The following is a 57,671-nucleotide window of genomic DNA, read 5'->3' on the forward strand; positions in this document are numbered from 1 at the left end:
TATTCAATATAACGAACCTAATTCTTTGTGTCAACTATTTTTCCCAAAATATTTTTGGATTGTTTTTGTGTCCCCTGAAACTGCCCACAGTGCCGAGTTCTAGGCAACAATGGTTTATGCACTGTGTTGACTAAGGATGGAACAAGCGTGAATTTTCAGTCGGTAATAAGTTTATTGCATCATTTCTGGAGCGATCGCGGTTGTCTTATTGCCCAGCCCTACGATATTGAAAAGGGGGCTGGTACTAAGAATCCGCAAACATTTTTAAGAGCATTGGGGCCAGAACCGTGGGCTGTTGCTTACGTTGAACCTTGTCGTCGCCCTACAGATGGACGCTATGGCGAAAACCCCAATCGTTTCCAACACTATTATCAGTACCAAGTTCTAATCAAGCCGTCCCCAGATAATATTCAGGAGATTTATCTTGATTCGTTAAGGGCTTTAGGTATTCGTCCTGAAGACCACGATATTCGGTTTGTAGAGGATAACTGGGAAGATGCAACTGTGGGAGCTTGGGGTACTGGGTGGGAAGTATGGTTAGATGGGATGGAAGTTACTCAATTTACTTACTTCCAACAATGTGGAGGAATTGATTGCCGTCCGGTGTCGATTGAAATTACATACGGGTTAGAGCGGCTGACAATGTATCTCCAACAAGTAGAAGCATTTACTAAGATCCAGTGGACAGACAACATTACTTATGGAGATGTTTTCCTGCAAAGTGAGATTGAGCAGTGCACATACAACTTTGAAGCGTCAAATCCTGAGTTGCTACTGACATTATTTAATTTGTACGAGCAGGAAGCTACCCAATTGACGGAGCGAGGATTGGTATTGCCTAGCTTAGATTATGTAATGAAGTGTTCGCACACATTCAATCTGCTGGATGCTAGAGGTGTGATTTCGGTGACGGAAAGAACTCGCTATATTGCCAGGATTCGGCATTTGGCTAGGAAGGTAGCTCATTTATATGTTGAGCAAAGGGAGAAGTTGGCTTTTCCTTTGCTCAAAGATACTGTAGGTTCAACAGGAAGCCCAATATCCTAAAGGGTGCGGCTATACATGAACTAAGTACTAGTTTTGTGTAAAATAGTAGCGTTTTTAAAGCCAGAGTAACGGAAAAACAAAGGCAAAGTACGCAGAGTCATGGCAAATTTAATTCACTATGATTTTGTGTTTTGTTTATATTTCTGCTGCTGAGGTTTAAGCTAGGTATATTTTTTTGATGTGGCTTTTGCTAAAGGACAGAAAGACGGTTAAATATTGAATCTAGAACATTAAAGCTACTTAAAGCTACAAGGATAAGGCCCGCCTGTGCGGGCTTTGTTTATATAAACTTGATGGACTATACTCACCACAAGTATAAAAACTTTTCGCTGTTGCTGATTTAAAGAAATAAAAAGCTCACGTAGAGGTGCTCCAAGCACTGATAATAAGAGTTTGGAATATTTTATTTTTGAATTTCATAACAAAATTCAGCAACGCGGATTTTTCTTTATTGCTGCCCTATCTATATTTAAACTATCTGCAAATTCGGATTGCTAGGTGCTTTTACAAAAATCTTATGATTCAAACCAGTGGTGTAATTATTTGTCTTAGCTACATTTTTGGCTTGCTGCTTACAGGAGTTCCTTGGGGTGGTGTGGGGATTTTGGTTTTGGGGATAGTGGGAGCAATTATTTTTAGAAGACGCACCACTTTACGGCAATTTGCTCAGAAACCAGAAAATGCTGGAAGCAAGAATAAAGTAGTGCCTAACACTTGGCAAACTACTCCCCATCCTCGAATATGGCTAGCTGCTGGCTTGGTGGGATTATTAGCAACTCTATATTTTCAATGGCGCGTGCCGCAACCGGGTGCAAAAGATATTAGTCAGTTTGTTCCACCTGGAAATAGCAATAATCAAGAGCAACTTGTGATTGTTCGTGGGGAAGTGGCGAGTAATCCCCGTTTAACTCACAGTCAGCGGGGACAATTTTGGCTGGAAGCGACTCAAATAGATGAAGTCAAAAATGAAAAAGGTTCAGCAGGTGTGCCAAAAGGGGTAACGGGTAAATTATATGTGACAGTGCCTATACTTCAGGCGACTGGGTTATATCCTAGTCAACAAATTGCCGTGACTGGGATTTTGTACAAACCAAAGGCAGCTTCCAATCCTGGTGGTTTCGATTTTCAGAAGTTTCTCAAGCAAGAAGGAACGTTTGCCGGTCTAGTTGGGCGACAAATAAATGTTTTGGAACCAGAACGTAAATGGGGATGGTGGCAAATTCGGGAGCGAATTGTGCGATCGCAAGTTCGTTGGTTGGGTATCCCTGAAGGGCCTCTTGTCAGTGCAATGGTGTTGGGAAGCAAAGCTGTTGATTTACCCTACGATATCCGAGACTTATTTGTACAAGCCGGATTAGCTCATGCTTTAGCAGCTTCTGGGTTCCAAACTTCTTTGATTTTGAGTGTGATTTTACAGCTAACGAGGCGAGCAAGAAAAGGAACGCAATTTACTCTTGGCTTTTTGGCTTTAATGATTTTTCTGAGTTTAACAGGTTTTCAACCTGCGGTTCTCAGAGCCGTAATTATGGGTTTTGCGGCATTAGTTGGTTTACTCTTAAAAAGAAAAGTAAAACAGTTCGGCTCATTACTATTAGCAGCAACTCTGTTATTGGTATTTAATCCTCTATGGATTTGGGATTTAGGTTTTCAATTGAGTTTTTTAGCAACACTAGGATTAGTTGTAACAGTACCCGCATTAGTCAATCGCCTAGCATGGCTACCACCTGCGATCGCTGCTTTGATTGCTGTTCCCCTAGCTGCCACTATTTGGACTTTACCTGTGCAACTTTTTGTCTTTGGAGTTGTACCATCTTATAGTCTATTGCTGAATGTGGTTAGTACTCCATTAATTTCGATCATTAGTATAGGTGGAATCATCAGTGCGTTAGTAGGTTTAGTTTGGACTGACGCCGGAAGCTTCCTGGCAGGGGTATTACATTATCCTACTGATTGGTTAATTAAACTAGTAGATTTTTTTAGCAATTTGCCTGGAAATTCTGTTGCGGTGGGCAGTATATCTACTTGGCAGCTTTTGGCGGTTTATATACTAATTATATTGGTCTGGTTAGTGCGTTGGTGGCAAAGGCGGTGGTGGTTTGCTAATATGATTGCGATTGGTTTAGTATTCATCCCACTTTGGCATTCTAAAAATACATTGTTTAGGATAACAGTCTTAGAATCGGGGACAGAACCAATTGTAGTCGTTCAAGATCGAGGTACTGTAACTGTCATTAACAGTGGCGATGAAGGTACAGGACGTTTTACAATATTACCGTTTTTACAACAGCAGGGTGTAAATCAAATAAATTGGGCGATCGCAACTGATTTTCAAGGTAACGAAAGTAATGCTTGGTTTGAATTAATGCAACGTTTACCAATCAATAATTTTTATGAATATTCACCTCAAACAGATAATTCTATTACAACTCAGGCTATTCAACAGGAACTACAAAAACATCAAGGAATTTATCAACCTTTGGGAGTTGGTCAATCTGTGAAAGCTGGCTCGATAGTAGCGCAATTAATTAACGACCAATTACCAATTTTACAATTGCAAATTTTAGATCAAAATTGGCTATTAGTAGGTAATGTTAAATCTAAAGAGGTACAGCAACTAGTTAAAAATGGAAGCTTGCCTCGCCCGCAAGTGCTTTGGTGTGCCCCTGAGTCATTAAAAGATTTAGTGATTGCTTTGCAACCACAAGTAGCGATCGCTTCTTCTGCCAACTTTGATCCAAAAACTTTATCTGAACTGAATCAAAGCAAAACTAAACTGTTCTTTACAGGGCGAGATGGAGCTATTCAATGGACTCCTAATGGTCAGTTTGAGGCATTTATTGAATCAACAGAAAATAAATCATCTATTTTATAAAAAACTTACAAATTCAGTAAATTCAAAAAAAATATATCAAATTTTATGACAATTTATTTTTATAGTACTCGTGAAGAGTATGGCTGTTTCTCTAACTTTTCGTCTCACGGCTTTGAATTAGATGGATTGTATTGGTCAACTAGCGAACACTACTTTCAGGCGCAAAAGTTTGTGGGTACACCTCATGCAGAACAAATCCGCCTAGTTAAAACACCTAAAGATGCAGCAAGAATGGGGCGTGAGAGAACGCGCCCCTTACGCCAAGATTGGGAACAGGTTAAAGATGATATCATGCGGCAAGCTGTGCTGTGCAAATTTCAAACTCATACAGATATTAGAGATATTTTACTTTCTACAAACAATGTAGAAATTGTTGAAAACTCGCCTATCGATTTCTACTGGGGTTGTGGAGCTGATGGGAGTGGTAAAAATATGCTAGGAAAAATTTTAATGGAGGTACGGGATATTCTGCACCATACATACAGGACAGATATTGATAATAAAACTATTAAATAAACTTGTCAAAAATAGTTTTTTAATCAAACTATTCTAGACGTAGAGAACACGAATAGATAACAAATAGAGACGATCGCAAGCTATATAGTTATTACTCTTCGTGAGCATAAATCTGAAAGCCTCAATTAACGATCGCTATATATAACTCTTACCTCTCCTAAACTTATGCTGTGGTAAAGCGGACTGATGAAAGATGCGCCCTGGTTTTGGGAACACTAGATTTAGCACCAGACTTCACAAGAAGAAGTTGATGTCTAAAGGCGAATGGAATAACGATCTCGAAAAATACAGTTCCTTTGCAATTACCCATAACATACCTAAAACCAGTGAAGCGTAATACAATTACCCATGAATTTGACTCTGGTTCACAAGCAGAAATAATATCTCTACAAGAAAGTGATGACCATTTGTCAGAAGCGTCCAAGCTACTAAGGCAAGGAATTCAACAGCAGCAAGGTGGCGAATTAATAACGGCTATGAAGTCTTTACAACAATCCTTGGGGCTGTTTCAGGCAGTTGGCGATTTAGAAAAACAGGCACAGGTACTTTCTTTTTTAGGATTGGTAACTTACAGTGCTGGAGACTACAAAGGTACTATCTCTTACTCCCAACAGTGTCTGTCTTTGCTTAATAACACCTCAGATTTAACATTGCAGATGCAAGCACTTTCCCATTTAGGAAATGCATACCGTCATTTGAACGATCATAACAAGGCTATTGAGTTTCTAGAAAAATGTTTGAAAATAACGCAAAAGTTGCAAGACAAACGCAGTCAAGTCGCGGCACTCAATAATTTGGGATTGGTGTATAAAGCTTTAAGTAATTTTACACAGGCTATTGAGTATCAACAGCAAAGTCTAGAGATTGTGCGGGAACTCAAAGATCATTGGGGCGAAGAACAGGTACTCAAGAATTTGGGTAATGCTTGGTATGCTTTGAACAATTACTCAAAAGCGATCGCCTATTATGAGCAGTGTGTAGTACTATCACGCTCATTAAAAAATGTCCGCAGTGCTTCTCAAGTGCTAAAGAATCTGGGTAATGCTTGTTATGCTTTAGGTGATTATACCAAAGCAATTAAGTATTATGAAGATCGATTGCAATTAGCTAGACAAATTCAAGACAAGCGTAGTGAGGAACAGTCTTTAAGTAGTTTAGGAGTTGCTTGTGAAGCTTTGGGTGATTACAACAAAGCAATTACATATTATGAAGAACGTTTGCTGTTAGCTAGAAATATCAAAGATCGTCGCAGTGAAGAACAAGCTCTTGCCAGTCTGAAAGTCGCTTGCTACGCGTTGGGTGATTATGCCAAGGCTATGCAATATCAGCAGGGAACATCTTCAAATAGTTAAAAAGCAAGATTGGAAAACAATTCAAATTTACTCGTACAGATCAATTCCCCCGATTGTCTTTTGTTGTTGGAGATATACGAGAACTTCTAATGTATCTACTTGGGGAAATTCTGCGTAAAAATTACTCACGCTCCAAAAAGGTTCGGGTGTTTCCAAAACTATTGTGCGATCGCCCCACTGTTCTAACCAAGGTAGCAATTTTTGTGGCGCTACTGGAGTACATAGCCAAACTGTTGCTGGAGAAAGCGCTCTCATAGCAGTTGCTGCTACCGCTATTGTCATACCTGTAGCAATACCATCATCAATTAAGATCAACGTAGCATTCTCTGCATTTACTTGCGGACAAGTAGGAATTAATTGAGCCTCAAGAGATTTAGCAAGGTTTATCGCTTTATTTAAAGCTATTTCTCGCCACCGCGCATCATGTTTGGAGCGAAATAGCTTTTGATCGGCCCAAAGAACATTTCCAGAAGTAGTCACTGCACCAATTGCTAATTCTGGGTTTTCTGGATGGCTAATCTTTTTTGCCACAACAATTGTCAACGGACAATCTAAAAGACGTGCTATTGGTGCTGCTACTGGTACACCTCCTCTTGGCAAAGCATAAACAATTGGTACAGGCTTTACCCCAGAATCAATAGTTTGCTGAGTCAAAACATTATGAATTACTCGCGCCAATAACTCACCTGCATGGGTACGATCGGCGAAAAGTGGGGTATGTGACATGGTTTCCCCCAGCATTTTAAGACGGCACTGCTTTTATCATGACTGAATTTTGTCTCAAATTAACTGATACAATAAGATTTGTATAAATAATTAAGTATTCAGCAAAAGTTTATTGTTCTGATCGATATCCAGCCAAAAGGCTATTTAACTCAGATATAACAGCTGGCGCTGATGCCAAAATCCTGATTTTCATGAGCAGCGAAACCCAACTCAGCCTCTTCGACGACTCAACTTTTAATCAACGAGAACTGATTCCTACAGACGCGAAAATTCCGATCGCTCCCGGAACTTATTCTGATATAACGGAGTTGACACAGCATTGCGATCGCTGCCACCGTTGTGCGTTGGGAGACACTCGCACTCATGCTGTTGTCGGACGTGGCAATCTCAAAGCACCAATTATGGTTGTGGGAGAAGCCCCAGGTCAAAATGAAGATGAAACGGGTTTACCATTTGTAGGCAGATCGGGACAATTGCTGGAGAAAATTTTGGCATCGGTGAATCTGACTACTGAGCATGATGTATATATCGCGAATATCAATAAATGTCGCCCACCGGATAATAGAGTTCCCACTCCTGTAGAAGTAGCGGCTTGTCTACCCTACCTATTAGAACAAATTCGCTTAGTTGACCCTAAAATAATTCTGTTAACGGGTGCAACTGCTGTCAAAGGTATCACTGGCGATAAGCGGGGGATTACGAAAATTCGCGGCCAGTGGCTAGAGTGGGAAGGGCGTTTATGTATGCCAATTTTTCATCCTTCTTACTTGCTGCGTAATCCTTCTAAAGAAAGAGGTGCGCCAAAATGGTTGATGTGGCAGGATATTCAAGCAGTGCGTGCTAAGTTAGATGAAATTCAAAATAACAGCTAATGCTTAATCCCCTCTTTTTCTAGGGTTATGATTCCCAACATCTTTTCGATTATTCAGTTCGTTGCTATCCTGGTTGAAAAGAAATTCTCAAGCTAATAGCTAAAGTCTTCTTAAGACGACTAAATACAAGATTTTAAGCGATGTAAATGACTAGACTCTGTGAAACAGAAAATTTCAGTCTATTGATTGCGATCGCTTATTTTAATTGAATACGACGACTTGCTCGTTAGGGGTAAAACTGAAACTAGCGCACCCCTTGCCAAGGGGTGCGCTAGCATGGGTGAGGTAGTTTGATTATTGGTAATTGGGCAGACTCGATATTACCTTTTACCTTTTACCTTTTAGACGCGAAATTTCAAGTCTCTATTCGTCGTCGAAATCATCTTCGTCGTCTTCCTCTTCTTCCTCGTAATCGTCGTCGTCTACTACTTCGTCAGCAATTAATTCGTCTTCTTCATCTAGAATTGACCTTTCTGCACGTCTGCTGCCAAAGCCAGATTCTCCAAGAGTAGGAGAATCTAAATTATAGTTGCGAGCTGTGCGATCGTCTAAGACCATATCTAGGGGATCGTCAACTTCATCTAACACACTACTGGTAATTTCAGCAGCATAGTCATCGATCGCTCCTGGTTCTTCATAGGTATTGTATCCAGTACCAGCCGGAATCAATCGCCCGATAATCACGTTTTCCTTTAATCCGCGCAGCCAGTCAGATTTGCCTTCAATAGCTGCTTCGGTGAGTACCCGTGTTGTCTCTTGGAAGGAGGCGGCGGAAATAAAGCTGTCGGTATTCAACGATGCTTTGGTGATCCCCAACAATACTGGAGTGTACTGTGCCCTAGCACCGCCTGTAATTGCCATAGCTTCGTTTACCTGCTCGACTTGGCGCAGTTCTACCAATTCGCCAGGAAGCATTGTGGTGTCACCACCATCATCAATCCTGACTTTGTTGGTCATCTGGCGAACAATCACTTCAATGTGCTTATCGGAAATATCAATACCTTGAGACTGGTACACCATTTGCACTTCATTCACTAAGAAGGTTTGTACCTTCTGTAAAGCAAGGCTAGCACAAGCATAGATTCCATCTTCAGAACCCAAGCTAAAGAAGATTTCCAAAATTTCATGGGGATTGGATGGGCCATCAGTCAACGGTTGTCCTGCTAATACTGTCGAGCCATCTGGCACAATCAAATTTTGTCCTGGCCCCAGAGGATAATCTGTCACCACGCCATTTGATTCTACGACCTTAATAGCGATCGCTTCATCACCATCACCGTAAACCACCTTAACTTCTCCGCCCCGCCGACATAAGATGCACGCTTCTTTAGGTTTACGAGCTTCAAGTAATTCCTCAATCCGAGGTAAACCTTGAATGATATCTCCGGTTTTGGCGCGTTCAAACACTAGCAACACCAAGTTATCACCCCGTTGTACCAAATCGCCGTCTTCTATCTGCAACACAGCACCAGGGCTGACTCGATAAGGACGACCGATACGGGTAGTAATAACGTAGTTTTTAGTACTCAAAGCTGATTCTCCACCAGATGCAGCAGCGACGCTTTTAATATCGACTACTTGTCCTGATTCTGGAGCAAAAACTCCAGGAGCAACTTCTGTACCTTCTACTAGCAAATCACCCACTTTTACCTTTGGCTGAGTACTAGTATTAATAGGAAGCCTGTCAGCGTCGCGCAACACCAAACAGCGACGCACGTTTTCGGTTCCTTTTTGAACACCTCGTACTTCCCCGCCTTCTTTACACAAGATTTGGGTACGTGCGACTACAGAACCTGGGGCGATGGTTAACCCATCGTGTACCTCAAGTGTCGTCTGGGTACTACCTTGGGTAGCATCAGCGGTAATGTCTCTACGAATTACCAAGGATTCCAAAATCACTAGTTGTAAACGTTGAACTTCTGGGTCTTCGGTATCCTCTACTAATTCAATATCTGCTGCTAGGGGCGAAGCATTATGGTCTTGTTCCCCTTCTTGCTCAATTTCCAGCACTAGCTGGGTTCGTAGCAGTTCCACACCTTCAACAGATTTGACACGTTCTGAATCTTTATAAGGTAGTCGCTGCACCGCTCTTAATTGAATCGATCGCCCGGTTTGTTGACTTACCGATGTAGTTGATGGCACATCTGGATTATCAGGGACGGCAAACTCAACTACTGGACGGCTCAATAGGGCGGGTCCTTCTGGTGTCTCTACATACTGGATGTAACGCAATTCTCTGGCGACATTGCCTTGGAATTCCTCACCTGGTTGGATGAAGGTGTTATCTCGCCCGATAACTGATTCGGGATCGTCCACCATCAGTAGTTCCCCTGGCTTAACTACAACTTCCCGCAGGATATCGTTTTTCTGGGTAACTTCTATCACACCACTGTTTTGGCAGAAGATATCTTTTACTACCTCGGTGCCAGCTTCGACAAACTGACCGTCTTCTACCAACAGCAAGGAGATATCTTTATTAACTTCGTGGCTTTCTTCGGGAATCCATAAAAGAGTACCGCCTTGCACGACTTCATAACCTAGCTTGGCTTTGCCTTTTTTCTGGACTTCTACACCCGCAAATTTTAGGAAACCACCAGTGGTTGTCCGATAGCGATCGTCGATTAACTCAGCTACCACTTGACCATTTTGCACTTTTGTGCCTGGTGTAGCCCGCAGGTTAAATACTTGGTTGTTACCAGTGGAAACTAAGTAGTTATTACGCCCTTGGGAACTTTGGACTGTCACTGTTGCTTGGTCTAGTACCACAGAAGCAGTGATAATTTCAATTTCCCTGGTACTCTTACCTGGGGTAGCTTCTGGCAACCGCACCACACCGCCGTGCAAACTGGTTAACTTGGTTTCTGCTAAAACTCCATTAGAGGCGATCGCATCACCATTTTTTACTACCAATTCTGCACCAGGCGGCAAGTTGTAAACTTCCCCAGACAAAATCCAAATCAAGCCACCGCGTGCGGCTGTGGTTGTGGTATTGCCTTGACGGTCAGTTTTTTGTTCTGGAACTACTTCAGCAAATTGTACTTCCCCTGCTAAGTCAGAGGCTACATCTTTAACTGCTTTTTCTGTATTAGTCCGAGTTGTGCGTCCACCAAGGGCAACCTCTGCCAACAACTGACCTTGTTTTACCTTATTTCCATCAAATACATATAGTGTTGAACCTTGGGTAAGGTGAACCTCTTGGTTCTCTGGGGTAACATCACCTACTTTTGTTGGTTCCAAAAGCATGATGCCATTAGCCTCAATATAAAGGGCATCTTCCCCGTGGCGGGTACGATATGTTCTGGTCTTCAGTTTGCGGGGAAGCTTAACAGTCCCATCGATTTTAGAACGAACTTGTTGCGCCACTTCTCCAGTAAACACCCCACCAGTGTGGAATGTCCGCATGGTTAACTGAGTACCAGGTTCGCCGATACTTTGGGCAGCAATAATCCCTACAGCTTCACCCAAATCTACCATCTTGGCGTGTGCCAAACTCCAGCCGTAGCAGTGTTGACAAACGGAACGTGCGGCTTCACAAGTTAGGGGCGATCGCACCACAACTTCTCTCACCCCAGATTTTTCAATTTTCTTCGCCAAATCCTCAGAAATTGGGGTATTACGTGCTGCAATCACTTCTTTTGTTACCGGATGCACCACATCTTCACCAATTACCCGTCCCATCAAGCGGGTTGCTAAAGGAATTAAAGTTTTGGCCCCTTCTGTCATTGGTTGAATTGCAAGACCTCTAGTGGTGCCGCAGTCAAATTCCCGAATAATTACATCCTGGGATACGTCCACCAATCGGCGCGTTAGATAACCAGAGTCAGCCGTCCGCAAGGCAGTATCCACCAATCCTTTTCTGGCACCGTAAGACGAAATAATGTATTCCGTCACAGTGAGTCCTTCACGGAAGTTGGTTTTAATCGGCAAATCGATAATTTCTCCTTGGGGATCTGCCATCAATCCCCGCATACCCACCAACTGCCGCACTTGAGAGATGTTACCCCGTGCCCCGGAGAATGCCATCATGTATACGGAGTTTAAGGGATTAGTCTTCTTGAAGTGAACTACTACTTCATCCTTCAAGGCTTCACTAGTACCATTCCAAGTATCGATTACCTTTTGGAAACGTTCTACTTCCGTGATTTCGCCCCGTTGGTAACGGGTTTCAGTAGCGCGAATTTCTTCTTCGGCTGCTTCTAAGAGCAATCGCTTAGTTGGTGGCACCATCAAGTCATCTACACTGATGGAAACCCCTGCTTTGGTAGCGTAGCGAAATCCTAAATCTTTCAGTTTGTCCGCCATTACTGCGGTTCGCGCCGTACCATAATATGTAAAGGCCCAAGAAATTAAATTTCTCAGTTGACCTTTATCAACCACCCGATTGCGAAAAATCATTTTTTCGTTAGTCATTAGTCATTAGTCCTAAATTAATAATTAGGAGTTAGGAGTTAGGAGTTTGTAATTAATAACTCCTAACTCTTAACTTTTCACTCCTCACTTTTAGCTTGCAAGTGCTTCCTGAATAGCATTATTGTAAATAACGCGACCGGGAGTGGTATATATATACTGAGAAATTACATTGCCTTTAGCGTCTTGTCTGACTCGACGGAACTTATAGAGTAATGTGCGGGTACCATCTTCGTTCTCCGTCACTTTCACGGGTTCTGTATCCGGTTGATCTGATTCTATTTCACCGTCAAACCGCACATATATATAGGCGTGCAAGTCAACTTGCTCCTGCTGGAAAGCCATAATTACATCCTCTAGTGAAGAAAAGTACTTTCCTGCGCCTTTTGTTGCACCGGGATTTTCTGCTGTTAAGTAATATGCCCCTAACACCATGTCTTGGCTAGGCGTGATAATGGGTTTACCTGTGGCTGGTGACAAAATATTATTAGAAGCCAACATCAATAACCGCGCTTCAGCCTGACTTTCTAACGATAGTGGGACGTGTACCGCCATTTGGTCGCCGTCAAAGTCGGCGTTAAAGGCTGGACAGACGAGAGGATGAAGTTGAATCGCTCTACCTTCTACTAAAATTGGTTCAAAAGACTGAATCCCCAAGCGATGCAATGTTGGCGCCCTGTTTAGCATCACAGGGTGTCCTTCAATCACCTCTTCCAGCACATCCCAAACACTGGGATCGTTACGGGATATCAGCTTTTTCGCAGCTTTGATGTTATTTACCATCCCGCTACGAATCAGGCGGTTAATCACAAATGGTTGAAATAGCTCAATTGCCATTTCTCTAGGCAAACCGCACTGGTGAATTTTCAGTTTTGGCCCGACGACAATAACCGAACGCCCAGAATAGTCAACCCGTTTACCTAACAAGTTTTGTCGGAAACGTCCTTGCTTACCCTCAATAATGTCGGACAAAGATTTTAGAGGTCGATTATTTGCCCCTACCACAGTGCGTCCCCGACGACCATTGTCAATCAAAGCATCTACTGCTTCTTGCAGCATCCGCTTTTCGTTCCGCACAATAATCTCAGGTGCCAAAATTTCTTGCAAGCGTGCCAAACGATTGTTGCGGTTAATTACCCGCCGATACAAATCATTTAAATCGCTGGTGGCAAACCGTCCGCCATCTAGTTGCACCATTGGGCGCAAGTCGGGGGGAATCACGGGAATAACTGCCATTACCATCCATTCTGGTTTGGAACCAGTGGCGATAAAATTGTCAATTACCCGCAGTCGCTTAATTAACTTGGCTCTTTTTTGCCCCTTGGCATTACCAATTTCTTCGCGTAGGCTTTCAGCTTCTTGTTCTAAATTAATATCGGCAAGCAAGCGCAACAGTGCTTCAGCACCAATGCCCACCTCTACGCCTTGCAGCTGAGAATCTTCGCTATAAATTTGGTCTTCTATTTCCAACCACTGATCTTCACTCAGTAGCTGTTTGTAAGTTAAAGTTTCGGCATTACCTGGACTCAGGACAACATAAGAGTTGAAATAAACAATCTGCTCGACATCCCGTAAGGGCATATCTAACAAGATGGAAATATAGCTAGGAATGCCTTTGAGATACCAAACGTGAGCTACTGGTGCGGCGAGTTTAATATAGCCCATGCGGTGGCGACGCACGCGTGACTCGGTGACTTCTACCCCACAGCGTTCGCAGACAATACCTCTATGACGGACTCTTTTATACTTGCCACAATGGCATTCCCAATCTTTTGCTGGCCCAAAGATGCGCTCACAAAATAAGCCATCCATCTCTGGCTTGAGAGTTCGGTAGTTAATCGTCTCTGGTTTGGTAACTTCACCAACTACCTGACCATTAGGCAATGTTCTCTCGCCCCACTGACGAATGCGTTCAGGGGAAGCCAAGCCGATTTTTACGTAGTCAAACTGATTAGTTTGGGCAGGTCTCATATTTAGTTATTAGTCATTAGTCATTGGTCATTGGTCATTAGTCCTTAGTCTTTTGCTAATGACAAAGAACTAAGGACTAATGACTATTGATTATTCGTCGTCTTCTAGCGATTCGCGAGAAAGAGATTCATAAGTTGGTCGAGGAGGTGTGCGACGGGCTGATTGGTCTGCCATCAAATCGACTTCCACATCTAGGGAACTGCCGTCTGCTTGAGTTTCTACCTTGTGTACGGCAATATCTAACCCCAATGATTGCAGCTCACGCATTAGCACCTTAAAGGATTCTGGAGTTCCAGGTCGAGGAATTGCCTTACCTTTAACGATCGCATTTAACGCTTCATTCCGTCCTTGCATATCGTCAGATTTAACTGTGAGCAATTCCTGTAAGGTGTAAGCTGCCCCAAAGGCTTCTAATGCCCACACTTCCATTTCTCCAAATCTTTGACCACCTTGTTGTGCTTTACCACCCAAGGGTTGCTGAGTCACCAGTGAGTATGGGCCTGTGGAACGGGCGTGGATCTTATCATCCACCAAATGCACCAGTTTCAGCATGTAAGCCACACCGATGGTAATTGCTCGGTCAAAGGGTTCACCTGTACGACCGTCATACACCATGATTTTGCCTGGGTTATCTGGGTTATACACCCAGTCTTTGCCTGTTTCGTCTCGTGCTTCTTGCAATTTGCCATGCACGATTCGGCGAGATGACTCTTCCCCATACATTTCATCAAAGGGAGTAATCTTAAATCGCACTCCCAAGGTTTGACCAGCCCAACCCAAGAGGCATTCAAATACTTGTCCGACGTTCATCCGACTGGGTACGCCCAAGGGGTTGAGTACAATGTCCACTGGTGAACCATCGGGCAAATAAGGCATATCTTCTGCTGGTAATATCCGAGAAATAATCCCTTTATTACCGTGGCGTCCTGCCATTTTGTCACCAACTTGGATTTTACGTTTTTGAGCTACATACACCCGGACTACCATATTGGCTCCTGGCGGCAGTTCATCGCCTTGTTCGCGAGTAAACAAGCGCACATCAACTACGCGGCCTTTTTCACCGTTTGGTACTCGCAGAGAATTGTCTCGCACATCCCGTGCTTTCTCACCAAAGATGGCACGTAACAGTTTTTCTTCTGGCGGTTGGTCAGATTCACCTTTTGGTGTGACTTTTCCTACCAAGATATCACCAGCTTCTACCCATGCCCCAATGCGAATGATTCCCTGTTCATCCAACTGGCGCAAGGCATCTTCCCCGACGTTGGGAATTTCTCTGGTAATTTCTTCTGGCCCCAGTTTGGTTTGTCTAGCTTCAATTTCATATTTTTCAATGTGAATTGAGGTGTAAACATCATCCTGCACCAGTCTTTCAGAGATTAAAATTGCATCTTCGTAGTTGTACCCTTCCCAAGGCATATAGGCAACGACGATATTTTGTCCTAGCGCCAATTCACCACCTTCAGTGGAGGAACCATCAGCCAATACCTGACCAGCAACAACCCGTTCACCAATGCGGACGAGAGGTTTCTGATTTAAACAGGTGTCTTGGTTGGAACGTTGATACTTGGAAAGGATGTATTTAATTTCGGGGGTGTTAGGTTTAGGACGGACGCGAATTTCTGTAGCATCTACATAAGTAACATCGCCATCGGTGCGCGATACAATCACCATCCCAGAGTCTCTTGCTCCTTGGGCTTCCAAACCAGTACCCACCAAAGGACGCTCTGGTTTGAGTAGGGGGACTGCTTGCCGTTGCATGTTCGATCCCATCAGCGCTCGGTTAGCGTCATCATGCTCCAAGAAAGGAATCATGCTGGTTGCTACCGACACAATCTGTACGGGAGATACTGCTACGTAGTCCACCTGTTCTGGTGTTGTGGTGGAAAATTCTTGGCGATACCGGACTGGTACTTGTGGACCAATAATGTGCCCAGTTTCATCTACAGGAATGTCTCCAGGAGCAACCCGTAGGTCGTCTTCTTCATCGGCTGTCATGTAGGCTGGAGGTAGATCAAATCTAACTCGCCCATTTTCTACAGGTCTAAATGGTGTTTCTAAGAAGCCGTACAGATTTACCCTTGCATGGGTTGCTAAAGAGCCAATCAATCCGGCGTTTGGACCTTCTGGTGTCTCAATGGGGCAAATGCGTCCATAGTGACTAGGATGTATATCTCGCACTGCAAATCCAGCGCGTTCGCGGGTTAAACCACCAGGACCAAGGGCACTCAAACGGCGTTTGTGGGTCAGTTCCGCCAGAGGATTGGTTTGATCCATGAACTGACTTAACTGACTGGAACCAAAGAATTCTTTAATTGCTGCTACTAATGGTTTGGGGTTCACCAAGGAAGCGGGAGTTAGCACTTCAGCATCGGATACCGTCATCCGCTCCCGAATGATTCTTTCTAAGCGGTTTAACCCTACGCGCACTTGGTTTTGGAGCAATTCACCGACGCTTCTCACCCGGCGATTACCTAAATGGTCAATGTCGTCAATATTACCTATATCATATTCTAGGTTGATTAGGTAATCTACAGCTGCCAAGATATCGCCAGGAGTTAACACGCGCATTGTGTCGGGAACAGAAAGGCGCAATTTCTTGTTGAGTTTGTACCGTCCAACGCGACCAAGGTCATAACGTTTTGGGTCAAAGAAACGAGAATCTAGGAGTTGTTGTCCACCTAATACTGTGGGTGGTTCACCAGGACGCAGTTTCCGATATAACTCCATCAGGGCTTCTTCTTCAGAAAACTGCCCTTCTTTTTCGATGGTTTTTTGGAAATACTCTGGATGGCGTAAGGCATCGAAAATTTCGTTGTCTGATAACCCTAAAGCTTTTAGTAGTACCTGCGCTGATAGTTTGCGGGTTTTGTCAATCCGTACCCACACCAAATCGTTACGGTCTGTTTCAAATTTCAACCATGCTCCTCGGTTGGGAATTAAGCTAGCTGAATAAGTGCGTCGACCGTTTTTGTCGATTTCTGATTTGTAATAAACCCCTGGCGATCGCACTATTTGGTTGACAATTACCCGCTCGGCTCCGTTAATAATAAACGTGCCGCGATCGGTCATTAAAGGCAAATCACCAATGAATACCTCTTGCTCTTTGATTTCCCCGGTTTCCTTATTAATCAACCGTGTGGGAACATACATTTGCACAGCATAAGTACTATCCCGCCGTTTGGCTTCTTCGACGCTGTACTTTGGCTCCTTGAGTTTGTAGTTATGACCCAAAAAGTGCAGTTCTAATTTACCCGTATAATCTGTAATAGGACTAAAGGAGTTCAGTTCTTCTATCAGCCCTTCTTCTAAAAACCAGCGAAAACTTGAGCGCTGGATTTCAATCAAGTCGGGCAATAGAAAGGCGGGTTCCATATATGTTTCTTTAGTCATGCCTCTTCCTTTGTCAACCTGGTACAATTTTCCCTTGGACACTGCTTTTTGACGCTTCCCACTGCTAGCCAGTGTCCTTAGCTGTTTGGGAACTTTTTCTTAGACACTTGTAATTTATGGGTGTAGACTCCAGCGATTAAATCTGGCTGGAATGAGCAATTTTGACAAGGAAGCAATCACCCCTAATAGGGACTAAGTGATAGGCACTCGGTACTATGAAATCGGGGGAAAACTTGCTGAAAGTCTTTTCCTCCTGCATATCATACCGAATGACGCCAGTTGCTTGTCTGGCCGCAGACGCTATGCATAGCTTACTTCCTCGAAGCGGTACAAGTTGCCAAAGCCACTCAAAGCACTGGCTTCCCAATGCCCATTTCAAAAAGAATATCCAGTTAAAATATTCCTGAATTTGATTTACTTTCTTCACTTCCCCTCCAAAAAGCGCGTTAATTTGCTGACGCAGCTCTACACAGTGTGTTTGAAATCCACCCCGCTGTTGATACTCTCAGTGATATTCTTAGATATCCTAAGACTGAGGGAACGATCCGCACCTTGTCGATTTTGAATCAGAATAACTTCATTTTGCTGGATTATACTCACAAGGCAATTTTTCTTTAACGATTTTGAATAGGTTCAATACACACTAAACAGATGTTGTGCAAAAGTCTAGCTCAATTTAGGTTGGTACGGTTAGTAATGCCTGGAGAGCATCCGCTTGTAGAGATTTTGAGGATGGGCAAGCCATAACAGTATGGAAAATTTAAGATGAAAAGTTTTATGCTCCTTCCTCTATTATTATGGCGCAAGCAAAATCTTTTTGAGGCAATAATATTAGCATATTTTTGTCCCCCTCTAGTTTTATTTTTTTAACACAACTTAACAAAAGATACTAGGACATACTTGATATTGACAGACCGAATAATTCACAAGCATTTTGGGTGGTTTGATGAGCGATCGCCTCTACCGTTTCCTGACGCAGTTTAGCTACTTGCTCGGCTACATAAAGTACGTAGGCAGGCTCGTTGCGCCTCTCGCCCCGTTTCGGAACTGGAGCGAGAAATGGGCAGTCTGTTTCAATCAGTAGGCGATCGCTACTTACCATTGCAGCTGAGGATTGGATTGCTTTGGCATTTTTAAACGTTACTGTACCGCTAAAGCTGATATAAAAGCCTAAATCGAGAAACCATTGAGTTTCTTCAGGTGTTCCTCCCCAGCAATGCATCACACCCCGCACTCTTTCTCCTTTGAGTTGCCGCCATTTTTGCAACACTTCTTTGGTTGCCACGGCAGCATCACGGCAGTGGATAATCACTGGTAAATTTAGTTCAGATGCGATCGCCAACTGGGACTCAAACACCAGATACTGTTGCTCATAGTTATCAGCTTTGTAAAAATCCAGACCCATTTCCCCAATTGCTACCACTTTTGAGTCAGAACTCGCTAAAGTTTTGATTTTCTCAGCTGTCTCGCTATTCCATTTATCAGCATCTAAAGGATGTAATCCTACAGCAAAACTAATCTCAGGAAACTCTTGGGTTATAGATTGAATACTGGAAAACTCCTCCGGGTGAACACAGGAATGCACTAAACACACTACACCTGCTTCTTGCCACCGCGATCGCACTATTGCTAAATCCGGCTGAAAACTATCAAAGTTGAGATGTACGTGCGTGTCTATCAGTTGCATCTTTTGTCCTACCCTGAGGGAAGCCGCTGGCGCGTCTATGTTGTTTGTCCTTCGTCATTTGTCGTTTGTTTTGTTACCAATGACTAATGATTAAGGACAAATTACCAATGACTACTCAGCTGTTTGTGTGAGGGGTTTTAGTCTGTGAGCCAATCTGGATTTTTTCCTTGCCCCATTATTTGGGTGAAGAACACCTCGTTTGATCGCCTTATCAATTTTCCCATAAGCCTCGGATAACCGAGCCTGTGCTTCTTGTTTTAATTCTGGGGTAGGATTAGCTGTATAAGCAGCTACAGCATTGAGATATTTTTTCATCAGCGTCTTGACTGCTGATTTGTAAGATTTATTACGCAGTCGGTTACGTTCTGCGATTTGGGCACGCTTAAGAGCAGACTTTGTATTCGCCACAGTCAATTCCAAAAATACGATTATTAATTATGTACACACACTACTAGACTTACTAATATAGCATTCAAATTGCCAATATTATAATTTCCTAAAAAAATTATGGAATTAGGTATTGGTGGGCATGAATGAAGATCGTCATTACATTATTAGTATTAGTTCTATAGTCTATACTCGCCAATTCAGTATTTCGTCAATTGAGGAAATGCGTTAAACTAAAATACATCTAAATAAATTTCACCCTAACCGATCACAACCTGATTAAGCAATGTGATTGCCAATAAATATAATTTGTCCGTAAACCAAATGTATTATTTAGAGGCAGGAACTGTAAAGAGCTAAATCTCAGGGGTTGTCAAGTATAGAACCGATATATCGTGCCTGTACACACATTAACTAGTAAAAGTTAGGGAAATAAGTAAAAATTATACTCCAACCATAAGCCCTGTAAATTCAGAGGATTGGATGTGTAAACATACCATCTGCATCCCCAAGGATTGAGGGAAATGGTGTAAGGGGAGTGGAAAATGGCACACCTGCTTCCTACCGCTAGCCAGTCAAGGCTTGTCGGATTGAGCAATTAAGTCGCCTTCTCAAGCAAACTATACGCTGGTAGCCTTGAGAGTATCAAAAAAATCCAGGTTAAGCTAGAGAAGAGAATTAGAGTCAGCTTGCACACCCCAGTGGGTCAAGAGCAATACTAAATCTCAGGTGGCAATATTATAATTTTGGCATTGTCCTTACTCCATGCTGCGAATTATTACTCAGCAGGCAGACGTTAGAGCAGAACTACAACGGATCTGCGATCGCACCCATGACGAACAGGTACTTCACAAAGAAGCGACGGTGCGGGAAATTTTGCAAGCCGTGAAGCGCCAAGGCGACAAAGCTGTATTGCATTACACGGACGAATTTGACAAACAAACCCTGAAAGCAGAAGAACTCAGAGTTACAGGCTCGGAATTGGATGCAGCCTATCAACAGGTATCAAAAGAATTGTTGAATGCAGTTCGGCTAGCTTGCCGCCAAATTGAAGCGTTTCATCGTCAGCGAGTACCAAAAAGCTGGGTACACTTTGGTGACGATGAAGTAGTACTGGGCAAACGCTACACCCCTGTAGACCGAGCCGGGTTGTATGTGCCTGGTGGCCGTGCCGCCTATCCCAGTACAGTGCTAATGAATGCAATTCCGGCTCATGTTGCTGCTGTACCGCACGTGGTGATGGTAACACCACCAGGGCCAGGGGGTGCTATTAACCCAGCAGTCTTGGTAGCTGCCCAAGAAGCAGGGGTGCAAGAAATTTATCGTATTGGGGGCGCACAAGCGATCGCCGCTTTAGCTTATGGTACAGAAACAATTCCAAAAGTGGATGTGATTACTGGCCCTGGTAACATTTATGTCACCCTAGCGAAAAAACTTGTCTATGGCACCGTTGGCATTGATTCTTTAGCAGGCCCTAGCGAAGTGCTAGTGATTGCCGATGAAACCGCAAATCCGGTGCATGTAGCTGCTGACTTGCTAGCCCAAGCCGAACACGATCCAATGGCGGCAGCAATTTTGCTGACGACAGATGCGGCTTTGGCGAAAAATGTGCAATTAGCTTTGGAAAGACAGCTAGTCGATCATCCACGGCGAATAGATACAGAAAAAGCGATCGCTCACTACGGTTTGATTATCCTTGTGGAATCGCTCCAAGCCGCAGCAGAACTCTCAAATGAATTTGCCCCCGAACACCTGGAATTAGAAGTCAAAGACCCTTGGGCACTTTTACCACAGATTCGCCACGCTGGGGCAATCTTTTTGGGTTACTCAACACCAGAAGCTGTAGGAGACTATTTGGCAGGTCCTAATCATACCTTGCCAACTTCTGGTGCTGCCCGCTTTGCTTCGGCATTGGGTGTTGAAACTTTCCTTAAACATTCTAGTATTATTCAATACTCCCAAACCGCACTGCAAAATGTGGCTGGTGCCATAGATGTGCTAGCAACAGCAGAAGGTTTACCTTCCCATGCTGATTCAGTCCGACGCCGAATTCAGCAAGAATAATGATTTGGAATGCTTAATTTTTTCTGATAACTGAAAGTTTGGATAACGATACCTAAGGTAAGCTACGCTAAAGCACACCATTTGCTATCTTACCTTCAGCTACCCTTTAAGCACGAGTCGGGCATTGCCGACAATAGTTTCTGGGAGAGGGTTTTCCTCTCTCAGAAACTCGTGAAAAGCTTCTCTAGAAAAGTTGCTACAACCCGTTGATATGTAAAGTGGTGTAAAACTCGCTGACCTATGGCGTAGCCTTAAATATATAAACTAAGTGTCAGATAAAAAATTAGTTTAGTGTCACTGCCGACTAATTTTGCTAGATACTTATGTATGTAAGGGGTCTACTCTTTAGGAGACGAGAGCAGTGCTAAATAGTGTTTTGGTAGCTCTGGATGGTTCGGATATTTCAGAACGAGTAATTCAAGCTTTAGATAGTTTGGTGTTTTCAAAAGACGCCAAGGTTATTCTGTGTCATGTGTTTCTCACACCAGAGTCAGAAATGGAACTACCTGCCGATCGCCCTCAGCCAGAGTCCCCAACGTTTTCTTATTTTCATATTGAAAAGCAACTGCAATTATATCAGGAAAAGTTATCAGCCAGAAGTGAGTTAGAGTTAGTAACTGGCGATCCCGCTGAAGAAATTATTCGTCTTGCCAATATTTATAAAACTGACTTGATCGTAATTGGCAGTCGGGGCTTGATGGGGATGAAACGAATTGTTCAGGGTTCTGTTAGCAGTCAAGTTGTAGAAGAGGCTAATTGTTCAGTGTTAGTCGTCAAACCAAGGTAAAAATTTAAAAGGGGAATCATGACTATAGCCACCCCAAAACTAGCCTTTGAAGAATACCTGAAATATAATAATGGCACTGATAGCTAACTACCATGAGTTTAGAAAGTGGACAACATTGTGCACAAGGAGTTTAAAATTTTTAATCTATGCAATTCTGTGTTCTCTGCGTCTAGAGTCCTTAAATAAATTATTTTTAAACAGCAGAGCCACAGAGAGGACATTTGCATAAGCGGGTTTCCCTACTTGAGCAAAGTGTCCGTGGCACAGAAACAAAAAAGAGATTTTTGGAAGTCACCTTGAAAAGGCTAGCCATAGAGACAAGGAAAACCCCTTTTCTACGTTCAGTCAATTAAACGTTCTTGAGTTGCTAAAAACTGACGCAAGCTCAACAAGCTGAGTGTTTGACCCAAATTCAAGGGCAAAATTGAAACTCCTTCCAAGCGGGACTGTACCCAACCTTCTCCCCAGTACCATTCGTGGAACCCGTCAATGCCTCCGCTGAGTAGTAAGCGAAGGCAATTGGATTTGACAACCTTTACTTGATGATGAATCGCGATTGGCCCAGTCCAGGTTGTAAACTGGAATCCGGGAAGTAGTTCTTCTGGCATTCCTGGCGCAAAACGTTGTCCTAAAAGCCATTTTTTTAGTTGCACGGGATGCAGCAGACTATCACGAATTGCATCTGTTGATGCTTCAATTTCAATCCGTAGTTGGCTTTGTTGAAAATTACCCAGCATTTTTCTTGGATTACCTAAAGATAAGACATCGCTATTTCTAATATTGCAAATAGTTTTTGTCATTAGTTATCAGTCCTACCCTGCGGGAAGCCGCTAGCGCGTCTATGTCCTTTGCAAATAACTAATGACCAATGACCAATAACAGCCGTTTATTTGCGTAACACCCGACTACGTTACTTTTCTTGCAGCAGAGAACTTAGAATAGAAAAAGTGAACTTGTTAAGAAATGTAAGGTTATTCATGGCGGATCAGTTAATTCGTGCAACAGCAGCCGAAGGTGGAATTCGTGCCGTAGGTGCGATCGCCACACGTTTAACAGAAGAAGCACGGCAGCGCCACAAGCTTTCTTATGTGGCAACGGCAGCACTGGGTCGGACTATGACGGCGGGCTTGTTAATGGCTTCTAGTATGAAGCGGACTGGATCGAGAGTGAATGTTCGGGTGAAGGGCGATGGCCCTTTGGGTGGCATATTAGTAGATGCAGGTTTGGATGGTACAGTACGCGGATATGTTGGAAATCCATCTATAGAATTGCCTCCTAATGCTAAAGGTAAATTAGATGTTGGTGGTGCTGTGGGTAGCGGCTACCTCTACGTTGTGCGGGATATCGGTCGTGGTTATCCTTACTCTAGTACGGTAGAACTAGTTTCTGGCGAAATTGGTGATGATATAGCTCATTATCTGGTGAATTCCGAACAAACACCTTCGGCTTTAGTTTTAGGTGTCTTTGTGGGAGCAGCGGGAGTAACTGCTGCTGGAGGATTACTGATACAAGTATTGCCCAAAGCCGCTAGAGACGAAGCCTTAGTAGAAACGTTGGAATCACGGGTTGCTGGTCTAGCAGGATTTACGCCATTGTTGCAAGCTGGCAAGACGTTACCTGAAATCTTTGATGACTTATTGGGAGATATGGGGTTGGAAATCTTTTCCGAACGCCAAATGTTGCGCTTCCACTGTGGTTGCTCTTTCGATCGCGTTTTGGGGGCACTAAAGATTTTGGGAGAAGCTGAACTGCAAGATATGATTATCAAGGATGATGGTGCCGAAGCAACTTGCGACTTTTGCGGCAACGTCTACCAGGCAAGTAGCGATCAATTAGCTCAACTAATTTCCGATTTGCAAGCCGAATCTGCTGTTTGAGGATAAAGTATAAAATAGCACTGATTTTTGAGATTGATAATGGTACTCTGTGGAGAGAGATAATCAAAAAAGTAGCTTTTTAATTACGAGAAAGTTACTATGTCAACAATGGAATTATCAACCTAAAACAGAGCGCTATTCAATTATTTTGGTGTGAGAGATGACAGAGCGGGATATTCCAGACAGTTGGTCTTCAGCCAGTGGAAGAAAGCCAGATCAAAACAAAAGATTATCCCGAACAGAACAATTCGGTGAAACTCAGCCATTTGATGTCCCAGCTACTGGTTCTACTTCCAAGTCAGTGAAGCGACGAAAAAAAAACCAAACGAATACTAATTCAGAAGAAACTGCCCAACTCAATAGTACTTCTGGGAAATGGCCACGCTGGCTGAAAAGCTGGACATTGTGGCTAGTACTACTAATGTTGATTCCCAGCAGTGTCGGATTCTTGGCAATGGCAATGCTGCTCAAGTTGCCATCTGCCCCTAATTGCCCCTCGATTTTCTGGCCGCTAGCTAGTGCTTCTGTGCGGCTACATTGCGCTCAGTTAGCGGCTTCTAAGCAAACAGTGAACGACCTATTACAAGCGATCGCTCTGGTGAAGCAACTACCGCAAAATCACCCGTTGCATGGAGAAATCGATCGTTTCATCGAAGAATGGTCGCGGGATATTTTGAAGCTAGCCGATCAAAGTTTCCAAACTGGTAATTTAGAGGAAGCGATCGCGACTGCTCGTAAAATACCCGAAGATGTAGCAGCTTATAAATTAGTCGATGAACAAGTTGACAAATGGCAGTCAATTTGGTCAAAGGCTGAAGCCACATACAATGGTGCGATCGCCGAAGTAAAGGAACGGCGCTGGCAATCAGCGTTCATGTTATCCGCTAAAATGCTGCGCGTAGACAACCAGTACTGGGCGGGTACTAAATACGACCAATTGAATCGTCTGATTGCTACAGCACGGGAAGATGGCGATAAGTTAGGAAAAGCCGAAAGTTTAGCAAACAGTAAAGTAGTTGATAACATCCTAGAAGCGATCAAGTTAGCCGAGTCCATTGGGCAAGAAAGTTATATTTATCAAAAAGCTCAGGAAGCGGTTCCGGCATTTGGACGCAAAATGCTGGAATTGGCACAGGCGAAACTAGATAAAAAGGATGCGGATGAAGCGCTAAATATTGCTAGGCAAATACCGGAAAGTACGAAACTACAAGGCGAAACTGATGATTTTATTGCCATAGCTGACGCAAAAAGAAGTGCTTGGCTCGGTAATGTTTCTGGTTTAGAGGCAGCGATCGCTCAAGCACAACAAATCGATCCTTCCAGACCAGTGTATAACGAAGCACAGCAACTAATTGCTCGTTGGCAGTTGGAAATTGAAGATGTTGCCCATTTGGAAAAAGCAAGAATATTGGCTAGCCAGGGAACAGTCCCTAATTTAAACGCAGCGATCGCCCAAGTACAGCTTATTCCTGCTAGTAACCCTAGAGGCGCAGAAGCTAGACAAGAGATAGGTCGCTGGAATGCCCAAGTGGAGACAATTGAAGACCAACCTTACTTAGACCGCGCCGAACAGATTGCAATATTCGAGGATATTAACTCCTTGCAAGCTGCGATCGCCCAGGCCAGCGAAATTCGTCGAGGTCGTGCATTATATCCAGAAGCACGCAAAAAAATTCGTACTTGGGCAGGAAAGATTGAGCGAATTCAAGATCAGCCTTACTTAGATCGAGCACAAGAACTGGCCCAGAGTGGCAATCTCACCGCCGCCATTAGCACAGCTCAACAAATAGCTTCATCGGGAAGGGCGCTTTCACAAGAAGCACAAGCTGCGATCGATGACTGGGAAGGGCAAATTCGCACTAGAGAAAACTGGAGAAAAGCCCAAGAAGTGGGAGCCGCTGGTACTCCAGAAGCCTTGGTTGAGGCAATACGACTGGCGGATCGAGTTTCAAACAATAGCATCTTACGTATGGATGCAAATCAGGCTATTGACCAATGGAGTCAGCAATTGTTAGAAATAGCACGCACTCAAGGTCAGTCTGATATTGCTAGAGGCATTGACATTGCCAAATCGATTCCACGCGGTAGTGCTGCTTACAGTGCAGCGCAAGAGCAAATTAAGACTTGGCAGGATTTTCTCAATCCTCAACCTGAACCTCAGCCTTCGTCTGCGCCTGAATCTCTACCATTTCCTCGCTCAACTACTATTAATGGTCAGTGATCGTCTATTAATCCAAGTTGCAGGTTATCAAATTGTAAGTTTTTTGCATCTGTCGATTCATGCGATGCCTGCGGTGGTCACTGAGCTTTGTCGTTCGCGCAGCGTCTCGCAGAGAAGTGCGGGCTACGCCTACGCGCACCACAAGTTGGGGTTGCACTACGCACAACCCTAACTTCGACTAAATCAGTTTAGAGTATCATAATTTGCTCATTCAATAAATGCTTATTGAACAGTAAATGCAAAAATTAATGCTTCAAGCTTGAGTAAAAACCCTTTATACGTGGCTGTTAACGCCTAGTTTCCCCTGCCTTCAGGCGTGAGATGAAGCTTAAATTCTTTATTCCCCGATCGCTTCTCCCCATTCCTTAATGACTGAAAATAGTGATGAGTAATCATCATCAGCAAATGACATTTTTACAGCTGTTTGCAAGATTTGCCGCACTCCTTTAATACTGCTGAGATCCAAACTCCGAGATTTCGCTTCCGAGATAAATAATTCCGTATCTTTAAGCAAGTGTTTTGTGGGAAAATTGGGATTGGCAAAATTGCCATCTAACATCCGTTGTAGCTTTTTGTCAAAGGTAGCTGCGTAGAGGGGACTGTCGCGCAAGATTTGCATAAACACATCTACATCGACACCTTGACGCTGGACAAAAGCTAGACTCAAAGCAAAGCTAGTTGTTAGAGAAGCTATTAATTGATTTAGTGCCAATTTAAGCGCCGCCGCAGATCCCACTGGCCCGATAAGTAAAGGTTCTGTCCCAAAATTTTGGAGTAACTTCAAGTGGCGTTCGTATTGTTCTGGCTCGGCCCCTACCATAACACTCAACTTGCCAGCTTTTGCTTCTGGGATACTCCCTAATACAGGCGCTTCTAAGTACTCACCACCACCCCCAACAACTGCATCTCTAATTTCCTGGCTTTCTGTGGGCGTAATTGTTCCCATTTGGATAATCGTGCGCCCTTCCAAAGTTTGCCAAGCAGTATCTGAAAGCAACACATTGTAAATAGCTGGAGCATTAGTCAGCATAAGAATTACGCACTCAGCAGCACGAATGGCATGGCGGGGATGTGTAGCAATTTCAGCCCCAGCTGCTTGTAGTGATGCTAATTTTTCTGGGGTACGATTGTAGGCCACTAGCTGTATATCTGCGGCTAATAACCTTTGAGCCATTGGTAGTCCCATCAGTCCAGTTCCCAGAAATGCCACCTTCATTTTTTACGTTCCTTTAGTACAGCGTCACCATAAGCGTTGCGTAAAGCTTTTGGCATAGCAACTCTTAAAGAGGCTGCGCCAACGCTTAGAGCGAGTCATTGAGCGTTATAGCCCATCGTGAACATCGCATTGTTTGATTCAAATTTAGTTGGGAAGTAGTTATTTGAAATTTAAAATACAATCCTAAATCCCAGTTTTCTTACTTCCTGACTCTGGCAATCAACCACCGGCAGCAAAAGTTAACATAATTATCACTGACAGTAATATACCAGGGGTAAGTAGTGTTACTAGCATTAACAGGTCATGAGTGGACATAATTATTACTTTGGTAGTGTGTTTAACTTTACAGTAATCACTGTTATGCTAGTCTAAATAAGACTGATACTGCATTCTTAAATAGAGTTTTAACTTTTCAAATTTACACTTACTCTGGCAGAATCAATCCTTTTAATGGTTGAGAAATTTCTGTATTGTCCAGACCTTTGCTCTGAATTAAAACTCCAAAACCGCCGAGTCCTGTGGGGTCTAGAAGTTGGTGTAGTGCATCCCGATGCTGTAGTAGCTGCGAAAGAGGTTGCTTTTGCTGGGAAAGGGCTGCAATCCGATCGCCTAACCCCAATGCCATCAAAAATAATCCCTGCTGAATAAAACCAACTTTCTTTAAATTACACTTCTGGCCCCAGCGTTCCAAAGCTGTAAAGTCAACATGGGCAGTTATATCTTGTCGCCCAATATTAATATAAGGGTTGTCATGGAAGCGGTGGTGATAATAACACTGTAACGTTCCTTGCGATCGCCTGGGATTGTAGTAACGGCTGGCGGGGTAGCCATAATCAATTGTTAACACATAGCCGCGCTGCAAGCGGTCTGCTACTATACTCAACCAGTCACCAGCCGCTAAATTAATTTCACTACGGTAGCCATCTGGATATGCACTTTGGGTAAAGTTCATTTCCACTAAGTCTAAATATTCAGCTAGTTGGGGCGTTGAAGGTTCCCCTGTGACTTCCACGAATGATGAGCAGGTTTCTTTCTGATTACTATCTGTAGTTACATAAATTTCTCGGAGTTCTCCCGTTTCTAGGATAAATTGATGCACGGGGAAGGCATCTACTAACTCGTTAGAGAAAAAGCAACCTGCGATCGCATTTGGTGGTATCTCCTCTAAATTACACCAACGCACAGGGAAATCTTGCAAGCGTTGCTGCTGTTCTTGTCTTAAAGTTGGAGACTTTTCAACAATTATGTACTCTAGGGCGGTAAAAAAATCTGGGTAGTGTAGCTGATGATATTTAAGGATATGCAATGCAAGCAATCCTTGACCTGCTCCCATTTCTACCAGAGAAAAGGGTACAGGTTTTCCTAAAATCTCCCACATTTGCAAAAATTGTTCTGCGAGTAACTCGCCAAAGTCAGAACAGAGATTGGGAGAGGTAAAAAAATCACTATCTTTAAAGCCTATTTTGACTGCATCGCTGGAATAGTAGCCGTATTCAGGGTGGTATAATGCCATATCCATGAATTGGGCAAAAGTAATTCGTTTTTGAGGATTGGTGGTAATGTGATTGGCGATCGCTGCACACAGCAAAGCATTGGAATCCATAAAATTTCAGATTTTAGATTGGGGACTACAAAAAACAAATGCTTATCAACGACGACAGGCTACGCCAACGTCAGTCAAATTAATCGCCTCCAATCGTTAACGCAAAGGCAAGAACCGGACTTATCCTTCCTATTCTCCTTCTAAGCTACATTCATCTAGCAACAAAATTTCTGCGATCGCTAAACCAACCCAAACACGACGACCGATCTCAAATAAACCAGGCATTGCCAAGCCTGCTTGTAATCGTTCATAAGCAAAAGTTATCATCGTCGCGACACCATGAGTTAGGACTACACGCCTGTTTTGCACTGCCCATTATAATACAGTTGGATCGTCTGCTTCAGTCAATCCAACATCCTGAACACGGACAATATCAATATTACAGTTACGACGCAGAACGCCACGAATAACCTGATTGTTAAAGTTCTCATCAGCCAAGAAACGCAGCATCGTAATTTACCCTTGTGGGTTGCGTCTTGCTAAAAGGCGATCGCGCTGCCCATAGCCATCTAGATCGATAGAAGGCAATTTGCTACTTAGGCACTCACCAACGACACCAGCACACCATTGGGATCGCGGACACGAGCAATAGTGTGTCCCCCAGGCTGGGTTTTAGGAGCATCTAGTGTTTTTGCACCAGCCCCGATCGCTCTCATATAAGCACTGCCAACATCAGGAGTAATAAATGATATCTGGATTGAAGCCGGTGGTTGTGTAGCGTGGTTGGGATGGCAGCCACCAGGAAATAACTTCTGTGCTTCGTTACTAGAGGAGAAAGCTAGTGTAGTGTTTCCGGTTTCGATTTCGGCCCAGATAGACTGCCCCTTTTCCAGGAGAGTGCGACGAACTAAACCAAAAGCTTTTTCGTAAAACTCAACCGTCTTAACTACATCGTCTACCCATATTACCGTGTAACCAAATTTCACAGTTTTTTCTCCTTTTCTAGAAAAATCAGTGCTAGCAAATATCTCTGCTACTTAACTGTATGCGATTTGAATACACAGTTACTTCACTCTCCAGAATATTACGATCTGTTGCTATTTGTGCCCCTATTTGCATCATTTCTATATTTGATGGCGACCAATAATGAGGCCCTAGTGATGTGCTACTAGTAATCCCCATAACCCTTTAGGGATGACAATTGGTACAACTAAGTTGGCACCAACCTGGATACTGCGGAGAAAATCTCGGTGACAAGCCTCGATTGGCTTTAATTCAATATCAGCGATCGCTTTTACTCATCCTGCTAAATAGTATAAAGCAGCACATTAATTATTCCTAGTTACAAGTATTTATAAACCAATATAACTAAAAACCTTCATAGTAGTGCCATTAGTATTCAAAATGCTACTTGTAAGTCTCTAAACATTGGGACGAAGGTACGGTAAGCTTCTAATGCTGCTTCTTTTACGGTTACATTCACAATTGGAAATGTAGTGAGGATGTAGCTAAATTCATCTTCGGTTAAGCCGTAAAGGTGTGCTACCATGCCATCGAGTTCGGCGCGGAGTTTGGCGCGTTCTGTTTCGTTGGTAACACCTTGTTGATGGGAATCTAAACCGACTTCTTGCGCGAGTTCGTCAAACTCTGGTGTGGTGCAGATGAGTTTAGCGGCGCGTTGTACAATATCGTTGAAGTAGCGATCGTTTTTTGTTAAACGTGGGACGGGTAGTTGGTAGACATAAAACATATTGCAATGCGCCGTTACTTTTTGACGAATTATAAAATCGCAAGCAAAGCTATTCAGTACAGAAATAACAAACAGTAATTCATCTTGCTTTGTGAATTGCTGTGACACAATTAATGTGTTACCTGCAAAAATATTAGGCGGAATAATTCCTGCAATCATTGTGCGGTTATCTGTATTCCGCGCAACATCTCTAAAACCTAGACGATAACTTTGATAATCTACCTTATGACCGTTATCATTTTCATTCCGTTTTAATAAAGCTTTTCTACCTTCTTGTTCATCCACCCAATATCTTGGTTGAGCGTATATATGAGTGAACTGATGAATCATTTTACCTTCATATAACGGTAATCTTTCTTTACCAGGCTGTTGCTTGAATAAATGGCTGTCGCTAGTCATGTGAAATTCAGCAGTTAAGCGCAAATTCCACTTATCTTCAATCTTTTCACCCAGCAAGGGAAACTTACCCATTTTTTCAGCTATACAGATATCTGTCCCATTCTTAAACTCCATCACTGATAGTGAATCAGGTGAGAGTTTACGTATCATATCAACGTTAATCTGCAAGCTATCATCACTAGGAAACCTTTGAAGTTCCTGCACATCATGACGCATAAACGCAGATGGAAATCCTGTTGTTGTACTACCTTTTGCAAAAGTAAGGACAACAAACTTAAAGCGGCTATCAACCTCTTCAAAAATGGTTTTGCGGTTCTCAAAGCAGAATAAACCAGTAACTTTAGTTTGACTAAACAACATCTCTCGCAATTGCTTAGTCCCCAAGTCGGTGTAAATCCCGCTAGGAATTACAATTCCGCACTCACCGCCAGAACGCAGAAGATTAAAACATTGTTCTGTAAACAGCTTATAGAGATTAATATCCGTACCTGCTTTTTTACCATTCACAATAGAAATCTGATTTTTATACTGTTCAGATGAACGATAATAAGCACTGACATAAGGATATTGACTTTGATATTCTAACCAAGTACTAGCAATTATTGGATTTTGTAATAGTTTATTTTGCTCTTTCTCAAAATCCTTGATGTCCATCTTGTTCTTCGTCACCAGTTCATTATGCTGTGCAAAGAACTCTTTAGCCTGTGGCTTAAATATTTCCCAAGGTGGATTAGTGATAATTGCATCAAACCCACCGCGTTCTAAAACCTTGTTAAAATGATAACCCCAGTGAAACGGCTTCAAAGCTGCAATATCCTCAATCTTCAAAACACGCTTCTTTGATTTTCCAGCTAGCTGAACTTCCTCGTATTTAATACCCAGCTTTTGACTAAACTCATCCAATAATAAAAGATTTAACTTTTTTTGTGATTCTTTATTAAGGTTGTCAATAGATTTGCGTAAATTCAACAACCTTGTATCTTGATGCGTTCCCAGTTCTCCACCAGGAAGTTTTTCATCACCAGGAATAAAAGCGTGTTTTTTGTAAAGTTCAATAGATTTATTCTTTTCTTCTAAAATAGCCTTGTAATTATCTGCTGTGAGACGCTGTAATAGATTACCTTGTTTAGTATTTCCTACTGTATCAAAAGCAGTGTCATCTACCTTAATCAGTCCAATCAAGGAATTACCCGCCATAATATTAAAGTCAATATTAGGCAATGGCTCTAATTCTTCAACATCGTGAGCAGAGGAAACCAACGCTAAGAAAAGACGCAGTTTAGCAATTTCTGTTGCTTCCTCCATGATATCTATACCATAGAGGTTATCCCTAAGAATGCGCTTCCTAATAAAATACTCTATGGAAAGATGCTCAGTTTTTTCAATTTTTAGCCAGTTTTTTAATTTCTGATCTCCTTGCAATTCAATTGTCCCAATTACCGCACTATAAACTTGGATTAGCGTTTTCATCGCTGCGACAAGAAAAGCACCAGAACCGCAAGCTGGGTCAAGGATTGATAAATTAGGAAGAATATCTTCCATTAATGAACGACAAACGTTTGTATCTAGCTTGATGAGGAGTTCGTTGATATCTTCAAATGGCTTATACTTATCAGATAGCGCATCATTTACGCGGTCTACAATTAACTTATGAATAGTTCTATCACAAAGATATTCTGTGATCTGCGGTCTAGTATAATAGGCTCCAAAAGCCTTTTGATTGATGTATTTTTCAAAAATATATCCTAAAACATCTGGGTTGATTTCGTCGTCTTTTCCTTCTGGCGTATCATCTAGATTCCAAGAATAACGCTCAAATAAATCTAGAACTTGCTCAAACGCCTCATCAACAATAGAAATCTGATATTTCTCTTCAATATGATGCTTGAGAAATAGTCCACCGTTGAGGTATTTAACTTTTCCTACCAATTCTTGTACAGATAAATCGCGCTCAAACTCAGGTTTAGCAAAGCTTTCAAAAAATAAAGCCTTGAGAAATTCACTATAAAAATGATTTTCCCCTTTTTGCTTGCTTTGCTCAAGCTTGTTTTGCAGATAATTTAAATCCTCATTATCAATAAAACCCTTACGCTGGAGAAAATAAACAAACATCAGGCGATTGAGAATTACCGATGTATACCAACGTCTATCTGTCTCATTATCAATTCCTTTCACAAACAGCAAAAACTTCTGGTGTTGCTCTTGAAATTCCTTATAAAACTTCTTGGTTACAGGCTCAACATCGAAACCGCGTTGTAGTTTATAAGCAATTTCTACAACAGTCGGTTCCCCGTGTTCTAATTCGGTAATATCAATGACTAAAGAACCAAGCTTGCTTAAAAACAAGTCTCCTGGTTGACCTTTCACATATAAATAGTCACGAACAAAAGTTTTACTTCCTTCTCGTTTCACCCAATACCAAAGACTACGCGTGCGTTCTGCGGTAATAAAAATTAGGAGATTTTCAGCTATCAGTTTATTAATTTCTTTGTAAATCTCATCTCTAACTTTAGCCTCTGGTATTTTCCCATCTGCTGCGGTGACTTCAAAGATTGCAACACCTGAGAGTTCAGCAATCTTCTGATATTGATACGTGTTATTCTCAACTTTTAAACTTACAGGTTTTTGTCTAGTAGGGTTAGACCAACCTAATTCTTCTATAAATAAATCACTAAATTGAAAGTTATTGAGTAAATCGCGGGTTCGTTGAAAATTGAGTGACATAATTTAACATGCTTGGAAGAGAAAAACTAAGCATGGTAAATTTGCCATTCAGAAAATAAATCTGTGGCTTAAAAATTAAGTCTGCGCTGGCGGACTTGAAGAAACTCTTTTTATAGAAGTTAAATTTTTACCATGCTTTTTATACTTTATAAATCCTTTATATCAAAGTGAGTTCAGAGATATTACCTGAGTTATCTAAATACCGACTTCGCTTTGTACAGACGTGATTTTTAATTGTCAAGTATATTTGCTGATTACTTTATCAAAACGCCTAATTGCTTTATAAAAATGCCCGATTACTTTCTCAAAACACTGAAATGCTTTCTCAAAATAAGCTTTGACTTACTCAAAAGGTCATTTGACTTACTCATTTTGGTGTTTTCCGCAAGTAAAAGCAGCTTTGACTTATTCAAACTCCAGTTTGCTTACTCATTTTGGTGTTTTCCGCAAGCAAAAGCAGCTTTGACTTACTCATTTTGGTGTTTTCCGCAAGCAAAAGGAACTTTTACTTATTCAAACCCCAGTTTGCTTTCTAATTTAGGTGTTTTCCACAAAATCCCAAAGACGCGATGAATCGCCGTCTCTACAAAGGGCTAATTATTGTAGAGACAGAGATTTATCACATCTATTGGCTTAATTAAAAATTACGAATTAGCAAATAATCCTAATGAACAAATAATTTGAGGTTCTCGCTTCTCTAGTTCTTCTGTAACAATACACAAACGGTCATCCATCCGTAGCGCCACAACTAACTCAGCCAACTGCTGATTATTAATACCGCTTCTCAGTTGACGGTTAAGAGTATCAATGGCTGACTGTCGCAAAGGATAACGGTAAATCTCATCAATTGCTTTTAAAAGTTCTTCACTGACAAATAGTGTTCCCTTCATTTCTTGAACATAACTTTTCAGCCGTTCATAAGTGCGGAACCTTGCACCTGATGGTCGCCCTAATTGACCGCCTGCATTTTTCTCATCTTCAGCAATCAATTCAGCACCCTTGTTTACTAACTCGTGATGCTGTTTATCTTTGGGTATTGCTGGGGTAGATTCTTCACACGCCGCCACCCGCAGAACTGCTAATTGTGATTGAGTAACGCTATTTCCATCGCGGTCAACATAAATTAAAGAATCATTTCCTTCTGTGGTTTTCATATAAAGCAATACTCCCTCCGGTTGCACAGGTTGGGGAGTATGGGCGCGAGTAGAATAAACTACATTTTCCATTTCCTCAATTGTTTTTTTCAAACCTGGATTACCATCAGTGGCTTTTTTCCAAATTTGAAATGCTTCTGATGTCAAATCAACTTCTGTATCTTCTTCACCATCTAATATTCCAGATTTTTCATTGTAGAGGTCAAGAATTACCCGTGCATCATCATCTTCAAAAAATGCTTCATCAGTTCCCACTACTTCAGCATTTTCTTGCAGTCGTTTGCGGAGTCGTTCTCGCAAATTAATAATCCGTTCTACTCCCTCAGCTGGTAAAAAAGAATAACAGAGAATTTTATCAGCATTTTGTCCAATGCGGTCTACTCTGCCGGCGCGTTGAATTAAACGAATAATCGCCCAAGGTAAATCCCAATTGACGATAATTGCACAATCTTGCAAATTATGACCTTCACTCAAAACATCAGTGGCGATTAAAATCCGCAACTCATCTGATGATGAAATTTGCTCGCGTTTTCCATTACTCACAGGACTAAATCTTCCTGTCATTACTGTTGGGTCTTTAGATTGACCTGTCACCCCAGTGACATTAGTAATATGACTGGACTGTAAATTATCTGCAAGGTAGCGGACTGTATCGGCAAATTGGGTGAAAATTAGCACTTTATCATTAGGGTGAGTTTTTGTGAGCAGTTTAATTAAAGCAGCAAGTTTTTCATCTTTTTGAGGATTCCACTCACCACACTGTTGTAGTATATTAATTAATGCTTTGGCATCTTCTAATAAATCGCGTTTCAGTTTTTTAATATCAAAAAGTGTAGACCGCAGCCACTTAAATCTTCGTTGATATCGAGTTGTATATTCTTGGTAGATTGATTCTGCTCTTTGACGAAAAGCTTTTTCTTGGCTTTTTGGGGAATCTGGAAAACCTCTCTCCAAACCTCTCTCCTGCAAGGAGAGAGGCTTTGAATTCTCCCCATTCTCTATTAGGGAAGGAGGTTGGGGGGTTAGGTCAAAATCATCTTCTTCTGTTTCTGTATCAAACAAGGTTGCTACCACAGAATCGGCATCTTCATCATTATTACTTGTATCTAATAACTCAGCCTCTTGAGTTCCAATTGGAATATTAAGTCCCTTTTCCAAAGCATATAAATAAATGAAATTCCGTAAAATGTGGCGCTCAATTGATTGAATAAAAGCAACACCACTACTTTCTAAACGTTTAAATAAATTAGTGCGAGAAAAGCCCATTAACCTCCTACCACCACGAAATAAGCTATTAATAAAGCGTTGCTCTGTATCTGTAGGCGGCTGTTTGTGTTTGGTAATAACGTAATTTCCTAGACCATAACGAGGTAAGTTAAGGTGATTAATAACTTCTACTACCGATTCAGAGTAAAGACGAGCATAAAAGTCTGTGTTAGAAGCTTCTAAAGGAAACTTGAGACTACGAGGTAAACGCTGAGGAAAATAAGAATGTCTTCCATCAGCAAATTCTAAATACTTCCGCCCGGTTTTATCTGTTTGCGCATAATTATCTTTAATAAAAGAGCGAGTGCGTCGCACCATGTAACGCTTCATCAATTCTCGCCAGTCATCAGGGTGTTCGCTTTTCTCAAAAGCCGCTAAAGAACGAACAGGACACTGATGCTTTCTAATAAATTCTAATTCTCCTATAGAACTGCCACCAAGTTCATTAATTAAAGCTTCTGGTCTTAAGCCCAAATCTTGGTCTTCTGGCACAAATAGCCGCAGTTGGGCGGAAAGGTCAAGATAACTTTTATTGTAAGGAGTAGCTGATAATAAAATACATTTACTTTCATTGACAGCAATATATTCTGTAATTGCTCGATAACGTTTTCCTTCGCGGTTACGTAAATTATGACTTTCATCAATCAATACAACTCGATAACGGCGGAGTTTTGGTAATTTATTTTGTACTTGACTAATTGGCATAACTTCGGCAAGTAGCCGATAGTTATTTACATATTCTTGCCACATTGGCACCAAGTTTTTTGGGCAAATAATCAGTGTTTCTAAAAAGCAATCTTCTTGTAAGATTTTGGCAAGGGCGGTTCCAACTAAAGTTTTACCCAAACCGACCACATCACCCACTAATACGCCACCACGCCTAGTTACATGACGTGCTGCTAGCTGTACGGCGGCTTTTTGGAAATCAAATAAGTTGTTAAATTCGCGGGGGATACGAAATTCTGAAAGTCCAGCGATCGCTTCATGGGATAAGTGGTAAGCTATCTTCAGGTAGATGTAGTAAGGTGAGATTAATTCAACTCTTGCCCAGCTTTGATCGATAATTTCTGCTAATTCTTGGGAAATATCTACACAACCGTAATCTTGCCAGCGATCGCTAAACCACTTTTGCAGTTTATTACAAGCATCGTGGTCTAAAATATCAACATTCAACTCTCCTTGTTTCGCCAGTCCCGGAAGGGTTAAATTACTACTACCCAAGAATCCCACAGTTGGAGTATTAGGGTCATGTCGATGCACAAGATATAACTTAGCGTGAAGAGAATGACGCAAAAACAGTTTAATAACTAGTTTCTGAGTTTTTAGCTGATGACTTAACCGCCGTAACCCTGCTTCATCTTGATTAGTCGGCGCACCGATAGTCAACTGCTGGCGAAATTCTGCCGCCATGCGTTTTTTAAACCGCACAATGCTACTGTTATCAATTCGTCCATCACCATTACTAAGAGAAAATGCCGCATGAACTTCATCACTAGGCAAGCTTTGCATCCCTATTAGCAAACGACAACAAGCATTTTCACTGCCAACATACTGTTCAATCAAATCATCAATTCTTCGCCAACCTCTGAGGTTGAAATAGCCAACGCAAAAATCTGCCCGATAGGAGATTTTGAGGGTTTCTCGTAAAATCGGTAGCAATGATAAATCAATATTGTCAAAAATCCGGGGCATTATTTAAAACTTGATAAATATTCGTACATCTGTTATATATGTAAAAATTTTTTCCAGGTAGGGGCAATTCATGAATTGCCCCTACCGTAAAATCAGCTATTGTTTGCGTCTGGATAAAACAAGGTGGGGAAAGATTTGATGTTCAATCCCCAGACACAGAAAACGATGTAATTATCAAATTATTGCAATTGGTGAAGAGTGAGTAGAAATAGCGATCGCTAATATTCTCATAAAAATAACCCCTGTTATAGGGGTTATTTTTAGATAATACTGTTGATCAGTAAACTAAACCACAGCAGATAGTTGCCGTTTAAAGAAAGCTTGCAATACTCTCTCTGCTATTTGATGACTAGTTAAACCTAGTTCTGTCTTAGATTCATTGGGTTCAGCATGATCTACCAATACATCTGGTACACCAAATCGCTTGACAGGAACGAGAATATCTGCATCTAGTAAAGCCTCGGCGATCGCACTACCAAAGCCACCCATTACACAGCCTTCTTCTAAGGTGACAACGCGGCCGATTTTCTTCGCTAAAGGTAAAATCAACTCTGTATCCAACGGCTTAACGAAACGGGCATTAATTACAGTTGCTTCAATACCGTGTTCGCTGAGAATTTCCGCAGCTTGCATTCCTGGATAGACCATTGTGCCATAAGCAACAATTAACACATCATCGCCTGTACGCAGAATCTCACCTTTGCCGATTTCCAAAGGTTCCCAGCCTTCCTCCATCAAGGGAACGCCGTAGCCATTGCCACGAGGGTAGCGCATTGCGATCGGGCCGCTGGTATGATTAACGCCAGTTACTACCATGCTTTGCAGTTCTGCCTCGTCTTTGGGGGCCATGATTACCATGTTAGGAATGCAACGCAGATAGGCAATATCATACATACCTTGATGGGTGGGGCCATCAGATCCGACGATTCCCGCCCGATCCAAGCAGAAGAATACTGGTAGGTTTTGGATGCAGACATCATGAATTATCTGATCGTAGGCGCGCTGCAAGAAGGTGGAATAAATAGCTGCAACGGGGCGCATCCCTTCGGTTGCAAGTCCTGCTGCTAAGGTAATTGCATGTTGTTCCGCAATGCCGACATCGACATATTGATTCGGCAATTTTGCTTGAAGTTTATCTAAACCCGTCCCCGTTGCCATAGCCGCAGTAATGCCGACGATTTTCGGGTTTTGTTCGGCAAGTTTTACCAGAGTGTGAGAAAACACTTTGGCATAAGCCGGAGGTTTGGGTTTATTAGAAGGAATGGCTTTGCCAGTTGCGACGTTGAAGGGGCTTTGGGCGTGGTAGCCAACTTGATCTAGTTCGGCAATTTCATAACCTTTGCCTTTTACTGTTGCTACATGTACCAAAACTGGGCCTGGTATCTGATGTGCTTGTTGGAAGGTGGCAATCAATTCTTCGAGATTATGCCCATCCACTGGCCCAATGTAAGTAAAGCCGAGTTCTTCAAAAACTGCACCTACCTTCGGAACAGCCAAACGCTTCATACCTTCTTTGATGCGTCCGAGTTCGGGTGAAAGGGATTCGCCCACGAAGGGAATTTGCTTAAACTGTTCCTCAAGATTATCTTTAATAAATTGCACCGGTTGGCTGAGGCGCATTTTGTTGAGATAGCGGGGAATCGCGCCGACGTTGCGAGATATGGACATGTCGTTGTCATTGAGAACAACCAACAGGTTGGTTTTCGGCATGTGTCCGGCATGGTTGATGGCTTCTAAAGCCATGCCGCCAGTTAGTGCCCCATCCCCAATCACAGCAACGGCTTTAAATTTTTCTCCTTTCAAGTCTCGCGCTAAAGCCATACCCAAAGCTGCTGAAATACTTGTAGAAGCGTGTCCAGCTCCAAAGTGGTCAAACTTGTTTTCACCCCGTTTCAGATAGCCCGCAACTCCGTCCTTTTGTCTGAGGGTGTGGAAGCGATCGTAACGTCCTGTAAGCAATTTGTGGGGATAAGCCTGGTGTCCTACATCCCAAATAACTTTATCCCGATCTAAGTCCAGTGTTTGGTAAAGTCCTAGTGTTAATTCGACAACACCCAACCCTGGCCCTAAGTGTCCACCATTAACTGCTACTGTTTGAAGATGCTTATCTCGAATCTGACGGGCAATCTGTTGCAGTTGGCGAACAGATAAACCGTGCAACTGATTAGGATGGGTGATTTCGCTCAGATGCATATTATAAGGTTTTCCTCTCTAACTTCGAGTCTCGGTATTTTGATTTTCCCACGGTCGGGTTGTCCACAGAATCAAACTCTTACATTGTTACTAAGTTGTAGTGGAAAGTATAACTTCTTAATTGATGATAGTGAAAAATTTGTTAACCATTAACAATTCGTCAAATAAGATTGCAATCAGTTAAATTTATAACACATTTTTCCGTGAGTAATGCTACTTATAAAATGCCTGCGATGCGTATATAAAAACAAGTTTTTGAAGAACAATTTGCGGAAGTTCATTAAGCAGATTACTCAATTTTGCCATCTTAAGTTAGTACAAAATAAAATCAAATATTTTGTTTACAGCTATATATCTAGCATAATTGCTAGTAAATATTTAACTAGAGTTTCTACTCTTCTTCGGTGACAGCAGCTAATTTTATCAGCGATCGCTAATTCTTATAACTGTGACAAATATGTATCTAAAGCTACTTAATTACTTTATCTAACTTCATTTATTAGTATATATCTCGTTAAAAGTCTCCAACTGGAAACGAGGCATTAATTACAATCCCTTACAAGGATGCAGAGCTATCTGTGTTACCCTACTACAATGTTTAACTACCTGTAAATTGCTGTAATCATATTGATGTATAGCACAAGCCTTCGTGGTTAGGACATTAACAGATGATAAAACTTAGACACAACAAGACTTTTCACCCAATCCCCAGTCACCAGTCCCCAGTCCCTTGCTATAACCTTAGATTTTCCGAAATTACTCGCAAACAACAATATTTCCGACCTTTTTAAAAAGTCGGAAATTTGAAGCTTTCGATTTTTACAAATCCAATAGGATTTCTATATCTATATCTCTATTTACCAAAAGCATCTTTAATGTTTTCAACAGTACGTTCAACTACATTCTTTGTGTTGTCTACTGCTTCTTTAGTCCGAGATGCATCTTCATTTGCTCTTCTCTGAATTGTAGCGGCATCATTCTTGGCTTTGCGCTCAATAAAGCTACCATTGTCTGTTGCTTGGTCAACCTTACTGGCATTGCTCTTGGCAGCGTCCTTAACTTTATCTGCTGTATCATCAATGAAATTTTTGGTTCGTCCAGCATCTCTACTAGCTTTATCTTGAGCGCGATCTGCATCATCATATGCAATCAAGGTTCCAGCAGGATCGGCCATTGCTGAGGTGTTCGAGAAAAATGCACCTTGCCAAACGAAAGCGATCGCTAACATACAAAACAGCGCGGTGGCCATCCAGCGTTTTACGGTGGAAAACTGTTTTGCAACATTATTGGATTTCATACAATACAATCTCATGTGATTTAGTATACTATTTCTACTTCATTTAGCTTGTTAGCGATATCGATCCCTAGATAGAAATTCTGGCATCAATAGTTATGAAATGAATTCACTATTTTGATAGATTGAATTTTGACTAAAGATTATTTCTTGGGAATTAAACGTAAAATTAAACAGTTTACAGTTTTTGAACATCCGCGATCGCCCTTGAGTTAATTGACTTGCGATCGCTTCCAAGGGGCGATTACGCCATCGCAATTGAATTTTTACGATTGGAGCGTTTGCATTCTGATTTTTTCTTCAGTCCAATCCAACATCCGATCGGTAGTATACCTACTACAAAGGCAATGCTGAGTTTCAATTAGAAATTCTTTGAAACCGGGGTGCAGAAATCACACAAATCTACTTAGCTTTCAAGGCATCTCTCAGAATTGACTTGTAATTTACAGACAGATCCGAATCTGTATAACCGCAACCAATAAAACCTGTTTGGGTCAGCATCAACAACGCATTCTTTTGTTCCTGCTGAAGCTGCTGGTAATACAACGCAATAGCAGACTTAATCACATTCGTTACTGCTTGATTAGTCTGCTGTTGAATAAAGGCTAGTCGATCGGCATACTCGTCATCTAATCGTGCATTAATTCGCATCGTTAGGTTCCTTTGTCATACAGATTGTATGACAAACATAATATATCTGCTACCTCGTCAACAACTTCCGGCGCAAATTATCCAACGCTGCATTTGCACTCACATGACGAATTAAAGCTCGACCTCGCACAGTACCAAACTGATACTCAAAACTTGTCACTTCATCGTTTGGCCCGGCTAAACCAATGTAAACTAAACCCACTGGCTTTGTATCTGTCCCTCCGGTTGGGCCAGCAATTCCAGTAATACTCAGTCCCCAAGTTGTTGCAAGGCGGGTTTTGACTCCAACAGCCATTTGCTCCGCAACAGTAGCACTTACCGCTCCAAATTTATCTAAATCTTCCTGATTAACCCCTAACAGCCTAACCTTCACAGAATTGTCATAAGAAATTACTCCACCCCAAAAGTAATCAGAACTCCCAGAAATTTCAGTCAACATTTGCCCTAAACCGCCACCAGTACAAGATTCTGCCACTGAAAGCGTTTCTTTTGATGCCCGTAACAACTGACCAACTACAGAAGCGAGAGTATCATTATTAACGCCATAAAAATCCAGTCCGGCAATTTCTTTAAGTTGTTTTTCAATGGGCGCAATTAGGGCTTCTGAGGCTGCTTCTGAATTTGCTTTTGCAGAAACTCGCAATCTAACTTCCCCTTTACCTGCATAAGGGGCGACTGTGGGATTTGGCAACTTTAAATACGAAGCAACCTTTTCCGCTAAAGCAGATTCACCAATACCCCAAAACTTTAAACTCCGACTGTAAATAATTTCTTTACCCCAACCTTGACTTTTGAGAAATGGCACAGCTGTTTCTTCCCACATCACATGCATTTCACTGGGAACACCGGGAAAGGTAAAAATCGTGATTTCAGGACGAGGTTGCCAAATGATACCGGGTGCTGTTCCAGTAGGGTTGGGGAGAATTTCTGCACCTTGGGGAATCAAAGCCTGCTTGCGGTTACTTGGTGACATAACCCGACCACGTTGGGCAAATTTCTGCGTTATGTCTTCAATAATGTCAGAACGTTCTACCAAAGGGACTTTAAAAAAATCGGCGATGGTTTCACAGGTGAGATCGTCTGGTGTGGGGCCAAGTCCACCAGTGAAAATGAGAATTTGCGCTCTGGAAATAGCAATTTCTATAACTTGCTTCAACCGTTCTGGATTATCCCCAACCACTGTTTGATAGTAGTGGGGAATACCTAGTTGCGCTAATTGTTGCGCCAAAAATTGAGCATTGCCGTTGAGGATATCTCCTAGCAATAGTTCAGTACCAACACAAATAATTTCTGCACTCATTGGAAGGAATAGTTAGGAGTTTGGAATTAGGAGTTAGGAGTTTGGAGTTAGGAGTTAGAGTTAAAAGTTCAAAACTTAAAACTCATCACTCTTAACTCTTAACTCCTAACTATCATCTCAGGCTAATGCTGGTACAGGAATTTCCAGATGAGGATATAAGGGGAAGCGATCGCACAATGCCGCTACCCGTTGACGACAATCTTGGGTTACTACGTCGGAGTCTGGAGAAAGTAAGCGATCGCTAATAATATTGGCAATCTCGGTAAATTCTGCTACTCCTAAGCCCCGCGTGGTCATTGCTGGCGAACCTAACCTCAGACCGCTAGTAACAAATGGCGACTGCGGATCAAAGGGAATAGTATTCTTATTAGCAGTAATATTCACGTTACTGACTAGCCGATCTGCCTGCTTACCAGTTAGACTTACAGAGCGTAAATCTACCAAAATTAAATGATTGTCAGTGCCGTTAGATACTAACTTTAAACCACGGTTTTGCAGTTGTTCGGCCAAAGCACGAGCATTTTCAATCACTTGTGCAGAATAGGTTTTAAACTCAGGTTTGAGGGCTTCTCCAAAAGCTACTGCCTTGGCAGCAATCACGTGTTCCAATGGCCCGCCTTGGCTGCCAGGAAAAACAGATTTATCTAGCTTTTTACCTAGTTCTGCGTCGCTAGTCAAGATTAAACCCCCTCTAGGGCCGCGTAGAGTCTTATGGGTAGTTGTTGTTACCACGTGACAGTGAGGAATGGGGTCGGGATGAAGACCAGTGGCAACTAAACCAGCAATGTGAGCAATATCAGCGAGTAAGTAAGCGCCGATTTCATCAGCAATACTACGGAATTTTTCAAAGTCAATTACACGTGGATAAGCCGAATAACCACAAATCAAGAGCTTAGGACGCTCCCTCAGCGCCAGCTCGCGAATTTGATCGTAGTCAAGTTGTTCTGTTTGTTGACTGACACCGTAGTGGCTAACTTGGAACCACTTACCTGAAAAATTTACAGGAGAACCGTGGGTAAGATGTCCCCCATGAGACAAATCCATCCCCATAATTTTGTCCCCTGGTTCCAGCAGCGATAGAAATACTGCAAAATTGGCTTGTGCGCCAGAATGGGGTTGGACATTGGCATGAGCAGCCCCAAATATCTGTTTAGCACGGTCGATCGCTAGTTGCTCAATTTTGTCGATAAACTCACAACCGCCATAGTAGCGTTTACCAGGTAAACCCTCAGCATATTTATTTGTCAGTACCGAACCTTGAGCCGCCAGTACAGCAGCAGACGTAAAGTTTTCACTAGCAATCAATTCCAAGTGATCTTGCTGACGCTGTAGTTCGTCGTTGATTAACCCTGCGATCGCCGGATCGCTGGAAGAAAGAAAGTCTGAATTAGTCCTAGTCACTTGAATTATCCTTATGGAAATTTGTACAACGGCTGATTTTGGTTAGGCGCAGCCCCTAAATATACAGTCAAGAGCAATGGTTTTTGACTGCTGTACAGAGGCAATTAATCGTCTCCGTACTATTGAGGTTTATTTGTGCCAACTTAATTTATTATTAGACCCAAGCTCGATTAATGCATTAATTATCATAACGTTGCTTTTTGAAATCCTCACCTTGCTGGGTGTTGTGAGGTCGTTAGACAGTATTGTTTATGAACCTATGTTAAATAATGCTTAGTGCGTAGGCGTAGCCCGTCGGAGACATCGCTGCTCTGTAGCATGATTCATGAACAACAAGAACCCCGACTTATTAAAGAAGTCGGGGTTCCGCGGGTTGCAATTCTCACAAATCAAAAAATCAAATAGAATTCATATAGCGATTTTGATAGTAAGCCAAAATCTGGTTAACTCGTTGCCGACTTTCTAAGCTAGAGTTTGCTGTCCACGAGAGGCTCAAGCCAGCAATTTGACTTTGATTGTAATCAAACTGTTGGGATGACTGGGGAATTAAATCCACTTCCACCCCTTCGACTTGACGTAAATGAGCTGCTATTTCTCTATAAACAGCTAAAGGCAAACCAGCGAATTCAATTTCCTTAGTCTCCATCTTTATGAAGCTCCCACATTAAACGTATTTTGGGGGGGCGTTGTCACTGAAATTGCATTGCCGCTAGCAGATGCAGCTGACGACGTTGATTTGACAGTCCCTTCCCCTACCATTTTGGCAACTTCAATACCATATTGTTCCAAAATCACGATGGGGTTGTAGCCCTGATTCATTTCAATACGTTTAATCAGTACACCATTTGCTAATCGCTGTCCCGCTTGTACATACCGACTTGTCGGCTCATCCGGTACTTTGATAATTGCTTGTGGTTCTTTACTAATTAGAACTACACCAGTCACAACTACTGCCCTTGCTAACTCAGGCTGTGCTGGTGGTGGTAATACAGAGACTAAAGTGGGGTTGGGAACAACTTGAGGCAAAACTTTAGGCAACACTGAAGTCAAAGTAGGATTGACTTTTTTTGGTACAACTGAAGTCAAAGTAGGATTGACTTTTTTTGGTACAGAAGAAACGTTGTTTTTCTTTGGATTTAAAGCGATTCTGCGTGTTGGAAGTTTTCGTACTGCTAGTGATGCAGTAGGTAGCTTAGGCACCACGGGAACTGGTCTTCCAGATGTTTTAGCCATTCCGGGAATAGTCTGCCCGAAAAGTTGTGCAAAAGGATCGCTTCGAGCTTTTGATACCACAAGTTCCCGTGTCCGCTCTGTAGCATTCGTGGATTGAATCAAGTTAACAGATGCAAGATTAACTTGTGAGACCTGTTTAGCCGGTATCACTGGATTCTTAAAGGATTGAGCCGCTGGTGGCGACTTTTTTGCTATTTTGGGAACTGGCACAGGATTGATGGCTTGTGGTGTATCTTCAGAAGCACATCCGGCGAGCGCCAAAGTTAGAATAGCTGCAATTGTAATTTTTGAAGTTATGCCCATGAGCCTTTCTCAAAAGCCATTGGAAAATTGAAAAGTGAAAATAAACAATGCCTAAAATTTGGATCAAAGGCAAAGTATGTTCCCTTTATAACCTAATTTTTTACATTTCAAGGGTTATTTTTAGCACTGCATACCCAGTATAACTGCGGTTTGTTTTTTGCAGTCAATCTTCTGTCACACCCATAAGCTCTTTCATCAAATCCAGTCCTTTCTTGACTCGACGGGAAACCGTTACTACACTGATGCCCAGATGTTCTGCAACTTGTTTTTGGGTCAAATCTTGCAAAAACACACATTCCAACACATCGCGGGTGCGTTTTTCTAGCTGAACCAACGCTTGTTGTAAGCGAAGTTGGTCTTCTTGTGCCAGTTGAAAGCTGCGATAGTGAGGATCTGGAACCAATTCTCCTAAGCAGGTAGAACCTTCTTCTCCATCTTGGATTGGCACATCAAGACTCAAGGGAGCGCGATTGACCCATGCTAATTTAATTTCTTGCCATTCGTTTGGAGAAATTTCCAGTGCTGCTGCTAATTCCGAGTCGGTTGGTTGCCGATTGTGTTTTTCACGCCAAGAACGTGATACTCCTATTGCTTGCTGTTGGAGCGCTAACCATTTCCGAGGAATTCGCACGGTGACACCTTTATCTCGGAGATAGTGTTGAATTTCACCCCGAATATAGGGAAGAGCGTAGGAACTGAAGGCATGTCCCTTAGAAATTTCAAATCTTTCAATAGCTCTGATTAAACCCAAACATCCAACCTGGAGCAAATCATCGTAGGTTTCATGACATTGATTTGTCCAATAGTGAGCTTCTTTTCTCACAAGTCCAAAATTGAGTTTTACCAGTTGATTGCGGATGTTTTCTGACGGAGATTGCTGATATTCTCGCAACAACTGCCAAATTTCGTGCTTTAGTTCATTGGTGACTGTGGTAGGCATAGCACCGGGTTTATTGAGCAAATAAAGAATCAATTATTATTCGCTTTTTAAATTCAGCTGCGATCGCACGATATCAAATGAAATATTGCGATATATTTCCTAGCAAATACTATGGTAGATAATAAAGACTTTCTATTAAAATTCCATAGGTTACTTGACAATCGAGCAAAATTTAAATGGGCGAAATCATTATTTAGTTGGTTATTTATCTTTGATATGACTTGTAGCTTTTTTAGAACCACATAGAAATAAAATATAAAATTAATCACTAAATATCAAACCGAGATTGTACTTAACTTGAGTTAATTAATCATGAAGTTAATTTAGATAAACGAAACAACAGTAGTCCAGCTTTTATTTCACAAGCAAAAGTTGGATTCACAGTAAAATTACGTGCTCATTCCACTAAAATTTATCCAATAATTAAAAATTACTAATAATTTAAAAAAAATTATGTATATTTACGCAAGCCAATAAAAAAAGGGCATCTCACCCTTTTTTGTACTTAAGTCTATAGTGTTTTAATGAAAGGAAAAAGGTTAAAGGGATAAATCAAGTGACCCATAAGACTGAGGAATAAAAATTTTTTCAATTGCCAGGGCTATTTTGCCCATAATTTTACTCAGATTTACCTTTATCCCCATTTTTTTAAAAATCTATCTACCCTCTTTTTTCAAGAGGGTGGATAGTTTAACTTTTGCGATCAAGTCTGAATAGTTACAGAATTGTCGTTTTGAGTGCCAGTCAGTTACCTTACTTTCAAGGATTTAGCCACGAATCGATTCAACCCGTCCATAAAATAGACCGCGAATCTTGACTTCTTTAGGTTCGCCAGCACCTAAATCTGTATCAGATGGCTGTTCGCTCTCGAAAGTGCCAGCAATTTCACCGCTAGAACCGTCTATTTTAGCGATTTGCAGAGAAATCTTGCCATTGAGATTTTCAGCACGCTTGACGTTAGTGCGGGTAAGTTGTTCATCATCTGCTTGGGCGGGGAGAGCAACAGCATTATCGTAGCCACTGACGACACCACGACCTTTAGGATCTAGGAAGGCAGCACCACGATAGGAAGGGACTTTAAAGCTGCCTTCAAAGTCCGTAGAGGTGTTAATACTGGTCAAGCTGGGTTGGCTTTGAGCAACCAAATTTTTGATGGTGAAGAGGAAAGGTACTCGCTCACCACCAGGAAGTTGCACAGTGATGGCTTGGAAGTCAAGACCATCAGTTTCCGTAAAGGTCAGGCTATTATCTGCGTTAACTTTTAGATTACCTTGCACCTGGTCAATAGTGGAAGTGTATCTGGTCAACAATTTGCCGGCAACAAATTCTGCTTCTTGGCGTTTATTAGCAGGTTCTTCTTTGATGAAGAAGCTAGTTGGTTCCAAGCAAAGTTCTTTGATGGTATAAGACTGGCTAGAATCAATGGGAATGGAGCCACGGCGTGTTTCTCCTAGTTGGGGGCATTTGTTAGCCAAGCCAGTGCCGCGAATTTGATCGTAAGTGAGTACATCTCTACCACTACTGGTAGTAGGAGCATCACTACAAGCGGTTATTAGCCCCAGGCACAAAGCCAAGAATGCAACAATTAAAGCGCGATACCTCATGGTCAACCTCAATCTCAAAAATTAATATCTAAGTTGTAAAACTGCATCGAAGCTTTGATCTCTGATGAGAAGCCGCTACTCTGCAAAAAGCTACCTTTGTTCGGACACAGCTTTGCTCTGATTAAGAGAGTTGAAGCAAGTGTTCGGGTGTCTAGTTGTCAGACGCTGCTCAAACTTTTCTCTGCTAAACGTAGTTAAACGTGTCGCTCTCTTGAGCTTGGAGTGTAAACCCCAGACTAAGTAGAACACTGCATCCATTTTGGATGTGTGTTACTAGGGGAGCAAAAAACCAGCAGTTTTACTGTTGGTGGCATTTGTTTGGAGTTGGGCGAGTGTATGAGTAAGCCTCACACAGAGAAGCATAAATGCTTGTGCCTTGAAAAGTGCAAACAGGGGTGTCTGCTTCGCACTTTGCTCTTGCTTATTGCAAAAGCGTCGTCGCCCAAGTCTTTTTGTATCATGTATGTGACGCCACTACATACAGCCCATTGTTGGATGGGTAAATCAGCCAGATCATACGATTTTTTTTAACTCAAAATCAAAGTTCTCAAAATCCAAGAAAGTCTCGTCTCGATCGCATCTAGCTTCTGTAAAGCCTATGCTAAAGGTTACTACGCTCTTTTTGGAGCGATCGCAATTGCTTTTGATAAAGATACAAATCTAGTTATATTCACCCCTAATTAGGGCAACTCAGGAGATGCGGTAACATGGAGACAACTGACAAACTAGGGAAAATTAAAAATCTCCGGTAAATTTGAGTTGACCTCATTTATACGGAAAAGGTGGCATGAACGATCGCAAAAATATTGAATCAGAGAAGTTGTCTGGTAAACTGCAAGCGATTGCAACTGTGGTGTATGATGCCGCTACAGGTTATGAAGGCGATACTGTAGCTCTTTTGGCTTTGCTGCGGCAATTAGAGCAGTTACACCGAGAGATCCGGGATGGGATTTTTCAAGAGAGTTTGCCTGTTAACCGCCGCCAACTTTACTCACTGCTGAAAGATATTGAGTCTGAGGGAGGCTGGCCCTACATTGAGCGCATGAGGCTACAAGCCTTTTTAATGAATTTGCCACAAGAGGCTCCCGAAGAAAATAGCCATGAAGTTTTGGAGAGCGATCGCTCTTTTAGCTGATTAGCTCGAAATTTATTTCTAGCTTTGAATTAATAACTCCGATCGCCTCATCAACCGCTAAACTAAAAGCGGTTGCTCATTGAGGCTTCAACCTAATTCATAATTTGTAATTAAAAACGGTTTGTACGGATTATCCCATCGCAAAGAAGGCGATCGCGCTCTTCAAGATTGCGGTTGTGCTTAAGGTAATCACCCACCCAACCGCAACCACGAACAAGCAGATCGTCAAGATGTAAATTCCACAGAATTATCGTGTTGTCATCACTAGCTGATGCTAGTGTTTGACCATCTGGACTAAAACTAACACTTAATACTGGAGCGCTATGCCCATTGAGACTTTTAATTAATTTGCCATCATGGCTCCAGAGTTTGACTGTACTGTCCCAACTGGCAGCGGCGAGTAATTCACCATTGGGGCTAAAAGTCACGGCATTGACGCTATCACTGTACCCTTTTAATAAAGTTTTTAACAATGTCCCATCTCGTCGCCACAGTTTCACAGTGTTATCCCAGCTAGCAGAAGCCAGCAACTCGTCAGTGGGACTAAAGCTGACACCCAATACCCAGCTATCATGGGGCGAGAAAGTTTTGAGCAAAGTACCATCCTGCCGCCAAAGTTTCACAGTTTGATCGTCACTGGCAGAGGCTAAAACCTGACCATCAGGGCTGAAATTTACGCTATTTACCCAACCTTGATGTCCCACCAAGGTTTTGAGTAACTTGCCCTGACGGTTCCAAAGTTTCACTGTTTTATCTTTGCTAGCTGATGCTAAAAACTGACCATCAGGGCTGAAATTGACGCTCATGACACTATCGCTATGTCCGTAGAGAGTCATGATTAAAGTACCGTCAAGTCGCCAAAGTTTCACAGTTCTGTCATAACTTCCGGAAGCCAGCATTTGACCTTTTGGGTCAAAACTGACACTAGGAACTTTATTTGTGTGCCCCACCAAAGTTTTGTAAAGTCGAGTTTTGACCTCGCCGCTGTTGGTGTATCGTTGCCAAAGTTTGACAGTGCGATCGCTACTACCAGAAGCTAGCATCTGACCGTCGGGACTCCAAGCAACGCTTAAAACTCGATCTCGATGCCCTTGAAGAATATACGGTCTTGGAGCATCTAAACTCCATAGTTTCACGCTTTTGTCGAAACTTCCTGAAGCTAGCAATTTGTTTTTTGGACTGAAAGCAATGCTAACGACAGCATCGCTGTGTCCTTTGAAGGTTTTTAGTAAAGTACCAGTTATACTCCAGAGGTTTATGGTATTGTCTTCACCTGCAGAAGCTAACTTTTTACTATCCGAACTAAAGCTCAAACTCCATACTGTACCGCTATGCTGCCGTAAAGTTTTGTAAGGAAAAAAGTCAAAACCGTCTTTGTTTTTGTTACTCTCCCGCCGCCAAAGTTTCACTGTCTGATCTCGACCTGCTGACGCCAGAAATTTACCGTCTGGGCTGAAAATAGATACAATCACGCCTTGCTTATGTCCCTGCAAAGTCGTAACGAGGCTACCGTCCCGTCGCCAGATTTTCACTGTTTTGTCGTCGCTGGCCGAGGTGATAAGTTGACCATCAGGACTGAAGTTTACCCAGTTAACCCACCCTTGATGTCCTCTCAGTATTCTTACTAAGCTACCGTCTTTGCGCCAGAGTTTTATGGTTTTATCTTTGCTGCTAGTAGCTAACAACTCGCCATCAGGACTAAAATTAACGCTATAAACCCAATCTTGATGTCCTCTCAGGGTTTTATATGGTTTGGGGTCAAATTTACCTGTAACCGAGTTTTTATGCCAGATTTTCACTGTTTTGTCAAGGCTAGCGGAAGCTAGGGTTTGACCATCAGGACTAAAACTTATACAAGTAACAGCATCAGTGTGACCTTTGAGGGTTTGGAGTAAAGTACCGTCAAGATGCCAAAGTTTCACTGTTTGATCTCGACTACCTGATGCTAGCAATTGACCATCTGGGCTAAAAGTCACTCCCCAGACGATATCAGTGTGCCCTTCCAAGCGGTTAACTTCAGTTACCCCGTAAACTGCCTGTTGCAGTGCTGTTACCACCCGCATTCGGGTATCTGGCTGAACTCCATCTGCTTGTTTAAGTCCTCTCCAAGCCCGTAAACTTTCTAATAGGGCATCAAATTCTTTATTAGAAGCAAATAAAGCTTCGCTAGCAGCAGCGATTCCACTAATTTTCAAGTTGGTTTCACTACGTTCAGCTCGTAGAGTTTGGCGGATTGCTGCTCTTTTTTGTAAGTCGGCTTGCCACCATAACGCTGCTATTGTTCCTCCCATAATTGCTAGGATTGCACCTGCTATCCGTGCTTCCCGCAGTCGTCGTTGCAATACCAAATTTAGTTGCTTTTGACTAAGTTGTTGGGCTGCTTCGGCTCTAGTTTTTTCAAGTTTGATTTTTTCTAATTCAGCGAGCATACCATAGTTGTTCTTTTGGCGAATTGGTTCAACTAAATAATCGTGAACCAACTGGTAGCGATCGCCTAACTCTTCTCTGACTCGCAATACCAAGCCTGAACCCACCAATATTTCTAAAATCAGTTCTCCAACTTTGTCAAAGCTTGATATCGTATCTATATCATAATTATTAACTAATGCAGCTGCTAAATCAGCTTTAGTTTTTAAAGGTCGCGTCCCCTTTTCATCTGTTAATTCAAATAATAATTTCCAACTTAAATCTTCGTTCTCTTGACCGCAGTCTTTGATAACTTCCCCTAACCAGCGTTCCACTAATTTTGCCGAGCCACCACAAAGCTTATATTCTGCAAGTGTCGTAATGTTTTCTATTTGTAGTTGAGCGCCGACTATTTGTAATTCAATTGGATGTACTTCGTCTAGTTCTCCTGTCAAATCCTGGACTAATCGGTTAATCAATTCTTCACTTAGTTCATAATGTGAACGTTGAGTAAGGCTGTGAATTATGGCTTTGGCATCTCGGCTAGAGAATTTTCCTAAATAGTAACGAATATCCTTATCAAGAATATTTTTATTAATTACTCCTAAATCATATAAGCCAGTACTATTTTTCTGACTCAAACGTTCAAACTCTAACAAATGATGTAAATAATCTTCTCGTAATGAAAGAATAATTTTTACGTAAGAAATATTTAAACATTCACTAAAAAATTTATAGAATTCTATTCTTTGTGTAGGAGGATTATTAACAAAGAAAAATTCTTCAAACTGGTCTAATATGATAACTATTGTATAATTACGTTCAGATGCTAGCCGAATTCTTTCTAGTATTATGGTAGGTGTAGAGTCAATATTAACTGATATTCCGGTGTATGCTAATGCTTGGTTGATACTGCTGCTCAAGATTGTTATCCAATCAGTATAAACAGACAAAACAATCGGTATAGGAATGCGTTCACCGATAACTTTTCCCTTGAGTGCTGGGACTAAACCAGCTTTGAGAATTGAACTTTTACCTACACCAGATGGCCCATAAATAACTGTGAGTTTGTAGTCAGCGCGGGCAATTCTTTCAATTAAGCGATTGACATCTTGTTGCCGTCCAGAAGCAGATATTTCTTGAGCAATTTCTTCAGGAATAAACGGTATTTTGTGAGGTTCTAGTACTGGGTTAATTCTGGGGCGTTGTGGTTGTAATTGACTTGCTCCGATAAAGGCACGAAAGCCATACTGATGTTCTATTTTTATTTTTTCTTGCTTCAGCTTAAAGGCTTCTGTATAGTTATGACACTCAAAAAAGTAAAGCGATCGCAGTTCCTCTAAAATCTCTAAGTATAGTAATGGCTGATGTTGTAGCTCACAAACTACCCTTGCCCATTCCAAGTTATTGATAGCTTCTTCCGACTCACCCAAATGCCGTTGTGTGCGTGCTAGCAACAGAAGATACCAACTTTCTTGTCGTCGTCTTCGCAAAGCGTCTCGCAGAGAGACTTGTGTTACTTCTTCGGAAATAGAAAGTGCTGTATTTGCTAATTCATGAGCCAGTACCCAATTCGATTCCGAAGCCGCCACATTTGCCAAAAATCCATAATTTTGAGCAACTTGTGCGGGAGTTCCATAAGTTTTATGTAGGTTTAATGACTTTTGAGCTAATTCTTTTAAGTCATCCCAAGCTTGTAAGCGTTGCAGCATTTCACAAGCAGGCAAAATGAATTTAGCAACTAAGTCTTCTCTTTCTACCTCCTCCAATAGCTCCAAGCATTGTTTAAACCACGACAGGGCATGTTCGCAATAGCTACTAGTATTCTGGTATAAGTCTGCCATTCGGTGATAACAAAGCCCCAAGTGGAATAGTACTATTGCTTGCTTGAGTAAAGATGAGGGGGGCATAGGTTGAGGATATGAGAGGGGCAAAGAAGAATTACTCTCCCACTCTGCTATTCTCCTCGCTTCCTGCTGCCATAATGCTAGGCTTCTTTGATAATTGGCTAAAGCACCATTAATTTGATCGTTGGCGTATTTATCTCGCCCCAACACAAATTCTAAACTAGCTTCTAATCCTGGTGTTAATTTAACGTTATATAGGCGTAGTAAATCATTACGTGCTGATTCTATTTCGTGGCGGTGTTGCGACTTAGGATCTAAATCTAGGAAGGCATTAGATAAAAACGTTTCAGCACCTGCTTCTAAAACTTTTTCAAATAAAGATTCTTCCTCTTGAGATATCAAAGCAATTAAATCTGCTTTGGCCATTTCAAATTTGATAGTGGTTGCAGCCCAGCTTTTGAAATCAGGCGCTAATCTTGAAAGCAATGATGCTACTTCATCCTGTAGCCACAACACGACTGGAAATGGAAAAGTAGCAGCATAGATATCTCGTGCTTGGTTGATACCTGTAAGTAAGTTTTCTAGGTCGGTAGTTGATTCAATACCGAAAATCATTACAGCAGACGGTAAAGAGTCTGTAAGGACGGCAGGATTATCTAAAGATAGTTCTGAAATTATTGTGCTGTGTAAAGAAGTAGTTGATGGATTGAGAACGATTTCTCTGATATAAATTTCTTTAGTGTTCGAGCGAATATTCTCTAACATTTGCTCGCGTAATCGCCCATAGTTGCATCGAACTAAAATCAGAGCAAATTGACCTTCGGAAAGTGCGATTGCTCTAATCAATCTTTGTAAAGTATGCTGATTTTCTTTGGTGTAGACGCGTAGCTGTTTGTCATTAGTCATTGGATATGGGGCATTGGGCATTGGATATGGGGCATTGGGCATTGAATATGGGGCATTAGTCATTAGTCCACTAACAAATGACCAATGACTAATGGCAATTTACTCTTACTTGTTTTGTTGCCAAGCTAAAACTTTTTCTGTTTCTGCCAAGGCTGGACTGATGCCAAACCAGCGCCCTACAGGATCTCGATATTCAAACAGATACATACTTCTTAGTAAGCTCTGATAGTCAGACTCACCTTTAACTCTCTGCTGCTGTACTACTTCAAACAATAATTCCCACTGGGATTCATCAATAGCTAATAGCAAATCGTCGCGGTAGTCCTTAATCACGGCTTCTAAGCAGTCCCTAGAAAAAGGCGGATCTTGTCGTTGCAGGCAGCTATAAAGTAAGCCTAATAAGTTACGAATGTGACCACCACTAACGCGACATAGACGATCCAAGGTTTCGGAGCGATCGAATAATTCTGTAATTAATGAAAGTCTGCTATTCAAAGGAACTTCTGGAAAAGCTCTAGCTAGAACTAACTGGCGCACTAGTGACATTCCTGGTTCGTAGTCACTGCCATCTCTTTGCCGCACCAATACCATCGGTAGTACTTTTGGTGCAATCCCTCCCCCCAGACGATTTTTCAGTGTCTCATACTCATTGGAGAAAATTAACGTTAGAGGAATTGTGTAAACTAGATGGCATTTAAGTCGGCGTAACTGTTCGCCTCGGTCAATGAAGAGATATTCTGGTTGCGATCGCCCGGATGCTAAGGGACGCATATCCACTCGATCCAAATTATCTACAATCACTACCAGTCCTTTTTGACCCCTTAGCTTTAGCTGTTCAACAGCCTTTTCTAAAATCTCTTCGTTAATCGCCTGTAAAATACTATTGGTACGTGGTTCCAGATATTGCCTCAGTTGATTCCGCATCTGGGTGCTATCTTTGGTTTTGGCGGTAATTTTGGCAATACCCAAGGACAACTCTGCTTGTCCAGAAAGTTCTATAGGGCTTTGCAAAAAATCGCCTACTTCTTTAAACAAATTGGTAAAGTAACCAGGTTTGAGTTTAATGCTAATCCCTTCTAAACTGGCACTGACTTGACGGGCTACACTCAGCAAAATATCGCTGATATCAATATCTGCCATGTCTAAGTCTTGACTGGACTCAAAATAAACCACATGAAATCCTGCCAATTCTAGTTCTGTCTTGAGGCGCTGCAATTCCGTTGACTTACCGCAGCCAATGTGACCCGTAAATAACTGGCAGGTTGGCTCATCAGGAGAAATCCGAATAATAGTTCGCTGCAATTCTTCGACAATCTTGCAACCACGTACATCAGCAAAATCTATGTAATACTGCCGATCTAGTACGTTACTTATATTTAGCGTGTAGCTAGGGTTACATGCTTTATAAAAACGTGACAAATTTAATGTCGTTTTCATGTATGTAGAGGTTTATGTAGATGCAGTTTAGTTTGAATTCTTTATACAATTAATCCCTATCTAGGATGTAGATAGAGGATTGACTCGCAAGGTGGTAGTGTCTTGCAAAAGACAGTACTTGTCGCCAGATTACTGTCAGTAGTATGGTAGAGATTTAATCGATCCTAATAGCAAATGGCACTAAGATAATGCAAACCCATTATCTACAAAGCTTTTGGGTGTGGGGTGTAGGGTGTGGGGTATAGTGACGAATAACTTTATTTATGTTCGCACTTATTTTTACTTTTCTTGATTTTTCAGAACCTACACTCTATTTCCTATACCCTTACCTGGCAAGGATTTCATCTTTTATTGGTGACGCTCTACCTGTCAGGTCTTAAGCATATCTGTCCTTTTTACACCTGCTATTGAAGTTTTGACAATCTCTCCCTTGTGTTTGACATGCCACAAAATTATATGGTTTAGGGAGCAAGTAAAAAAAACTACAAATTTTCATGGTTCTCAGTTTGGATGGCTGATGGGTGTAACTGGTATGAATTATAGCAAGGTATACAGAGATCCAGGAATACTTATGTATCATTTCACATTCTATTTGTCAAGAAAGCCAAATCCCACACATCTCAATTAATATTTTGTAATCTTTAAGGAAAAATCTTCAAAAATAACTTGTCAAAAAGACTACAGTCAGTTAAAAATGGACACCGGAAACTTTAATAGAACTAATTACTAGCGCCATAATCATTGTGTAGTTACTGTAAAGTGTTACTAAAAATAAAAAAAGTCTTGAGGAGAGCGGCTAAAAGATGCCAACAGTGTTTACTGAAATTAATAATGATACGAGCTTGTTAAGGAATTTAGATTGCAACCAAAAAGGGGTGTGAATGGCTGGCATAATATCAGTTTCCCGCACGCATCTAGCCCAGCGTCGCCAGAAATTGCGTCGGCAGCGGCAGATGAAAATTATTCAAGCTATTTGGCGAACCTTTGCCATTACTGGTTTAGCGGGTGGATTGTTGTGGGTGGCAGTCCAACCGATGTGGATGCTAAAGGCTCCCAAACAAATAGTGATGAAATCAGGCAATAAATTGCTGTCAGATCAAA

At 42.0% G+C, this 57,671-nt stretch carries 35 protein-coding genes and 2 pseudogenes (1 of these 37 running past the window's edge); 11 read left to right on the forward strand and 26 right to left on the reverse strand.

What is annotated here, in order from left to right; translation table 11 throughout:
- Positions 1–147: 147 nt before the first annotated feature.
- The 4 genes and pseudogenes from glyQ to RM049_RS17385 all read left to right on the forward strand — a co-directional run bounded on the left by glyQ (position 148) and on the right by RM049_RS17385 (position 5,787).
- Positions 148–1,047: a glycine--tRNA ligase subunit alpha gene (glyQ, locus tag RM049_RS17370; RefSeq protein ID WP_322705056.1), complete on the forward strand. Its 900-nt coding sequence runs from the start codon at positions 148–150 to the stop codon at positions 1,045–1,047.
- Positions 1,048–1,564: 517 nt separating this feature from the next.
- On the forward strand, positions 1,565–3,919 hold the full coding sequence (locus RM049_RS17375; protein WP_322705057.1) for a ComEC/Rec2 family competence protein: 2,355 nt from the start codon (positions 1,565–1,567) through the stop codon (positions 3,917–3,919).
- A gap of 45 nt (positions 3,920–3,964) precedes the next feature.
- Positions 3,965–4,435 (forward strand): NADAR family protein, encoded by a 471-nt coding sequence (locus tag RM049_RS17380; RefSeq protein ID WP_322690516.1) that lies wholly within the window; start codon positions 3,965–3,967, stop codon positions 4,433–4,435.
- Positions 4,436–4,685: 250 nt separating this feature from the next.
- Positions 4,686–5,787: pseudogene (locus RM049_RS17385) on the forward strand (tetratricopeptide repeat protein).
- Positions 5,788–5,814: 27 nt separating this feature from the next.
- Here RM049_RS17385 and RM049_RS17390 read toward each other — a convergent pair.
- Positions 5,815–6,513 carry a phosphoribosyltransferase gene (locus RM049_RS17390; protein WP_322705058.1) on the reverse strand — a complete coding sequence of 233 codons (699 nt, stop codon included), beginning with the start codon at positions 6,511–6,513 and terminating at the stop codon, positions 5,815–5,817.
- A 191-nt stretch (positions 6,514–6,704) separates the two neighbouring features.
- Between RM049_RS17390 and RM049_RS17395 the strand changes: the two genes are divergently transcribed.
- Positions 6,705–7,385 carry a uracil-DNA glycosylase gene (locus RM049_RS17395; protein ID WP_322674424.1) on the forward strand — a complete coding sequence of 227 codons (681 nt, stop codon included), beginning with the start codon at positions 6,705–6,707 and terminating at the stop codon, positions 7,383–7,385.
- A gap of 363 nt (positions 7,386–7,748) precedes the next feature.
- Here the strand turns inward: RM049_RS17395 and RM049_RS17400 are convergent, their stop codons facing one another.
- From RM049_RS17400 to rpsT, 5 genes are all read right to left on the reverse strand, one after another.
- Entirely contained in the window at positions 7,749–11,795 is a 4,047-nt protein-coding gene (locus RM049_RS17400; protein ID WP_409883638.1) for a DNA-directed RNA polymerase subunit beta'', read from the reverse strand.
- A 90-nt stretch (positions 11,796–11,885) separates the two neighbouring features.
- Positions 11,886–13,763: a DNA-directed RNA polymerase subunit gamma gene (locus tag RM049_RS39305; protein ID WP_416211840.1), complete on the reverse strand. Its 1,878-nt coding sequence runs from the start codon at positions 13,761–13,763 to the stop codon at positions 11,886–11,888.
- A gap of 90 nt (positions 13,764–13,853) precedes the next feature.
- Positions 13,854–17,153 carry a DNA-directed RNA polymerase subunit beta gene (rpoB, locus tag RM049_RS17405; protein ID WP_322674423.1) on the reverse strand — a complete coding sequence of 1,100 codons (3,300 nt, stop codon included), beginning with the start codon at positions 17,151–17,153 and terminating at the stop codon, positions 13,854–13,856.
- Positions 17,154–18,042: 889 nt separating this feature from the next.
- Positions 18,043–18,840, reverse strand: coding sequence for a TatD family hydrolase (locus RM049_RS17410; RefSeq protein WP_322705059.1), 798 nt, complete (start codon positions 18,838–18,840; stop codon positions 18,043–18,045).
- Positions 18,841–18,951: 111 nt separating this feature from the next.
- On the reverse strand, positions 18,952–19,248 hold the full coding sequence (gene rpsT / locus RM049_RS17415; RefSeq protein WP_322666272.1) for a 30S ribosomal protein S20: 297 nt from the start codon (positions 19,246–19,248) through the stop codon (positions 18,952–18,954).
- Between the two features lie 744 nt (positions 19,249–19,992).
- Here rpsT and hisD point away from each other — a divergent pair.
- Both hisD and RM049_RS17425 read left to right on the forward strand, forming a co-directional pair.
- Positions 19,993–21,291 (forward strand): histidinol dehydrogenase, encoded by a 1,299-nt coding sequence (gene hisD / locus RM049_RS17420; protein WP_322705060.1) that lies wholly within the window; start codon positions 19,993–19,995, stop codon positions 21,289–21,291.
- Between the two features lie 361 nt (positions 21,292–21,652).
- On the forward strand, positions 21,653–22,078 hold the full coding sequence (locus tag RM049_RS17425) for a universal stress protein (protein WP_322674420.1): 426 nt from the start codon (positions 21,653–21,655) through the stop codon (positions 22,076–22,078).
- 341 nt (positions 22,079–22,419) lie between these two features.
- Here the strand turns inward: RM049_RS17425 and RM049_RS17430 are convergent, their stop codons facing one another.
- On the reverse strand, positions 22,420–22,815 hold the full coding sequence (locus tag RM049_RS17430; protein ID WP_322682527.1) for a hypothetical protein: 396 nt from the start codon (positions 22,813–22,815) through the stop codon (positions 22,420–22,422).
- A gap of 240 nt (positions 22,816–23,055) precedes the next feature.
- Between RM049_RS17430 and hslO the strand changes: the two genes are divergently transcribed.
- The gene (hslO, locus tag RM049_RS17435; protein WP_322705061.1) at positions 23,056–23,955 is read left to right on the forward strand and encodes an Hsp33 family molecular chaperone HslO; all 900 of its coding nucleotides are present in this window, start codon (positions 23,056–23,058) and stop codon (positions 23,953–23,955) included.
- Positions 23,956–24,115: 160 nt separating this feature from the next.
- Positions 24,116–26,176, forward strand: coding sequence for a chromosome segregation ATPase (locus RM049_RS17440; protein WP_322705062.1), 2,061 nt, complete (start codon positions 24,116–24,118; stop codon positions 26,174–26,176).
- A 337-nt stretch (positions 26,177–26,513) separates the two neighbouring features.
- Here RM049_RS17440 and RM049_RS17445 read toward each other — a convergent pair whose 3' ends face one another.
- From RM049_RS17445 to RM049_RS17525, 17 genes and pseudogenes are all read right to left on the reverse strand, one after another.
- Positions 26,514–27,392, reverse strand: a complete 879-nt coding sequence (locus RM049_RS17445; protein WP_322705063.1) for an NAD(P)-dependent oxidoreductase — start codon at positions 27,390–27,392, stop codon at positions 26,514–26,516.
- Positions 27,393–27,816: 424 nt separating this feature from the next.
- A complete protein-coding gene (locus RM049_RS17450) occupies positions 27,817–28,995 on the reverse strand; it encodes a class I SAM-dependent methyltransferase (RefSeq protein WP_322705064.1) in 1,179 nt (392 codons plus the stop codon).
- Between the two features lie 129 nt (positions 28,996–29,124).
- Positions 29,125–29,304 carry a hypothetical protein gene (locus RM049_RS17455; protein WP_322705065.1) on the reverse strand — a complete coding sequence of 60 codons (180 nt, stop codon included), beginning with the start codon at positions 29,302–29,304 and terminating at the stop codon, positions 29,125–29,127.
- 6 nt (positions 29,305–29,310) lie between these two features.
- Positions 29,311–29,445 (reverse strand): hypothetical protein, encoded by a 135-nt coding sequence (locus RM049_RS17460; RefSeq protein ID WP_322705066.1) that lies wholly within the window; start codon positions 29,443–29,445, stop codon positions 29,311–29,313.
- Positions 29,446–29,531: 86 nt separating this feature from the next.
- A complete protein-coding gene (locus RM049_RS17465) occupies positions 29,532–29,921 on the reverse strand; it encodes a VOC family protein (RefSeq protein ID WP_322682514.1) in 390 nt (129 codons plus the stop codon).
- Positions 29,922–29,952: 31 nt separating this feature from the next.
- Positions 29,953–30,233 (reverse strand): annotated as a pseudogene (locus RM049_RS17470) (GAF domain-containing protein); the annotation flags it as partial.
- 101 nt (positions 30,234–30,334) lie between these two features.
- Positions 30,335–33,808 (reverse strand): Eco57I restriction-modification methylase domain-containing protein, encoded by a 3,474-nt coding sequence (locus tag RM049_RS17475; protein ID WP_322705067.1) that lies wholly within the window; start codon positions 33,806–33,808, stop codon positions 30,335–30,337.
- 644 nt (positions 33,809–34,452) lie between these two features.
- Positions 34,453–37,920 (reverse strand): helicase-related protein, encoded by a 3,468-nt coding sequence (locus RM049_RS17480; protein ID WP_322705068.1) that lies wholly within the window; start codon positions 37,918–37,920, stop codon positions 34,453–34,455.
- A gap of 285 nt (positions 37,921–38,205) precedes the next feature.
- On the reverse strand, positions 38,206–40,113 hold the full coding sequence (dxs, locus tag RM049_RS17485) for a 1-deoxy-D-xylulose-5-phosphate synthase (protein WP_322705069.1): 1,908 nt from the start codon (positions 40,111–40,113) through the stop codon (positions 38,206–38,208).
- A gap of 853 nt (positions 40,114–40,966) precedes the next feature.
- Positions 40,967–41,410, reverse strand: coding sequence for a hypothetical protein (locus RM049_RS17490; protein WP_322705070.1), 444 nt, complete (start codon positions 41,408–41,410; stop codon positions 40,967–40,969).
- 399 nt (positions 41,411–41,809) lie between these two features.
- A complete protein-coding gene (locus tag RM049_RS17495) occupies positions 41,810–42,058 on the reverse strand; it encodes a CopG family transcriptional regulator (RefSeq protein ID WP_322690504.1) in 249 nt (82 codons plus the stop codon).
- 49 nt (positions 42,059–42,107) lie between these two features.
- The gene (locus RM049_RS17500) at positions 42,108–43,358 is read right to left on the reverse strand and encodes a competence/damage-inducible protein A (RefSeq protein ID WP_322705071.1); all 1,251 of its coding nucleotides are present in this window, start codon (positions 43,356–43,358) and stop codon (positions 42,108–42,110) included.
- Between the two features lie 117 nt (positions 43,359–43,475).
- The gene (glyA, locus tag RM049_RS17505) at positions 43,476–44,759 is read right to left on the reverse strand and encodes a serine hydroxymethyltransferase (protein ID WP_322682510.1); all 1,284 of its coding nucleotides are present in this window, start codon (positions 44,757–44,759) and stop codon (positions 43,476–43,478) included.
- 397 nt (positions 44,760–45,156) lie between these two features.
- Positions 45,157–45,405, reverse strand: coding sequence for a hypothetical protein (locus RM049_RS17510; protein WP_322682509.1), 249 nt, complete (start codon positions 45,403–45,405; stop codon positions 45,157–45,159).
- Positions 45,406–45,407: 2 nt separating this feature from the next.
- Complete coding sequence (locus RM049_RS17515; RefSeq protein WP_322690502.1) at positions 45,408–46,295, reverse strand: hypothetical protein; 888 nt, start codon at positions 46,293–46,295, stop codon at positions 45,408–45,410.
- A gap of 163 nt (positions 46,296–46,458) precedes the next feature.
- Positions 46,459–47,235, reverse strand: a complete 777-nt coding sequence (locus RM049_RS17520) for an RNA polymerase sigma factor SigF (protein ID WP_322674403.1) — start codon at positions 47,233–47,235, stop codon at positions 46,459–46,461.
- Positions 47,236–48,002: 767 nt separating this feature from the next.
- Entirely contained in the window at positions 48,003–48,839 is an 837-nt protein-coding gene (locus tag RM049_RS17525; RefSeq protein WP_322674402.1) for a photosystem II manganese-stabilizing polypeptide, read from the reverse strand.
- Positions 48,840–49,626: 787 nt separating this feature from the next.
- Here RM049_RS17525 and RM049_RS17530 point away from each other — a divergent pair.
- Positions 49,627–49,974, forward strand: a complete 348-nt coding sequence (locus tag RM049_RS17530; RefSeq protein WP_322705072.1) for a hypothetical protein — start codon at positions 49,627–49,629, stop codon at positions 49,972–49,974.
- Between the two features lie 110 nt (positions 49,975–50,084).
- On the opposite strand, the gene RM049_RS17535 is transcribed toward RM049_RS17530, so the two are convergent.
- Together RM049_RS17535 and RM049_RS17540 are read right to left on the reverse strand one after the other, a co-directional pair.
- The gene (locus RM049_RS17535) at positions 50,085–55,133 is read right to left on the reverse strand and encodes a hypothetical protein (RefSeq protein ID WP_322705103.1); all 5,049 of its coding nucleotides are present in this window, start codon (positions 55,131–55,133) and stop codon (positions 50,085–50,087) included.
- Between the two features lie 105 nt (positions 55,134–55,238).
- The gene (locus RM049_RS17540; RefSeq protein WP_322690499.1) at positions 55,239–56,570 is read right to left on the reverse strand and encodes a P-loop NTPase fold protein; all 1,332 of its coding nucleotides are present in this window, start codon (positions 56,568–56,570) and stop codon (positions 55,239–55,241) included.
- 881 nt (positions 56,571–57,451) lie between these two features.
- Between RM049_RS17540 and RM049_RS17545 the strand changes: the two genes are divergently transcribed.
- On the forward strand, positions 57,452–57,671 hold the beginning of the coding sequence (locus tag RM049_RS17545; RefSeq protein ID WP_322674398.1) for a cell division protein FtsQ/DivIB. Its footprint extends 614 nt past the window's final position; only the first 220 of its 834 coding nucleotides appear in the window; the start codon lies at positions 57,452–57,454; its stop codon lies beyond the right edge, outside the window.

The sequence above is a fragment of the Nostoc sp. DedQUE04 genome (genome assembly GCF_034530995.1).
Taxonomy (GTDB): domain Bacteria; phylum Cyanobacteriota; class Cyanobacteriia; order Cyanobacteriales; family Nostocaceae; genus Nostoc.

Coding starts and splice junctions, on each gene's coding strand:
- RM049_RS17375 (WP_322705057.1), top strand. CDS start 1,565: ATGATTCAAACCAGTGGTGTAATTATTTGTCTTAGCTACATTTTTGGC.
- RM049_RS17380 (WP_322690516.1), top strand. CDS start 3,965: ATGACAATTTATTTTTATAGTACTCGTGAAGAGTATGGCTGTTTCTCT.
- RM049_RS17390 (WP_322705058.1), bottom strand. CDS start 6,513: ATGTCACATACCCCACTTTTCGCCGATCGTACCCATGCAGGTGAGTTA.
- RM049_RS17395 (WP_322674424.1), top strand. CDS start 6,705: ATGAGCAGCGAAACCCAACTCAGCCTCTTCGACGACTCAACTTTTAAT.
- RM049_RS17400 (WP_409883638.1), bottom strand. CDS start 11,795: ATGACTAACGAAAAAATGATTTTTCGCAATCGGGTGGTTGATAAAGGT.
- RM049_RS39305 (WP_416211840.1), bottom strand. CDS start 13,763: ATGAGACCTGCCCAAACTAATCAGTTTGACTACGTAAAAATCGGCTTG.
- rpoB (WP_322674423.1), bottom strand. CDS start 17,153: ATGACTAAAGAAACATATATGGAACCCGCCTTTCTATTGCCCGACTTG.
- RM049_RS17410 (WP_322705059.1), bottom strand. CDS start 18,840: ATGCAACTGATAGACACGCACGTACATCTCAACTTTGATAGTTTTCAG.
- hisD (WP_322705060.1), top strand. CDS start 19,993: ATGCTGCGAATTATTACTCAGCAGGCAGACGTTAGAGCAGAACTACAA.
- RM049_RS17430 (WP_322682527.1), bottom strand. CDS start 22,815: ATGCTGGGTAATTTTCAACAAAGCCAACTACGGATTGAAATTGAAGCA.
- hslO (WP_322705061.1), top strand. CDS start 23,056: ATGGCGGATCAGTTAATTCGTGCAACAGCAGCCGAAGGTGGAATTCGT.
- RM049_RS17440 (WP_322705062.1), top strand. CDS start 24,116: ATGACAGAGCGGGATATTCCAGACAGTTGGTCTTCAGCCAGTGGAAGA.
- RM049_RS17445 (WP_322705063.1), bottom strand. CDS start 27,392: ATGAAGGTGGCATTTCTGGGAACTGGACTGATGGGACTACCAATGGCT.
- RM049_RS17450 (WP_322705064.1), bottom strand. CDS start 28,995: ATGGATTCCAATGCTTTGCTGTGTGCAGCGATCGCCAATCACATTACC.
- RM049_RS17460 (WP_322705066.1), bottom strand. CDS start 29,445: ATGCTGCGTTTCTTGGCTGATGAGAACTTTAACAATCAGGTTATTCGT.
- RM049_RS17475 (WP_322705067.1), bottom strand. CDS start 33,808: ATGTCACTCAATTTTCAACGAACCCGCGATTTACTCAATAACTTTCAA.
- RM049_RS17480 (WP_322705068.1), bottom strand. CDS start 37,920: ATGCCCCGGATTTTTGACAATATTGATTTATCATTGCTACCGATTTTA.
- dxs (WP_322705069.1), bottom strand. CDS start 40,113: ATGCATCTGAGCGAAATCACCCATCCTAATCAGTTGCACGGTTTATCT.
- RM049_RS17490 (WP_322705070.1), bottom strand. CDS start 41,410: ATGAAATCCAATAATGTTGCAAAACAGTTTTCCACCGTAAAACGCTGG.
- RM049_RS17495 (WP_322690504.1), bottom strand. CDS start 42,058: ATGCGAATTAATGCACGATTAGATGACGAGTATGCCGATCGACTAGCC.
- RM049_RS17500 (WP_322705071.1), bottom strand. CDS start 43,358: ATGAGTGCAGAAATTATTTGTGTTGGTACTGAACTATTGCTAGGAGAT.
- RM049_RS17510 (WP_322682509.1), bottom strand. CDS start 45,405: ATGGAGACTAAGGAAATTGAATTCGCTGGTTTGCCTTTAGCTGTTTAT.
- RM049_RS17515 (WP_322690502.1), bottom strand. CDS start 46,295: ATGGGCATAACTTCAAAAATTACAATTGCAGCTATTCTAACTTTGGCG.
- RM049_RS17520 (WP_322674403.1), bottom strand. CDS start 47,235: ATGCCTACCACAGTCACCAATGAACTAAAGCACGAAATTTGGCAGTTG.
- RM049_RS17525 (WP_322674402.1), bottom strand. CDS start 48,839: ATGAGGTATCGCGCTTTAATTGTTGCATTCTTGGCTTTGTGCCTGGGG.
- RM049_RS17530 (WP_322705072.1), top strand. CDS start 49,627: ATGAACGATCGCAAAAATATTGAATCAGAGAAGTTGTCTGGTAAACTG.
- RM049_RS17535 (WP_322705103.1), bottom strand. CDS start 55,133: ATGACTAATGACAAACAGCTACGCGTCTACACCAAAGAAAATCAGCAT.
- RM049_RS17540 (WP_322690499.1), bottom strand. CDS start 56,570: ATGAAAACGACATTAAATTTGTCACGTTTTTATAAAGCATGTAACCCT.